Annotated in this window: 52 protein-coding genes, 6 tRNA genes and 1 riboswitch (1 of these 59 running past the window's edge); of the genes, 13 read left to right on the top strand and 45 right to left on the bottom strand. The window is 59.4% G+C overall.

Going from position 1 to position 56,675, the window contains the following annotated elements; all coding sequences use genetic code 11:
- Window positions 1-141 precede the first annotated feature (141 nt).
- Complete coding sequence (gene crcB / locus ACSBQV_RS09505) at window positions 142-525, bottom strand: fluoride efflux transporter CrcB (RefSeq protein WP_004940022.1); 384 nt, start codon at window positions 523-525, stop codon at window positions 142-144.
- A gap of 78 nt (window positions 526-603) precedes the next feature.
- Window positions 604-666, bottom strand: a riboswitch (Fluoride riboswitch).
- Between the two features lie 83 nt (window positions 667-749).
- Between crcB and ACSBQV_RS09500 the strand changes: the two genes are divergently transcribed.
- Window positions 750-1,178: a GNAT family N-acetyltransferase gene (locus ACSBQV_RS09500; RefSeq protein WP_033651145.1), complete on the top strand. Its 429-nt coding sequence runs from the start codon at window positions 750-752 to the stop codon at window positions 1,176-1,178.
- Window position 1,179: 1 nt separating this feature from the next.
- On the opposite strand, the gene ACSBQV_RS09495 is transcribed toward ACSBQV_RS09500, so the two are convergent.
- Window positions 1,180-2,247 (bottom strand): diguanylate cyclase, encoded by a 1,068-nt coding sequence (locus tag ACSBQV_RS09495; RefSeq protein WP_099783726.1) that lies wholly within the window; start codon window positions 2,245-2,247, stop codon window positions 1,180-1,182.
- A 218-nt stretch (window positions 2,248-2,465) separates the two neighbouring features.
- On the opposite strand from ACSBQV_RS09495, the gene tatA reads away from it, so the two are divergent.
- Entirely contained in the window at window positions 2,466-2,681 is a 216-nt protein-coding gene (tatA, locus tag ACSBQV_RS09490) for a Sec-independent protein translocase subunit TatA (RefSeq protein ID WP_004940019.1), read from the top strand.
- 93 nt (window positions 2,682-2,774) lie between these two features.
- Here the strand turns inward: tatA and lipA are convergent, their stop codons facing one another.
- The 13 genes from lipA to leuS all read right to left on the bottom strand — a co-directional run bounded on the left by lipA (window position 2,775) and on the right by leuS (window position 16,279).
- Window positions 2,775-3,740, bottom strand: coding sequence for a lipoyl synthase (gene lipA, locus ACSBQV_RS09485; protein ID WP_004940018.1), 966 nt, complete (start codon window positions 3,738-3,740; stop codon window positions 2,775-2,777).
- Window positions 3,733-4,401, bottom strand: coding sequence for a lipoyl(octanoyl) transferase LipB (gene lipB, locus ACSBQV_RS09480; RefSeq protein WP_033651147.1), 669 nt, complete (start codon window positions 4,399-4,401; stop codon window positions 3,733-3,735). Before lipB ends, lipA begins: the two co-directional genes overlap by 8 nt.
- Window positions 4,402-4,535: 134 nt before the next feature.
- Entirely contained in the window at window positions 4,536-4,802 is a 267-nt protein-coding gene (ybeD, locus tag ACSBQV_RS09475) for a DUF493 family protein YbeD (protein ID WP_004940012.1), read from the bottom strand.
- 104 nt (window positions 4,803-4,906) lie between these two features.
- Window positions 4,907-6,118: a D-alanyl-D-alanine carboxypeptidase DacA gene (gene dacA, locus ACSBQV_RS09470; RefSeq protein WP_004940010.1), complete on the bottom strand. Its 1,212-nt coding sequence runs from the start codon at window positions 6,116-6,118 to the stop codon at window positions 4,907-4,909.
- Between the two features lie 180 nt (window positions 6,119-6,298).
- Complete coding sequence (rlpA, locus tag ACSBQV_RS09465; RefSeq protein ID WP_099785403.1) at window positions 6,299-7,384, bottom strand: endolytic peptidoglycan transglycosylase RlpA; 1,086 nt, start codon at window positions 7,382-7,384, stop codon at window positions 6,299-6,301.
- 10 nt (window positions 7,385-7,394) lie between these two features.
- Complete coding sequence (gene mrdB / locus ACSBQV_RS09460) at window positions 7,395-8,507, bottom strand: peptidoglycan glycosyltransferase MrdB (protein ID WP_004940006.1); 1,113 nt, start codon at window positions 8,505-8,507, stop codon at window positions 7,395-7,397.
- A gap of 8 nt (window positions 8,508-8,515) precedes the next feature.
- A complete protein-coding gene (gene mrdA, locus ACSBQV_RS09455; RefSeq protein WP_099785401.1) occupies window positions 8,516-10,411 on the bottom strand; it encodes a peptidoglycan DD-transpeptidase MrdA in 1,896 nt (631 codons plus the stop codon).
- A gap of 38 nt (window positions 10,412-10,449) precedes the next feature.
- On the bottom strand, window positions 10,450-10,920 hold the full coding sequence (rlmH, locus tag ACSBQV_RS09450) for a 23S rRNA (pseudouridine(1915)-N(3))-methyltransferase RlmH (protein ID WP_004940002.1): 471 nt from the start codon (window positions 10,918-10,920) through the stop codon (window positions 10,450-10,452).
- 3 nt (window positions 10,921-10,923) lie between these two features.
- Window positions 10,924-11,241: a ribosome silencing factor gene (rsfS, locus tag ACSBQV_RS09445; protein ID WP_004940001.1), complete on the bottom strand. Its 318-nt coding sequence runs from the start codon at window positions 11,239-11,241 to the stop codon at window positions 10,924-10,926.
- A 194-nt stretch (window positions 11,242-11,435) separates the two neighbouring features.
- Complete coding sequence (nadD, locus tag ACSBQV_RS09440; RefSeq protein ID WP_015376938.1) at window positions 11,436-12,098, bottom strand: nicotinate-nucleotide adenylyltransferase; 663 nt, start codon at window positions 12,096-12,098, stop codon at window positions 11,436-11,438.
- A complete protein-coding gene (gene holA / locus ACSBQV_RS09435; protein ID WP_434991435.1) occupies window positions 12,088-13,125 on the bottom strand; it encodes a DNA polymerase III subunit delta in 1,038 nt (345 codons plus the stop codon). Before holA ends, nadD begins: the two co-directional genes overlap by 11 nt.
- Window positions 13,122-13,682 carry an LPS assembly lipoprotein LptE gene (lptE, locus tag ACSBQV_RS09430; protein ID WP_033633932.1) on the bottom strand — a complete coding sequence of 187 codons (561 nt, stop codon included), beginning with the start codon at window positions 13,680-13,682 and terminating at the stop codon, window positions 13,122-13,124. The genes holA and lptE overlap by 4 nt, the downstream gene beginning before the upstream one ends.
- A 14-nt stretch (window positions 13,683-13,696) precedes the next feature.
- On the bottom strand, window positions 13,697-16,279 hold the full coding sequence (leuS, locus tag ACSBQV_RS09425; RefSeq protein WP_046686566.1) for a leucine--tRNA ligase: 2,583 nt from the start codon (window positions 16,277-16,279) through the stop codon (window positions 13,697-13,699).
- A 285-nt stretch (window positions 16,280-16,564) separates the two neighbouring features.
- Between leuS and ACSBQV_RS09420 the strand changes: the two genes are divergently transcribed.
- Entirely contained in the window at window positions 16,565-17,047 is a 483-nt protein-coding gene (locus ACSBQV_RS09420) for a zinc ribbon-containing protein (RefSeq protein WP_025301844.1), read from the top strand.
- A 40-nt stretch (window positions 17,048-17,087) separates the two neighbouring features.
- On the opposite strand, the gene ACSBQV_RS09415 is transcribed toward ACSBQV_RS09420, so the two are convergent.
- From ACSBQV_RS09415 to miaB, 12 genes are all read right to left on the bottom strand, one after another.
- A complete protein-coding gene (locus ACSBQV_RS09415; protein ID WP_033642164.1) occupies window positions 17,088-17,792 on the bottom strand; it encodes an FMN-dependent NADH-azoreductase in 705 nt (234 codons plus the stop codon).
- Between the two features lie 150 nt (window positions 17,793-17,942).
- A complete protein-coding gene (gene rihA / locus ACSBQV_RS09410) occupies window positions 17,943-18,875 on the bottom strand; it encodes a pyrimidine-specific ribonucleoside hydrolase RihA (protein ID WP_033651153.1) in 933 nt (310 codons plus the stop codon).
- Window positions 18,876-18,988: 113 nt separating this feature from the next.
- A complete protein-coding gene (locus ACSBQV_RS09405) occupies window positions 18,989-19,714 on the bottom strand; it encodes an amino acid ABC transporter ATP-binding protein (protein WP_004939983.1) in 726 nt (241 codons plus the stop codon).
- A complete protein-coding gene (gene gltK, locus ACSBQV_RS09400; RefSeq protein WP_015376945.1) occupies window positions 19,714-20,388 on the bottom strand; it encodes a glutamate/aspartate ABC transporter permease GltK in 675 nt (224 codons plus the stop codon). Before gltK ends, ACSBQV_RS09405 begins: the two co-directional genes overlap by 1 nt.
- Window positions 20,388-21,128 (bottom strand): amino acid ABC transporter permease, encoded by a 741-nt coding sequence (locus ACSBQV_RS09395; RefSeq protein ID WP_004939979.1) that lies wholly within the window; start codon window positions 21,126-21,128, stop codon window positions 20,388-20,390. Before ACSBQV_RS09395 ends, gltK begins: the two co-directional genes overlap by 1 nt.
- 216 nt (window positions 21,129-21,344) lie before the next feature.
- Entirely contained in the window at window positions 21,345-22,241 is an 897-nt protein-coding gene (locus ACSBQV_RS09390; protein WP_099785394.1) for an amino acid ABC transporter substrate-binding protein, read from the bottom strand.
- 395 nt (window positions 22,242-22,636) lie between these two features.
- The gene (lnt, locus tag ACSBQV_RS09385) at window positions 22,637-24,166 is read right to left on the bottom strand and encodes an apolipoprotein N-acyltransferase (protein WP_099785392.1); all 1,530 of its coding nucleotides are present in this window, start codon (window positions 24,164-24,166) and stop codon (window positions 22,637-22,639) included.
- Window positions 24,167-24,173: 7 nt separating this feature from the next.
- The gene (gene corC, locus ACSBQV_RS09380) at window positions 24,174-25,052 is read right to left on the bottom strand and encodes a CNNM family magnesium/cobalt transport protein CorC (protein ID WP_004939973.1); all 879 of its coding nucleotides are present in this window, start codon (window positions 25,050-25,052) and stop codon (window positions 24,174-24,176) included.
- An 84-nt stretch (window positions 25,053-25,136) separates the two neighbouring features.
- The gene (gene ybeY / locus ACSBQV_RS09375; protein WP_004939970.1) at window positions 25,137-25,610 is read right to left on the bottom strand and encodes an rRNA maturation RNase YbeY; all 474 of its coding nucleotides are present in this window, start codon (window positions 25,608-25,610) and stop codon (window positions 25,137-25,139) included.
- Window positions 25,607-26,638 carry a PhoH family protein gene (locus ACSBQV_RS09370; RefSeq protein ID WP_170853105.1) on the bottom strand — a complete coding sequence of 344 codons (1,032 nt, stop codon included), beginning with the start codon at window positions 26,636-26,638 and terminating at the stop codon, window positions 25,607-25,609. The genes ybeY and ACSBQV_RS09370 overlap by 4 nt, the downstream gene beginning before the upstream one ends.
- Before the next feature lie 258 nt (window positions 26,639-26,896).
- The gene (locus tag ACSBQV_RS09365; protein WP_004939967.1) at window positions 26,897-27,232 is read right to left on the bottom strand and encodes a zinc ribbon domain-containing protein YjdM; all 336 of its coding nucleotides are present in this window, start codon (window positions 27,230-27,232) and stop codon (window positions 26,897-26,899) included.
- Window positions 27,233-27,352: 120 nt separating this feature from the next.
- Window positions 27,353-28,777 (bottom strand): tRNA (N6-isopentenyl adenosine(37)-C2)-methylthiotransferase MiaB, encoded by a 1,425-nt coding sequence (gene miaB, locus ACSBQV_RS09360; protein ID WP_099785390.1) that lies wholly within the window; start codon window positions 28,775-28,777, stop codon window positions 27,353-27,355.
- Window positions 28,778-28,974: 197 nt separating this feature from the next.
- Here miaB and ubiF point away from each other — a divergent pair, with 197 nt between their 5' ends.
- On the top strand, window positions 28,975-30,156 hold the full coding sequence (ubiF, locus tag ACSBQV_RS09355; protein WP_089191295.1) for a 3-demethoxyubiquinol 3-hydroxylase: 1,182 nt from the start codon (window positions 28,975-28,977) through the stop codon (window positions 30,154-30,156).
- Window positions 30,157-30,244: 88 nt separating this feature from the next.
- Here the strand turns inward: ubiF and ACSBQV_RS09350 are convergent.
- The 12 genes from ACSBQV_RS09350 to nagB all read right to left on the bottom strand — a co-directional run bounded on the left by ACSBQV_RS09350 (window position 30,245) and on the right by nagB (window position 38,669).
- Window positions 30,245-30,319 (bottom strand) — tRNA-Gln (locus ACSBQV_RS09350).
- A gap of 4 nt (window positions 30,320-30,323) precedes the next feature.
- Window positions 30,324-30,400, bottom strand: a tRNA-Met gene (locus ACSBQV_RS09345).
- A gap of 41 nt (window positions 30,401-30,441) precedes the next feature.
- Window positions 30,442-30,516 (bottom strand) — tRNA-Gln (locus ACSBQV_RS09340).
- 44 nt (window positions 30,517-30,560) lie between these two features.
- Window positions 30,561-30,635: transfer RNA gene (locus ACSBQV_RS09335), tRNA-Gln, on the bottom strand.
- 30 nt (window positions 30,636-30,665) lie between these two features.
- Window positions 30,666-30,750 (bottom strand) — tRNA-Leu (locus ACSBQV_RS09330).
- Between the two features lie 16 nt (window positions 30,751-30,766).
- A tRNA-Met gene (locus ACSBQV_RS09325) sits at window positions 30,767-30,843 on the bottom strand.
- A 218-nt stretch (window positions 30,844-31,061) separates the two neighbouring features.
- Window positions 31,062-32,726 (bottom strand): asparagine synthase B, encoded by a 1,665-nt coding sequence (asnB, locus tag ACSBQV_RS09320; RefSeq protein WP_033642171.1) that lies wholly within the window; start codon window positions 32,724-32,726, stop codon window positions 31,062-31,064.
- Window positions 32,727-33,009: 283 nt separating this feature from the next.
- Window positions 33,010-34,452 carry a carbohydrate-binding protein gene (locus ACSBQV_RS09315; protein WP_033642172.1) on the bottom strand — a complete coding sequence of 481 codons (1,443 nt, stop codon included), beginning with the start codon at window positions 34,450-34,452 and terminating at the stop codon, window positions 33,010-33,012.
- Window positions 34,453-34,642: 190 nt separating this feature from the next.
- On the bottom strand, window positions 34,643-35,395 hold the full coding sequence (locus tag ACSBQV_RS09310; protein ID WP_004939957.1) for an HAD-IIA family hydrolase: 753 nt from the start codon (window positions 35,393-35,395) through the stop codon (window positions 34,643-34,645).
- 67 nt (window positions 35,396-35,462) lie between these two features.
- Window positions 35,463-36,683 carry a DNA-binding transcriptional regulator NagC gene (nagC, locus tag ACSBQV_RS09305; RefSeq protein WP_019454064.1) on the bottom strand — a complete coding sequence of 407 codons (1,221 nt, stop codon included), beginning with the start codon at window positions 36,681-36,683 and terminating at the stop codon, window positions 35,463-35,465.
- Between the two features lie 27 nt (window positions 36,684-36,710).
- Window positions 36,711-37,850, bottom strand: coding sequence for an N-acetylglucosamine-6-phosphate deacetylase (gene nagA, locus ACSBQV_RS09300; RefSeq protein ID WP_033642173.1), 1,140 nt, complete (start codon window positions 37,848-37,850; stop codon window positions 36,711-36,713).
- A gap of 18 nt (window positions 37,851-37,868) precedes the next feature.
- Window positions 37,869-38,669 carry a glucosamine-6-phosphate deaminase gene (gene nagB / locus ACSBQV_RS09295; RefSeq protein WP_004939952.1) on the bottom strand — a complete coding sequence of 267 codons (801 nt, stop codon included), beginning with the start codon at window positions 38,667-38,669 and terminating at the stop codon, window positions 37,869-37,871.
- A 334-nt stretch (window positions 38,670-39,003) separates the two neighbouring features.
- On the opposite strand from nagB, the gene nagE reads away from it, so the two are divergent.
- The 5 genes from nagE to ACSBQV_RS09270 all read left to right on the top strand — a co-directional run bounded on the left by nagE (window position 39,004) and on the right by ACSBQV_RS09270 (window position 47,969).
- A complete protein-coding gene (gene nagE / locus ACSBQV_RS09290) occupies window positions 39,004-41,040 on the top strand; it encodes an N-acetylglucosamine-specific PTS transporter subunit IIBC (RefSeq protein WP_099785384.1) in 2,037 nt (678 codons plus the stop codon).
- Between the two features lie 240 nt (window positions 41,041-41,280).
- Window positions 41,281-42,945 carry a glutamine--tRNA ligase gene (gene glnS / locus ACSBQV_RS09285; protein WP_099785382.1) on the top strand — a complete coding sequence of 555 codons (1,665 nt, stop codon included), beginning with the start codon at window positions 41,281-41,283 and terminating at the stop codon, window positions 42,943-42,945.
- 577 nt (window positions 42,946-43,522) lie between these two features.
- Window positions 43,523-44,926 carry a chitoporin ChiP gene (chiP, locus tag ACSBQV_RS09280; protein ID WP_099785380.1) on the top strand — a complete coding sequence of 468 codons (1,404 nt, stop codon included), beginning with the start codon at window positions 43,523-43,525 and terminating at the stop codon, window positions 44,924-44,926.
- A 45-nt stretch (window positions 44,927-44,971) separates the two neighbouring features.
- A complete protein-coding gene (chiQ, locus tag ACSBQV_RS09275) occupies window positions 44,972-45,298 on the top strand; it encodes a ChiQ/YbfN family lipoprotein (RefSeq protein WP_004939944.1) in 327 nt (108 codons plus the stop codon).
- 13 nt (window positions 45,299-45,311) lie between these two features.
- Window positions 45,312-47,969, top strand: a complete 2,658-nt coding sequence (locus ACSBQV_RS09270; RefSeq protein ID WP_099785378.1) for a beta-N-acetylhexosaminidase — start codon at window positions 45,312-45,314, stop codon at window positions 47,967-47,969.
- Between the two features lie 249 nt (window positions 47,970-48,218).
- Here ACSBQV_RS09270 and fur read toward each other — a convergent pair whose 3' ends face one another.
- From fur to ybfF, 4 genes are all read right to left on the bottom strand, one after another.
- Window positions 48,219-48,665: a ferric iron uptake transcriptional regulator gene (fur, locus tag ACSBQV_RS09265; RefSeq protein ID WP_019454058.1), complete on the bottom strand. Its 447-nt coding sequence runs from the start codon at window positions 48,663-48,665 to the stop codon at window positions 48,219-48,221.
- Window positions 48,666-48,994: 329 nt separating this feature from the next.
- Window positions 48,995-49,534, bottom strand: a complete 540-nt coding sequence (gene fldA / locus ACSBQV_RS09260) for a flavodoxin FldA (protein WP_004939938.1) — start codon at window positions 49,532-49,534, stop codon at window positions 48,995-48,997.
- A gap of 264 nt (window positions 49,535-49,798) precedes the next feature.
- Window positions 49,799-50,086, bottom strand: a complete 288-nt coding sequence (gene ybfE / locus ACSBQV_RS09255; protein ID WP_004939936.1) for a LexA regulated protein — start codon at window positions 50,084-50,086, stop codon at window positions 49,799-49,801.
- Window positions 50,087-50,342: 256 nt separating this feature from the next.
- On the bottom strand, window positions 50,343-51,116 hold the full coding sequence (ybfF, locus tag ACSBQV_RS09250; protein ID WP_080273370.1) for an esterase: 774 nt from the start codon (window positions 51,114-51,116) through the stop codon (window positions 50,343-50,345).
- A 224-nt stretch (window positions 51,117-51,340) separates the two neighbouring features.
- Here ybfF and seqA point away from each other — a divergent pair, with 224 nt between their 5' ends.
- From seqA to ACSBQV_RS09230, 4 genes are all read left to right on the top strand, one after another.
- The gene (gene seqA / locus ACSBQV_RS09245) at window positions 51,341-51,883 is read left to right on the top strand and encodes a replication initiation negative regulator SeqA (protein ID WP_033651164.1); all 543 of its coding nucleotides are present in this window, start codon (window positions 51,341-51,343) and stop codon (window positions 51,881-51,883) included.
- 77 nt (window positions 51,884-51,960) lie between these two features.
- Window positions 51,961-53,604 (top strand): phosphoglucomutase (alpha-D-glucose-1,6-bisphosphate-dependent), encoded by a 1,644-nt coding sequence (pgm, locus tag ACSBQV_RS09240; protein WP_033638690.1) that lies wholly within the window; start codon window positions 51,961-51,963, stop codon window positions 53,602-53,604.
- A 191-nt stretch (window positions 53,605-53,795) separates the two neighbouring features.
- Window positions 53,796-54,434, top strand: a complete 639-nt coding sequence (locus ACSBQV_RS09235) for a PadR family transcriptional regulator (protein WP_033642180.1) — start codon at window positions 53,796-53,798, stop codon at window positions 54,432-54,434.
- Window positions 54,434-54,733 carry a DUF3861 domain-containing protein gene (locus tag ACSBQV_RS09230; protein WP_099785376.1) on the top strand — a complete coding sequence of 100 codons (300 nt, stop codon included), beginning with the start codon at window positions 54,434-54,436 and terminating at the stop codon, window positions 54,731-54,733. The genes ACSBQV_RS09235 and ACSBQV_RS09230 overlap by 1 nt, the downstream gene beginning before the upstream one ends.
- A 27-nt stretch (window positions 54,734-54,760) precedes the next feature.
- Here ACSBQV_RS09230 and kdpE read toward each other — a convergent pair whose 3' ends face one another.
- Together kdpE and kdpD are read right to left on the bottom strand one after the other, a co-directional pair.
- Entirely contained in the window at window positions 54,761-55,450 is a 690-nt protein-coding gene (kdpE, locus tag ACSBQV_RS09225) for a two-component system response regulator KdpE (protein WP_033637458.1), read from the bottom strand.
- 16 nt (window positions 55,451-55,466) lie between these two features.
- Window positions 55,467-56,675, bottom strand: the final stretch of a protein-coding gene (gene kdpD, locus ACSBQV_RS09220; protein WP_033633919.1) for a two-component system sensor histidine kinase KdpD. Its footprint extends 1,488 nt past the window's final position; 1,209 of the gene's 2,697 nt are visible here — the last part of the coding sequence; its start codon lies beyond the right edge, outside the window; its stop codon occupies window positions 55,467-55,469.

Genomic DNA, 56,675 nt, shown 5'->3' with positions numbered 1-56,675 from the left:
AGGCGGCGACGATCAGCACGCACAGCGCAACGGCGATCGCTTCGGCGGTGGTTTTCGGCAGGCTAAACATAGCGATTTCTCATCCAGTCAGGAGTTCTGGATGAGATTATGCGCATGCAAGATTAAGGAAACATTAAGGGCTTAGCGCCCGTTGACCCACATCACCAGCATGAAGGCCAGCAGCGTCATCGCCAGCGAGCCGGCCAGGTTAAGCAACATGTTGGCCAATGCCCAGCCGAAGCGGCCGTCCTGCATCAGATACACCACCTCCAGCGAAAAGGTGGAGAAGGTGGTCAGGCCGCCGCAGAAGCCGGTGGTGATCAGCAGTTTCCAGGTGGGATCCAGGTGTGTCATGCGGGTGAAAATCGCCATCGCCAGACCGATGATAAAACCGCCGATCAGATTGACCATCAGCGTCCCTAGCGGAATGTGGGCGTTCAGCGGATTCATTTTCATGCTTACCGCCCAGCGCAAAACGCTGCCGACGCCGCCGCCGATAAAGACGGCCAGTAAAGAACTCAACATGGGGCAACTCCCTTTCAAACAGAGAAATTCACGGGCTCGGAAAGGGACAGGCGTAACGCTACGCGCCTCTCTCCGAGAGGTTACGTAGACATCATCAGCCTGTGAAGGCGGTTAGGGAGGAATGTCATCTCCAGCGTGCCGCACGGCCTTTTTCACCGTACCCGATGGATGTTACACCTAACGCCGTCTATTTTGTAGTATCGACCCCCTGCGAGGTAAAACCGATGGAAATCAGAGCGGCGCGTCTGGGCGACCGGCACGCTATCGCCGAATTGATGACGGCGTTGGGCTATCCCGGCACCGAGGCGTTTCTGACGCAGCGCATGCAGCAACTGTTGGCGCACCCGGACGAGGCGCTGCTGGTGGCGGCGGACGGGGCGCAGGTGCTGGGCGTGTTGTCGCTGCATTTCCTGCCGCAGCTGGCGTTGGCCGGCGACATTGGCCGCATCAGCTATTTTTGCGTCGACGATCGGGCGCGCGGCGCGGGCGTGGGGCGGCGGTTGTTGGCGGAGGGAGAGGCGCTCGCGCACCGTCGCGGCTGCGATCGGTTGGAGGTTCATTGCCACAGTCGCCGCGAGCGGGCCCATGCGTTTTACCTGCGCGAAGGCTTTGTTGAAGCGCCGAAGTATTTTGCCAAGTTATTAAGTCAGTAAGTTACTCCCCTGGCGGCACTGCCGTTTCCAGCCGGTTGCGGCCGTTTTGCTTCGCCCGATAGAGCGCGCTGTCGGCCGCTTTCAGCCAGTCCAGATAGCCGCCCAACGCGGGGTGGTAGTTGGCGATGCCAGCGCTGATCTGCAGCCGCAGCTGCGGCGCCTCCTTGAAGCTGACCGCATCCAGCCGCTGCTGGATGCGTCGCAGGACGATTTCCGCCTGCTCGGCGTTGGTGTTCGGCAGCACCGCGCCAAACTCGTCGCCGCCGTAGCGCCCGACGATATCCACGTTACGCAAGCCGATCAGCAGCTCTTCCGCCAGCGCCGCCAGAGCCTCATCCCCCAAAGCATGGCCGAAGGTGTCGTTGATGGTTTTGAAGCGGTCGATATCCATCAGGATCAGCGTGGCCTTATCCTGGTAGCGACGGCAGCTGTCGAACTGGCGATGCAGCAGATGCTCCCAGTGGCGACGGTTGTATAAGCCGGTCAGTCCATCGCGGGTGCTGATGCGCTGCAGCTCCTGTTTCTTTTCCGCCAGCCGCTTGGCGGTGCGGTAAGTCACCAGCCCGAGCAGCGTCGGGTAAAGGTAGATCATCGGCAGGCACAGATAGACCTGCAACGGCGTGCTGTACGGGTGAAACGGGAAGCCGAGCAGCGCGGCGGTGAACGCCGCCGTGGCCAGTTGCATGGCCAATCCTTTTACAAACAGCGTTTTGCCGGCTGAAGCGATGTTATTCATGCTCATCATCGACAGGATGACGATGGCGGGCAGCGCGTTGAACGCCATCATCGCCGCCCAGAAGCCGCCGAAAGCGGAGTCGATCAACAGGTTGCGAATTTCGGCTTTGAACGGATCTTTGGCGCGGCAGGCCAGGCGGTAGGCGAGATGCGGCCAGAGAAATCCGTGAAAGGCCAGCAATAGCCAGACCGCCGCGGGCGGAGCCAGGGGGTAGAGCGCGGCGCAGACGCAGATAAAGCCGAGCCCCAGACCGACGACGCGGGGCAGGTAGGTGCGTTTGGCGAAGCTGAGGCCGGATTTTCGGGCATCGAAAATGGGTGGGGCAATATACATCCGGCATCTCCCTGATGAGTATCATGGCAGCGTATCATGCGGGTGATAAACTAAGAATAGTCTGGGATTCACGTCCAGAGGCCCTGTGGCATTCCTGCGACCGATCTCACTCTGTTACATGTTGCGGTTGTGCGAGCCAAAGGAAAGTCGCTAAATATTCGCAGGCAAGGTCAGTTTTTCTCGCTGTTCGCGCAGCGCTCTATGATAAGAAGGTGAGTATGGAAGGTATCAGCATTACCAAACTTCTGGTGATTGCAGTGTTGGTGATTTTACTGTTCGGCACCAGCAAACTGCGTACGCTCGGCGCCGATCTTGGCGCGGCGCTGAAAGGCTTTAAAAAAGCCGTGGGCGATGACAGCACGCCGCCGGCCGCCGGCAACAACGCCGCCGAAAGCCAGTCCGCTCAGCAGAGCGTCGAAAAGAAAGACGTTTAACCCCGTCTGACTGCGCGCAATAAAAAACGGATGCCTTGTGGACATCCGTTTTTTGGCGTTTCCGCCGTCTATAGCGTAACAAACTATTACGCGTTATTTCACTTCCATCCCTTTGGCCTGCAGATCGGCGTGGTAAGACGAACGCACGAACGGGCCGCAGGCGGCGTGGGTGAAGCCCATCGCCATCGCTTCTTCTTTCATCTCGTCAAACTCGGCAGGGCTGACGTAGCGCTGCACCGGCAGGTGGTGACGGCTCGGCTGCAGGTACTGACCCAGCGTCAGCATGGTCACGCCGTGGCGACGCAGATCGCGCATCACTTCAATGATTTCCGCGTTGGTTTCGCCCAGGCCGACCATCAGGCCGGATTTGGTCGGGATATCCGGGTGCGCTTCTTTAAAGCGCTCCAGCAGCTTCAGCGACCATTCGTAGTTGGCGCCCGGACGCACCTGGCGGTAGACGCGCGGCACGTTTTCCAGGTTGTGGTTGAATACGTCCGGCGGCGTGGCGGTGAGGATCTCCAGCGCGCGGTCCATACGGCCGCGGAAGTCCGGCACCAGCGTTTCAATTTTGATGTTCGGGCTTTTGGCGCGGATGGCGGAGATGCAGTCGGCAAAGTGCTGAGCGCCGCCGTCGCGCAGATCGTCGCGGTCAACCGAGGTGATCACCACGTAACGCAGCGCCATGTCGGCGATGGTTTGCGCCAGCTTTTCCGGCTCGTTGGCGTCCGGCGCGATCGGGCGGCCGTGGGCCACGTCGCAGAACGGGCAGCGGCGGGTGCAGATGGCGCCGAGGATCATAAAGGTGGCGGTACCGTGGTTGAAACACTCGGACAGGTTAGGGCACGAGGCTTCCTCACAGACGGAGTGCAGGCCGTTCTTGCGCATCGCGGCTTTGATGCCCTGAATGCGCGTTGAGTCGGCAGGCAGTTTGATCTTCATCCACTCGGGTTTACGCAACAGCTCCTGCCGTTCGGTGACCACCGTTTTGACCGGGATCAGCGCCATTTTGTCAGCATCGCGGTATTTGACGCCGCGTTCCATCTGAATTGGTTTACTCATAATCGTGCAGGTTCCAGTTACGAAGCTCGACCGTCTGGTAGCCGAGTAAATGAACAAATTCCTGTACCAGGATTGGGTGTATGTCTTCAATGCCAACGCCGGGCGCCAGCGCGCTGACCTGCGTCATCTGCATACCGGCGTAACCGCAAGGGTTGATGCGTTGGAAGGGGCTGAGATCCATCGCCACATTCAGGGCCAGGCCGTGGAATGAGCTGCCTTTGCGGATCCGCAAACCCAACGAACAGATTTTCTGCTCCCCCACGTACACGCCGGGCGCATCCGGACGGGCGCGCGATGTGAGGCGGAAGTGGGCGAGGGTGTTGATAACCGTATCTTCTATCGCCGTGACCAATTGACGTACGCCGACCTTGTTGCGTTTCAGATCGACCATCACGTACATCACCTGCTGACCCGGCCCGTGGTAGGTCACCTGGCCGCCGCGATCGCTCTGGACAACCGGGATGTCGCCGGGCATCAGCACGTGTTCGGCTTTGCCGGCCTGACCCTGGGTGAACACCGGGTGATGCTGCACCAGCCACAGCTCGTCCGGCGTGGTCTCGGTACGACTGTCGGTGAAGTTATGCATGGCTTGGGATACAGGCGCGTAGGGCTGCAACCCCAGCTGACGCAAAATGATCTTGTCTGGTTGCAAAAGAGTCATCGTCAGGTTACAGAAGTGGTAAAGCCATTATACCGGGCGCTCCGGCCTGCGACCAGCCTTTCGCTGACCAAAAATGCGCAACCCGGGAAGACGCTGCGCCATCCCGGGTTGATAAGCAGGGGTTTATGCTGGAATTACAGCACCATGCGAACAATTTCAATGTTGCCCAACTCTTCGTACAGGGTTTCGACCTGCTCGATGTGAGTGGCATTGATGGTGATGGAGACGGAGTGGTAGTTGCCTTTGCTGCTTGGCTTGACCTGCGGGTTGTAATCACCCGGCGCATGGCGCTGCACCACTTCAACCACCTGGTCAACCAGCTCAGGCTGCGCCAGGCCCATTACCTTGTAGGTAAACGAGCAAGGGAATTCGAGCAGTTCGTTCAGTTTAGTTTTTTGCATGTGCGTGCGCTCCAGAGTGCTAGCTAATCTATAAAGTATAACTCCCGCCGGGGCGGGAGTTAGTGTTATTCACTATATGGGGACGATTTCGCCCGTTTCAACCGTTAACCGAACCAGTGGTGGAACATCAGTTTGATGTAGTCCACGATGCGGCTGAAGAAGCCGCCTTCTTTCACTTCGTTCATGACCACCAGCGGACGCTGGTCGATGGTCTTGCCGTCCAGCTGGAAGTTGATGCTGCCCACCACCTGGTTTTTCGCCAGCGGCGCGTGAATTTCCGGCGTGTTCAGCACGTAGCTGGCCTTCAGGTCTTTCATGCGGCCGCGCGGAATGGTCAGGTAAACGTCTTTGTCCACGCCCAGCTCAACGCGGTCGGCATCGCCGAACCAGACCGGCTCGGAGGCGAACTCTTTACCGACTTTCAGCGGCGCCACGGTTTCGAAGAAGCGGAAGCCCCAGGTCAGCAGTTTCTTGCTTTCGGCTTCACGGCCTTTGTAGGTGCGGCCGCCCATCACGGCGGAGATCAGGCGCATTTGGCCTTCGGTCGCCGAAGCCACCAGGTTGTAACCCGCCGCGTCGGTATGGCCGGTTTTGATGCCGTCGACGTTCAGGCTGTTATCCCACAGCAGACCGTTGCGGTTCATCTGGCGGATATTGTTGAAGGTGAACTCTTTTTCTTTGTAGATCGCGTATTCTTCCGGCACGTCGCGGATCAGCGCCTGGCCGATCAGCGCCATGTCGCGCGCCGAGCTGTATTGGCCCTGCGCATCCAGGCCGTGCACCGTCTGGAAGTGGGTATTCTGCAGGCCCAGCTTGCTGACGTAGGTGTTCATCAGGTTGACGAACGCGTCCTGGCTGCCGGCGACGTAGTCGGCCATTGCCACGCAGGCGTCGTTACCGGACTGCAGGTTGATGCCGCGGGTCAGTTTGGAGACCGGCACGCGATCGCCCGGCTTCAGGAACATCAGCGAGGAGCCTTTGAACACCGGGTTGCCGGTCGCCCAAGCGTCCTGGCCGACGGTCACCAGATCGTCCTGGCCGATTTTGCCCGCTTTCAGCGCCTGGCCGATGACGTAGCTGGTCATCATTTTGGTCAGGCTGGCCGGATCGCGACGCGCATCGGCGTTCATCTCGGCCAGCACCTTGCCGGAGTTGTAATCAATCAGGATGTACGCTTCCGCATCGATCTGCGGGACACCTGGGATCATGGTTTTGATGTTAACGTCATCGGCGTGCGCAACGGAGGCTGCGCTCATTGCGATAACGGTGCCGAGGGCGATGCTTTTGATTAAGCGAAAAGAAGTTACTTGTTTCATGATCGGGACTACAACATCCGTGAAAGTAAAGTTAAAAAACGAGCCACACTATAGCAGATGCGATCCCGGCAGGCATTACCCATTCATCTGACTAATTGCGGTTAGTGCCCTTTTAGCTGCAAGAAAATGTTTCAGCTAAATAACCGCTTATCGGCCGTGAATGCCCGCCGGGCTTAACGCTCAGGGTGCAGCAGTAACGAAAGACTGTTGTTGCGCTTCGCTCGCCAGGCGTTGCTGCAGCTGGGCCGCCTGTTGACGGCTGCTGAACGGGCCAAGCTGGACTCGGTAAACGTTGCCGTTAGCCGCCACTTTGCCCGGGACGCCAAACTGTTGGCTCAGGCTCTGTTGCCAGCTCTGGGCGCGTTCGGCGCTGCTCAGCGCGCCGACCTGCACCACGTAGCCGCCGGAAGAGGCTGCGGCAGCCGTGCCGACAGCCGCAGCGCCGGCCGCGACCGGTGCGGCCACCGCGGCGACTTCAGGTTCGGAACCTTCCAGCACCCCGGCCGGCACCGCGCTCGGCGCGCCGAGGAAACCGCTGCGGCCGTTGGCGGCATTGCCGCCGGCTGCAGGGGCGCTGTTGTCGTCGGTGCGCAGAGTGCTGTTATCGATCGGGCGCACCGCCGCGCCGCTGGCGATCGGCGCCTCCTGTTGAATAGGGGTGCCCATGCCACTGGAGCCGAGATCTGGGCGCGCCGGCAGGGCGTAGCTCTGTTTCGCCACGATGGTGCCGATGGTGCCGGGCCCGCTCAGCGTGCCGTCCGGCGCCACGTTGATGAAATCTACCTTGACCTTGGTGTTGTTGGACAGGTTGAGGCGGTCGGCGGCGGCTTTCGACAGATCGATGATGCGGCCCTTGGTGTATGGCCCGCGATCGTTGACGCGCACCACCAGCTGACGGCCGTTGGCCAGGTTAGTGACGCGCACATAGCTTGGGATTGGCAGGGTCGGATGCGCCGCCGTCAGGCCGTTGGGGTCAAACTGCTCGCCCAGCGCCGTGGTGTTGCCGTTGGCCTCTTCGCCATACCAAGCCGCCAGGCCGGTCTGCGAGAAGTTCTGCGGATCTTTTACGATGCGGTAAGTATCGCCATTAACCTTATAATCCTGCATGTTATTAAGGTTATAGGGTTCATATTGAGGCTCGACGCCGCCGATTTCCACCACCGGGCCGTTGTACGGCTGCGGAGGGGCTTGCTGTTCCGTGGTCGGGGCGGTACAGGCGGAGAGCAACACCGCCGCGACGCCGATCCAAAGCCATTCCTTACGCATTACTCACCTCTTATAAACTTTTAGACAGCATTTTCCGATGCGTGTGGATCGACATGATGATGCCGAAACCGGCCATCAACACTATCAGCGCCGAACCCCCGTAACTGACCAGAGGCAAAGGTACGCCAACTACCGGCAAAATGCCACTGACCATACCGATGTTAACAAAGACATAAACGAACAAAATCAGCATCAAGCCGCCGACCATGACGCGGCCAAAGGTGGTTTGCGCCTTGGCGGCGATCATCAGCCCGCGGATGATCACCAGCAGGTAAAGCGCCAGCAGCACCAGCACCCCGATCAGCCCCAGCTCTTCGGCCAGGACGGCGAAGATAAAGTCGGTATGGCGCTCCGGCAGAAACTCCAGCTGTGACTGGGTGCCGTGCAGCCAGCCCTTGCCGGACAGGCCGCCGGAGCCGATGGCGATCTTGGATTGAATGATGTGATAACCGGCGCCGAGCGGGTCGCTCTCCGGATCGAGCAGCATCATGACGCGGTCGCGCTGATAGCCGTGCATCAGGAAGAACCACAGCACCGGGATGAAGGCCGCCAGCGCGACGGCGGCGACGGCGATCAGCTTCCAGCTCATGCCGGACAGGAACAGTACGAACAGGCCGGAAGCGGCGATCAGGATAGAGGTGCCCAGATCCGGCTGCGCGGCCACCAGCAGCGTCGGCAGGAAGATCAGCACCAGCGCGATGGCGGTGTTTTTCAGCGAAGGCGGGCAGACGTCGCGGTTCATAAAGCGCGCCACCATCAGCGGCACGGCGATCTTGGCGATTTCCGACGGCTGGAAGCGCACTACGCCGAGATCCAACCAGCGCTGCGCGCCTTTACTGATCTGCCCGAAGGCGTCCACCAGGATCAGCAAAATCACGCAGAAGATATACAGATAGGGCGCCCAGCTTTCGTACACGCGCGGCGGGATCTGCGCCATGACGGCCATCACGATCAGCCCCATGACGATCTGCCCGATCTTGCGCTCCATCATGCCGATGTCCTGGCCGCTGGCGCTCCACATCACGAAGGCGCTGTAGACCAACAGGGCCAGGATCAGCAGCAGGAACGTCGGGTCGATGTGGATTTTGGTCCAGATCGAGCCTTTTTGTTGGCTTTCAGTCATGTTCTACCTTAGTCACCTTCTACGCCAGGCGGCAGCGGGGCCTCGCTTGGCAATTGCGTATTGTTGTCGCCCAGCAGAATGTGGTCGAGGATCTGGCGGGTGATGGTCCCCACCGCCGGACCGGAGCCGCCGTTTTCCAGAATGATGGCGACTGACACCGTCGGGTTGTTGAACGGTGCGAAGGCGGTCATCAGTTTGTGATCGCGCAGGTGCTCCGCCAGTTTGTGGGCGTTGTAGGTTTCATAGCCGAATACCTGTGCGGTACCCGATTTCGCCGCGGCTTTATAAGGTGCGTCCGCAAAGTATTTGCGCGCCGTCCCGTTCGGACGGTTGGCCACACCGTACATGCCGTCTTTGGCAATTTCCCAGAAGCCGGAGTGAATATCGCCGATCTGCGTGTTTTCTTCCTGTTTGAACGGCACCAGCGCGCCGTTGATGCGGGTGCTCTGCAGCAGGTGCGGCGTTTTGACGGTGCCGTCGTTGATCAGGGTGTTCAGCGCCTTGGCCATCTGGATCGGCGTCGCGGTCCAGTAACCCTGGCCGATGCCTACCGGAATGGTGTCGCCCTGATACCACGGTTTTTTATAGCGTTTCTGCTTCCATTCGCGCGTCGGCATCAGGCCGGAGCGCTCTTCGGACAGATCGATGCCGGTGTACTGGCCGTAACCGAATTTGGTCAGCCAGGTCGACAGCCGATCGATCCCCATGTCATAAGCGACCTGGTAGAAATAGGTATCTGCGGACTCTTCCAGCGCCTTGGTGACGTTCAGGCGGCCGTGGCCCCATTTCTTCCAGTCGCGAAAGCGTTTTTCCGAGCCGGGCAATTGCCACCAGCCGGGATCGAACACCACGGTGTTTTTGGTGATCACCCCGGCGCTCAGCGCCGACACCGCGATATAAGGCTTCACCGTCGAGGCGGGCGGGTAGACCCCTTGGGTGGCGCGGTTGATCAGCGGGCGATTCGGATCGTTCAGCAACCCCTGATAGTCCTTGCTGGAAATGCCATCGACGAACAGGTTCGGATCGTAGCTCGGGTTGGAGACCATCGCCAGGATGGCGCCGGTGCGCGGATCGCTCACCACCACCGCGGCGCGGCTGCCGACCAGCAGCTGCTCGATATAGCGCTGCAGATCAAGATCGAGCGTCAGGTAAACGTCCTGACCGGCGGAGGGCGGTTGCTCGTGCAATTGGCGGATCACCCGGCCGCGGTTGTTGACCTCGACCTCTTCATAGCCGGTTTTGCCGTGCAGCGTGTCTTCGTAATAGCGTTCGATACCCAGCTTGCCGATATCGTGGGTGGCGGCGTAGTTGGCCAGTTTGCCGTCTTTATCCAGGCGTTCGACGTCGCGGTCGTTGATCTTCGACACATAGCCGGTGACGTGGGTGAGGGCGGATCCGTAGGGGTAGTAGCGGCGTTGATAGCCCTTCACTTCCACACCCGGGAAGCGGAACTGATTGACCGCAAAGCGGGCGACCTGCACCTCGTTTAGGGCGGTTTTCACCGGAATGGAGACGAAACGGCGCGAGCGCTTGCGCTCTTTTTCGAAATTGGTGATGTCGTCATCGGTCAAGTCGACCACCGGGCGCAGCGCCTGCAGCGTGGCTTTGAGATCGTCGACCTTTTCCGGCATCAGTTCCAGCTGATAAATGGTGCGGTTGAGCGCCAGCGGAGTGCCGTTGCGATCGTAGATAATGCCGCGGCTGGGCGCGATGGGCACCAGCTTGATGCGGTTTTCGTTGGAGCGGGTGCGGTAATCCTCGACGCGGACCACTTGCAGATTATACAGGTTGGCGATCAGGATGCCGGACAGCACCAGGATGACCAAGAACGCCACCAGGGCGCGGCGTACAAACAGGGCGGATTCAGCCGTATAGTCGCGAAAAGGGTTACGTTCTATTTTCATCCCGCTGCTTTATTTCACTCTGTCACGGTCACCACCGGCTATTCCCGGTGGTAAGGATGATTTGTAGTAATACTCCAGGCGCGGTAGAGGCTTTCGGCCACCAGGACGCGCACCAAAGGATGCGGCAGTGTCAACGGAGAAAGCGACCAACTCTGCTCGGCAGCGGCTTTGCAGGCGGGCGCCAGCCCTTCCGGGCCGCCGATCAGCAAGCTGACGTTGCGGCCATCCTGCTTCCAGCGCTCAAGCTGCTGCGCCAGCTGCGGCGTTTCCCACGGCGTGCCTGGGATATCCAGCGTAACGATGCGGTTGCCTTTGCCCACGGCCGCCAGCATTTGTTCGCCTTCCTTGTCCAGAATGCGTTTGATGTCGGCGTTTTTGCCGCGTTTGCCGGCCGGGATCTCGGTCAGCTCAAACGGCATATCTTTGGGAAAGCGGTGCAGGTAATCCATAAAGCCGGTTTGCACCCAGTCTGGCATTTTGGTGCCGACCGCCACCAATTGCAGTTTCACCGCTTAGCTCCAGAGTTTTTCCAGCTCGTACAGGCGACGGCTTTCTTCCTGCATCACGTGCACGATCACTTCGCCCAGATCGACCACGATCCAGTCGGAGGCTTCCTGGCCTTTCATGCCAAACAGCTCCATGCCCGCGGCGCGGGATTCCTGCACCACGTGGCTGGCGATCGACATCACGTGGCGAGTCGACGTGCCGGTGCAGATGATCATGCAATCGGTGATGCTGGATTTGCCCTGTACGTCCAGAGCGACAATGTCTTGGCCTTTGAGGTCATCGATTTTATCGATGACGAAATCTTGGAGCGCTTTACCTTGCAAAGGTTCCCCCTCGGGTGTGTTCTGTTCAGTCGGCTGCGGCGAGCAACATACGCGCGCCGCGGCGTAACCGGATAAAGGTTTCGGCAGGCTGCCGCTGAAAGCCAGCTAACTGGTGACTGCCCGGCCAGCTAAGGTTTCCGGGGTTTTCAGCGGATACCTGAAAAATAGCGGCGCAGTATATCACGCACCTTTCGCTAGCGATATAAACCCTGCAACTCGATATAGCGCTGCACCGGGCGCGGCAGCAGATCGTCGCAGTTGAGGCCCTGATGGCGGCGCTGGCGGATCTCGGTGGCGGAAATTTCCAGCTCCGGCGTATCGGCCAGATAGATATGGCCGTGCGGGCGGCGGCTGAGCAGCGCCGGGTCGGCGGTGCGATGACGTTCCAGCCACTGCTGCAGTTCCGGCGTGTCCATGCGATCGTTATAGCCCGGGCGCGCCAACACCAGCAGATGGCAGACGTCCAACAGCGCCTGCCAGCGATGCCATTTATGCAGCGTCAGCAGCGAGTCCTGGCCAATAATAAACGCCAGCGGCTGGGCGGCGCCACGCTCTTTACGAATCGTTTCCAACGTCTCGATGGTGTAGGAGGGGGTGGTGCGATGCAGTTCGCGATCGTCGACCGCGAACAGCGGATTGCCGGCGATCGCCAGCTCGACCATCTTCAAGCGCTGCTGTGCGTTGGCCTCGGGCTGCGGGCGGTGCGGCGGCACGTGGTTAGGCAGCAGCGTAACGCGATTCAGGCCCACTTCGGCGGCCAGCGCCTCCACCGGCCGCAGATGGCCGTAGTGGATCGGATCAAAGGTGCCGCCAAACAGCGCGTGCAATACGGTGGGGTGTTCCGGATTAGTGGGCATCGGTAAAACTCGTGGCCAGGGGTTTGCCGCACAGCAGCATCGACAGGGTTTCCAGTTCCGGCCAGACCGACTGGCCATAGTCCTGCTTGAGGGTCAGCTCGATTTGCGTCAGCAGCTGTACCGCTTGCTGCAGCTGGGCGCCGGACAGGCGTTGCAGCGCCTGGGTCACTAGCGGGCGGCGGTTCTGCCAGACCTTGTGCTGATCGAACAGCGTGCGCAGCGGCGCGGACGCCATGCGGCGCTGCGCACGCGTCAGCAACAGCAGCAGTTCGCGCTGCAGGGTGCGCAACAGGATCACCGGCTCGACATCCTCTTGCTGCAGCTGCTGCAAAATATGCCAGGCGCGCTTGCTCTTGCCGGCCAGCAAGGCGTCCAGCCAGTGGAACGGCGTGAAGTGGGCGGCGTCGTTCACCGCCTGCTCGACGCGCGGCAGGGTGAGCTTGCCGTCCGGGTGCAGCAGCGACAGCCGCTCCAGCGCCTGCGACAGCGCCAGCAGGTTGCCTTCGTAGCAGTAGCACAACAGCTGATTGGCCGCGTCGTCCAACTCCAGCTTCATCGCCTTGGCGCGCGTGGCGACCCAGCGCGGCAGCTGTGCCTGCTCCGGCGTCTGGCAACTGACGAGGGCGCCGTGCGGGCTGAGCGCCTTGAACCAGGCGCTGTTTTCCTGCGCTTTGGTGAGGCGCGGGCCGCGCAGGATCAGCAGAATATCCTCGTGCAGCAGGGTGGCGAGCTTGGTCAGCTGTTCGCCGATCGGCGCCGTTGGGCCGTTTTCCGGGAAAATCAGCAGCAGCGTCTGGCGGCTGGCGAACAGGCTCATCGCCTGGCAGATGCCGAAGATGGCGTCCCAGTCGGTATGGGCGTCGAGGGAAATGCTGTAGTGCTCGCTGAACTGCTGCTGTTGCGCGGCCTGCCGGAGCAGATCCTGGCTTTCCTGCAGAAGCAGCGGTTCATTGCCGCTCAATAAATAACAAGCGCGCAGCCCCTCTCGGAGCTGCGCGGCAAGTTGTTCCGGATAAATGCGGATCATTGTGCGGTTTGGCTTGCCGCTCGTTCGCCGACGGCAGCGGCTTTTTGCCGGTTTTCTTCTTCCGCCGCGTGCACGGTCAGCAGTTTGCGCACCAGCTGTTGCGCCGCCTGCTCACGCATTTCCTGGCGAATGATCTCCTGCTCGGAGTCTTTGGCCAGCGCGGTCAGCGGGTTGTCGAAGAACGAACGGAACACTTTCACCGACAGCGGATACAGGTCGTGCCCCGGGATCAGCACCTGGGCCTGCACGGTCAGCACCAGCTGATACTCGGCGGTTTTACCGTCCTGGAAGATCGAGGCGGTATCCTGGCTTTCCGTCGCGCCGACGATGCGCAGAGAAGGCACGTCTTTACGCTTCGGATCGCTGACGATGGTCACGGCGTTCAAACGCAGTTGCTCACGCACCGCGCGCGTCAATGGCCCATAAGGATCCGAACTGTCCAGGATCAGCGTTTTCATTTCATTAGGCACCTGCGTGGTGCCACGCAGGTGAAAACCGCAGCCGGCGGTGACCAGCACCGCCAACCCCAGCAACAGCGTCAGAATACGTTGTCGCACAACTCCTCCTTGTGTTAACCCACAACCAGGTTAAGCAGTTTGCCCGGAACGTAGATCACTTTGCGAATCGTGACGCCGTCCAGATATTTAGCCACCAGATGCTCTTCGGCAGCGCGCGCGCGCACTTGCTCTTCGGTCGCATCGGCAGATACGGTGATTTTAGCGCGAACCTTGCCGTTCACCTGCACCACCACCAGCTTGGAGTCCTCGACCATCGCCTGCTCGTCGGCAACCGGCCATGGCGCGGTGTCCACGTCGCCTTCGCCGCCCAGCGCCTGCCACAGGGCGAAGCACACGTGTGGGGTGAACGGATACAGCATGCGAACGACGGCCAGCAGCGCTTCCTGCAGCAGCGCGCGATCCTGCTCGCTCTCCTGCGGCGCGCGGGCCAGTTTGTTCATCAGCTCCATCACGGCGGCGATCGCGGTGTTGAAGGTCTGGCGGCGGCCGATATCGTCGGTCACTTTGGCGATGGTTTTGTGCAGATCGCGGCGCAGCGCTTTCTGCTCTTCGTTCAGCGACGCCACGTCCAGCGGCTGCACCGCGCCTTTTTCCACGTGATCGTAGGCCAGTTTCCATACGCGCTTCAGGAAGCGGTTAGCCCCTTCCACGCCGGATTCCTGCCACTCCAGCGTCATTTCTGCCGGTGAAGCGAACATCATGAACAGACGCACGGTGTCCGCGCCGTATTTTTCCACCATCTCCTGCGGGTCGATGCCGTTGTTCTTCGACTTCGACATTTTGCTCATGCCAGCATAGACCAGTTCACGGCCTTGCGGATCGGTGGCCTTGATGATGCGGCCTTTGTCGTCGCGCTCGACGGTGGCGTCAACCGGGGATACCCAGACGCGCTCGCCGCTGTTGCCGGTGTAGTAGAAGGCGTCGGCCAGCACCATGCCCTGACACAGCAGGCGCTTGGCCGGCTCATCGGAATCCACCAGGCCCGCATCGCGCATCAGCTTGTGGAAGAAGCGGAAGTACATCAGGTGCATGATGGCGTGCTCGATGCCGCCGATATATTGATCGACCGGCAGCCAGTAGTTGGCGGCGGCCGGATCCAGCATGCCCTGGTCATACTGCGGGCAGGTGTAGCGCGCGTAGTACCAGGAAGACTCCATAAAGGTGTCGAAGGTGTCGGTTTCACGCAGCGCCGGCTGGCCGTTGACGGTGGTCTTCGCCCACTCAGGGTCGGCCTTGATCGGGCTGGTGATGCCGTCCATGACCACGTCTTCCGGCAGGATCACCGGCAGCTGATCTTCCGGCGTCGGCATCACGGTGCCGTCTTCCAGCGTCACCATCGGGATTGGCGCGCCCCAGTAACGCTGACGGGAAACGCCCCAGTCGCGCAGACGGTAATTGACCTTGCGCTGGCCGACGCCTTTGGCGACCAGTTTGTCGGCGATGGCGTTAAAGCCCGCTTCGTTGTCCAGACCGTCAAACTCGCCGGAGTTGAACAGCACGCCTTTGTCGGTCATCGCTTCGGCGCTCACGTCAGGCTGGCTGCCGTCGAGGTTCAGGATCACCGGTTTGATCGGCAAATCATATTTGGTGGCGAATTCCCAGTCGCGCTGGTCGTGCGCCGGCACCGCCATCACGGCGCCGGTGCCGTATTCCATCAGCACGAAGTTGGCGACCCACACCGGCAGCTTCTCGCCGCTCAGCGGATGGACAACGAACAGGCCAGTCGGCATGCCTTTCTTCTCCATCGTCGCCATTTCGGCTTCGGCCACTTTGGTGTTGCGGCATTCGTCGATGAAGTCGGTCAGCGCCGGGTTGTTGTGTGCGCCCTGTTGCGCCAGCGGGTGGCCCGCGGCGACCGCCACGTAGGTGGCGCCCATGAAGGTGTCGGGACGGGTGGTGTAAACCGTCAGCTTCTCTTCGCTGCCAGCCACGTCGAAGGTGATTTCCACGCCTTCGGAGCGGCCAATCCAGTTGCGCTGCATGGTTTTCACCTGCTCCGGCCAGCTTTCCAGCGTGTCCAGATCGTTCAGCAGCTGATCGGCGTAGGCGGTGATTTTGATGAACCACTGCGGGATCTCTTTACGCTCGACCTTGGTGTCGCAGCGCCAGCAGCAGCCGTCGATAACCTGTTCGTTGGCCAGCACGGTCAGATCGTGCGGACACCAGTTCACCGCCGAGGTCTTCTTGTAGACCAGGCCTTTTTCATACAGCTTGGTGAAGAACCACTGTTCCCAGCGATAGTATTCCGGCTGGCAGGTGGCGATTTCGCGATCCCAGTCGTAGCCGAAGCCCAGCAGTTTCAGCTGGTTCTTCATGTATTCGATGTTGTCGTAGGTCCACGGGGCCGGCGCGGTGTTGTTTTTCACCGCCGCGCCTTCCGCCGGCAGGCCGAACGCATCCCAGCCGATCGGCTGCAGTACGTTTTTGCCCAGCATGCGCTGATAGCGCGAGATCACGTCGCCGATAGTGTAGTTACGAACGTGGCCCATGTGCAGTCGGCCGGACGGGTAAGGCAGCATGGATAGGCAGTAGTACTTTTCCTTGCTGTCGTCTTCGGTAACTTTGAAAGTCTGCTTCTCTTGCCAGTGAAGCTGTACGTTCGATTCTATGTCTTCTGGACGGTATTGCTCTTGCATGGCGGCCGGTGGTCCTGTAGGTGTAAACCGTTGCCCCGGTCAGAGGCAACGCAATGAACATTTAGTATTCGTAGATCCGCATAGCATAGCTGATAAGACCTCCCGGCAACAACTCCAAGCGCCTGACTCGGCGCATTTAAAAAAAACGCCGCCATGACGCGGCTCACAACCTGCGGATCCCGCGTCTTGCCAAGTGACATCAGTCATTTACGGCTAAAATAAGAACAAGTAGCTTAAGGGTATCCCCATGGCCAAGTCCGGCGCAGCGTTTATCGAGGAGAGTCTATGAACAAGGTTGCTCAGTATTACCGCGAATTGGTGGCATCGCTGACCGAACGTCTGAAAAACGGCGAACGCGATATCGACGAACTGGTGGCCAGCGCGGAGCGGCGGTTGAACGAGGCCGAAGATCTGACGCGCGACGAGGTGCGGCAGGTGACGCAGGCGGTGCGGCGCGATCTGGAAGAGTTCGCCCGCAGCTATCAGGAAAGCCGGGACGAGTTTACCGACAGCGTGTTTATGCGGGTGATTAAGGAGAGCCTGTGGCAGGAACTGGCGGATATCACCGATAAAACCCAGCTGGAGTGGCGCGAGGTGTTCAAGGATGTCAGCCACCACGGCGTGTATCACAGCGGTGAAGTGGTGGGGCTGGGCAATCTGGTCTGCGAGCAGTGTCACTACCACCTGGCGTTTTACACGCCGGAAGTGCTGCCGCTCTGCCCGAAATGCGGTCACGACCAGTTCCAGCGTCGGCCATTTGAACCCTGATGATGTCCCCCGCCGCGGCGGGGAACGCTGACGTTTACCGTTAACGGAACAGTTTCTTCAGCAGGTTGCTCAGGAAGCCGCCGCTGACGGCTTCTTGGGCGACGTTTGCCGGCGCCGGTGCGCTGGCCGGGACGGCGACGCCGGCCGGGATTTTCTGCGCGACCGCGATGCGGCTGTCCTGGGCGGCTTTCTCCGCCGCTTCCGGGCCGTAGGCGAAGCCTTCCGCCAGCACGAATTCAACGTCGGTGATGCCGATAAAGCCCAGGAACAGTTTCACGTACGGGGTGATCAGATCCGTCGGCGTGTCGGCGTGGATGCCGCCGCGGCTGGAGATGACGATCGCTTTTTTGCCCGTCACCAGCCCTTCGGCGCCGGCGGAGGTGTAGCGGAACGTCTGACCGGCGCGGGCGATCAGATCGAAGTAGATCTTCAGCTGCGTCGGGATGTTGAAGTTGTACATCGGGGCGCTGATGATCAGCGTGTCGTGCGACTTCAGCTCGGCAATCAGCTCATCGGACAGCGCCAGGGTGCTTTGCTGATGCGGCGTCAACGGTTTGTCGCCGGCGGTAAAGCCGGCCATCACTTCGCCATCCAGCTCCGGCAGCGTTGGGTTGGCCAAGTCGCGCACGGTGAAAGTGTCTTCCGGATGAGCTTCACGCCATTGTTCAACAAAAAAATCGACTAATTTTCCAGACTGGGAATATTCACCCAGAATACTTGATTTCAGGACCAGTACGCGGCTCATTGGCTTATCTCCAGGCGAAGTGTAATTGGTAACGATGTCAATCGGTGTAAACGCATGGTAGAGGCAAGCCATCAACAGTGATAGCGCAAAAATTCGCTGAGTTAAATCAAAAAAGTTGAATGATGGCGCGAGCGCGCCCCGAGAGGTTCTTCAATAACGCGCGACGCGCTCGGCCAGCAGATCGATAAAGCCTGCGCGATCGATGCCGGTCAGCACTTCCACGTTGGCCGCGTTGCCGGTTTGCTGGAAATAGTCCACCACCGTCATGCCGACGGTGTACTCCCCTTTGGTTTCCACACCGACCCAGCGTTCAATGCCGGTAAACAGCTGCGGCGCCAGCAGCCAGGCGATGGTGCAGGGATCGTGCATCGCCGCGCCAGGCAGGCCGCGCGGGTGGCTGAGATAAAGCGGCAGGTAAAAATCGAGCATCTCCGCCACCGCCTGCGCGACCGGATTGGCTATCTGACGAATGCGCTCGATATCCTGCGGCAGCACCAGCGCCTGATGGGTGACGTTCAGCCCGGCCATGGTCAGCGGCACGCCAGATTTCAACACCATCTCGGCGGCTTCGGGATCGACGAAGATATTGAATTCCGCCACCGGCGTGGTATTGCCGGCATTCATGCCGCCGCCCATAAATACGATGCGCTCGATACGGCTTTTCAGCTCGGCGTGCTGGGCCAACAGCAGGGCGATGTTGGTCATCGGGCCGGTCACCACCAGGGTGATTGGCTGCGGGCTGGCGCGCAGCAGGTCGGCGATCAGCTCGACGGCGCCGCGGGGATCGGGTTTGAGGGTCGGCGTCGGCAGGTGGGTGTTGCCCATGCCGGTTTTGCCGTGGACATAGTCGGCGATCACCAGCTCGCGCATCAGCGGGCGAGCGGCGCCGGCGGCGACAGGGATGTCCTCGCGCTGCATCAGGGTCAGCAGACCCAGCGCGTTATGCAGGGTTTTCTCCGGCGTCTGGTTGCCGGCGGAGGTGGTGATGGCTTTGACGTCCAGCTCCGGCGAGCGCAGCGCCATAGCCAGCGCGATGGCGTCGTCGAGGCCGGGATCGCAATCGATGATAATAGGGCGGGGCATGTTCTTTCTCCTCTGTTTGTTATCCGGCGAGCATCGGATCAAAAACGAGGAGATACAAGCGCTTTTCGTGCCGGGAGAAAAGATGCGCCCCTGGCGGGGCGCATAGCGAGAACTTAGTGCAGGATCTTGGCGAGGAAGTCCTTGGCGCGATCGGACTCGGGGTTGTTGAAGAAATCGTCTTTGTTGCGGTCTTCGACGATTTTGCCTTCGTCCATAAAGATCACGCGGTTCGCCACCTTGCGGGCGAAGCCCATTTCGTGGGTCACCACCATCATGGTCATGCCTTCGTTCGCCAGCTCGACCATCACGTCCAGCACTTCGTTGATCATTTCCGGATCGAGCGCCGAGGTCGGTTCGTCGAACAGCATGGCGATCGGATCCATGCACAGCGCGCGGGCGATGGCGACGCGCTGTTGCTGGCCGCCGGAGAGCTGACCGGGGAACTTGTTGGCATGGGCGGACAGGCCGACGCGTTCCAGCAGCTTCAGGCCCTTCTCGCGTGAGGCGGTCTTGTCGCGCTTGAGCACTTTTACCTGCGCCAGCGTCAGGTTGTCGATAATGGACAGGTGCGGGAACAGTTCAAAGTGTTGGAACACCATGCCGACCTTGGCGCGCAGCTGCGCCAGGTTGGTTTTCTTGTCGTTGACGGGCGTGCCGTTCACCAGGATGCTTCCCTGCTGGATCGGCTCCAGGCCGTTGACGGTTTTGATCAGGGTGGACTTGCCGGAACCTGAAGGACCGCAGACGACGACCACTTCGCCTTTTTTCACTTCGGTGGTGCAATCGGTCAACACTTGAAAGTGACCGTACCACTTGGAAACATTTTTCAGGGATATCATCAAACAGTCCTTTTCTTCAAATAGCTTACCAGCGCCGAGGCGGCGAGGCTGATAACAAAATAGACAAAGCCGGCGAACAGGATCATTTCAACCTGGGTGCCGTCGCGTTCGCCGATGGTCGATGCGGTGCGGAAGAAGTCGGCCAGGCTCAGTACGTAAACCAGCGAGGTATCCTGGAACAGGACGATGCCCTGGGTCAGCAGCAGTGGCACCATGGCGCGGAACGCCTGCGGCAGGATCACCAGCCGCATGGATTGCCAATGCGTCATGCCCAGCGCCAACGCGGCGGAGGATTGGCCGCGCGAGATGCTGATGATACCGGCGCGGATGATTTCCGAGTAATAGGCCGCTTCAAACAGGGAAAAGGCTACCATAGCCGAGATCAGGCGAATATCGGTTTTCGGCGACAGGCCTAGAACCTGTTGTAATAAGCTTGGAACCACCAGATAGAACCACAGCAGCACCATCACCAGCGGCACCGAGCGGAACAGGTTGACATACAGGGTGGCGAACCAGCTGATGGGCTTGAACGGCGACAGACGCATCACCGCCAGCACGGTGCCCCACAGAATGCCGACCACGATGGCGGTCACGGTGATCTTCAGCGTGATCGCCATGCCCTGCAGCAGATAAGGGAAGCTTGGGACGATCGACGCCCAGTCAAATTCGTACATTATTTACTCCCCAGGTTGCCAGGCAACTGCACTTTCTTTTCGACCAGACGCATAAACAGCATGATCACGGCGTTGATGCCGATATAAGCCAACGTAATGGCGGTAAAGGATTCATAGGCGTGTGCGGAGTAATCCAACAGCTTGCCGGCCTGTGCGGCCATGTCCACCAGGCCGATGGTGGAGGCGATGGCGGAGTTTTTGACCAGGTTGAGCATCTCCGAGGTCATCGGCGGCACGATAACCCGGTAGGCGTTTGGCAACAGCACGTAGCGGTAGGTTTGCGGCAGCGTCAGGCCCATCGCCAACCCGGCGGCTTTCTGGCCGCGCGGCAGGGATTGAATGGCGGCGCGCACTTGCTCGCAAACGCGGGCGGCGGTAAACAGCCCCAGACAGAGCATGGAAGAGACGAAGAACTGCACGTTGGGATCCAACTCGGTCTTGAACCAGGTGCCGATATTGGCCGGCAGCAGCTCGGGGATCACCAGATACCAGGTAAAGAATTGCACGATCAGCGGCACGTTGCGGAACAGTTCGACGTAACAGGTGCCGAGAGTGGAAAGAAAGCGGTTGGGCACGGTACGCAAGATACCGAACAGCGAACCGACGAAGAAAGCGATAATCCATGCACAGACGGAGAGGGCCACCGTGACCTGAAAGCCGGACCAGATCCAGCCGAGGTAAGTGGTGTTCCCAAACGGGGCCTGCTGCAGGAAGATACCCCAGTTCCAATCTATTGACATAACAAACTCCGATAAACGGGCGCAGGGCGCCGAAAAGTGATGACTTGATAGGCGCCGATCGCCGCGCGGCCAGTCGGGCTGGCTTGTTGTGTGCGGAGATCGGTGACGCGCCTTGGGGAAAATGAGGGAGGGGAACGGCCTCCCTCATTCCTGTCTGTCCCAGTCATCAACTGGGCCGGTTTGGCTTGGCGGCCGCCCCGGCTTTATTCTATTGAGTTAGTTCAACGCTTTGTCGTTAGGCGCTTTGAACAGTTGCTTCATGTCGTCCGACAGCTCGAAGTTCATGTTGAGGTTTTTCGGTGGAATAGGCTGCTTGAACCATTTATCAAACCACTTGGCCGCTTCACCGGAGGTTTGCGCCTGGGCGATAGTGTCATCGACCAGTTTCTTGAACTCAGGATCGTCTTTACGCAGCATGCAACCGTAGGCTTCTTTCGACTGCGGCGTGCCGATGATTTCCCATTGATCCGGCTTCTTGGCTTTGGCGCGCTCGCCCGCCAGCAGGGCGTCATCCATCATGAAGGCCACCGCGCGGCCGCTTTCCAGGGTGCGGAAGGAGTCGCCGTGGTCTTTGGCGCTGATGATGCGCATGTTCATTTTGCCGCTGTCGTTCAGTTTGTTCAGCAACACTTCGGACGTGGTGCCGGAGGTGACCACCACCGGTTTGCCGGCCAGGTCTTTAAAGTCTTTGATGTCGGAGCCTTTCTTCACCAGCAGGCGGGTGCCGACCACAAAGATGGTGTCGGAGAAGGCGGCCTGTTTCTGGCGCTCTACGTTATTGGTGGTAGAACCGCATTCGAAGTCATAGGTGCCGTTTTGCAGCAGCGGGATGCGGTTCTGCGAGGTAATCGGCAGCATTTTCACCTGCAGATTCGGTGCATTCAGCTTTTTCTTAACGGCTTCAACGATTTGGTTGGAGTAGTCCTGAGAGTAGCCCACAACTTTTTGCTGGTTGTCGTAGTAGGAAAAGGGCACAGACGATTCGCGGTGGCCGACAACGATAACGCCGTTGTCTTTGATTTTCTTCAGCGTACCGGTCAGGTCTTCCGCGTGCGCCACGCTACCTGCCATACCGAGCAGCAGTAACGATAACGCCAATTTACGCATTTGCATGGTCCAACTCCTTTGCTGTTGTGGTGGCTCTGACTAAAGAGCGTCAGGTTTAAATCGACTATTTATTGCTCAGGTTATAAAGATAGTCTTAGAACGGATAGCCGTTAAAAAATAACCGATTGTGAATATCTTGAAACTAAAATGTTTCATTTTTTGAGACGCCGCGCGCACCAAATCAATGCAACCAAACCCCGACGCACCTGCATGGTGCGTTCGGCGCCTCCAAAATGTGCACGGGTGCGACAAAACGTCAGCAAAAGTTAACCGACGTGCGATGTCACCTTAGATAAAGCAAGGAGTGTGCCAGCCGCGTTGATTTAACGACGTTTTCTGACCGAGGTGGGGGAACGTTTACGGAAACGCGGGGCGCGGCGGGCGCGCCCCGGCGAAGAGGACTATTTGCGGCGCAGGCCCAACATCAGCGCCCAACCGCCCAGCAACAGGGTGATCACCCACAGCGGCGCGGCGCCGAAACGCGCGTAAGGCGTGACGCCGGTGGTCGGTGTGACCTTCACTTCAAGCACTTGACGAGTGAACTGCGGGATCTCGGCGATCACGTCGCCGTTCGCGTCCACTGCGGCGGTGACGCCGTTGTTGGTGCTGCGCAGCAGCGGCCGGCCCAGTTCCAGCGCCCGCATGCGCGCCATCTGGAAGTGCTGCCATGGGCCGATGGAGTGGCCGAACCAGGCGTCGTTGGAGATGGTCAGCAGGAAGTTGGTGTCCGGGCGGAAGTTATCGCGCACCTGCTGGCCCAACACGATTTCGTAGCAAATGGCCGCCGTCAGGTTGTAGCCGCGTACGCTGAGCTGCGGTTGTACGTAGTCGCCGCGGCTGAAGGAGGACATCGGCAGGTCGAAGAACGGCGCCAGCGGCCGCAGCAGCGTCTCCAGCGGCACGAACTCGCCGAACGGCACCAGGTGGTGCTTGTTGTAGCGATCGTTGGCCGGGTACCTGTACGGCGTCGGTTCACCGAGCACGATGGCGCTGTTGTAGATTTGCTGGCCCTGCGGCGTGGCGCGCACGTCGACGATGCCGGTGATGAGGCTGCTGTTCTTCGCCCGCATCAGGTCGTCCATCATCGTCAGGAAGCCGTTCTGATTGGCTTCATAATCCGGGATGGCGGATTCCGGCCAGATGACGATTGGCGCCTTGCCCATGTAGGGACGGGTTTCGTCCAGATAGGTTTGCAGCGTGCTGACCAGCGCTTTCGGATCCCATTTCATCGATTGAGCGATGTTGCCTTGCACCATGGCGACATTCACCGCTTTATCCGTCTGCGGAGTAAACCACTGCAGCTGGCGCAGCGGCCATGGCAACAGCAGCAGCGCGGCGGCGAGCACCGCCGCCGAGAGGCGGCGCTGATTGACGGCGTACACCAGCAGGCCGGCGATGGCCATCAGCACAAAGGTGATGGCGTCGACGCCCAGCAGCGGCGCGATGCCTTTCAGCGGGCCGTTGATCTGGCTATAGCCGAACTGCAGCCACGGGAAGCCGGTCAGCACCCAGCCGCGCAGGAATTCCGTGACCTGCCACAGCGCCGGCGCGGCGATGGCCAGCCGCCACCAGCGGGTCGCCGGCCACAGGCGGGTCAGCAGCCCGGCGAACAGCCCGGTATACAGCGACAGGTAAGCGGCGAGCAGCGCCACCAGGAAGACGTTGACGGCGAAGGGCATGCCGCCGAAATCGGCGATGCTGACATACACCCAGTTGATCCCGCTGCCGAACAACCCGAAGCCCCAGACAAAGCCGAGCAGGGCGGACTGTTTGGTGGTGCGATTGAGGGTAACGGCCAGCAGGCCGAACAGGGAGACGATGGCCGCGGGCCAGAAATCGTAGGGCGAGAACGCCAGCGTCCCGCCGGCACCTGACAACAGCGCCAGCAGGGCGCGAACCCACTGGCGTTCAAGTAATGAGGCTTTAGCCATGTTGGATTTAATCTTCCAGTTTCGGTGGTGGAGAGTCGTCCGGAATTTTTACATGAACCTGGATGATACGTCGACTGTCTGCCATGGCAACTTTAAATAGGTAACCTTCGATTTCAATGGTTTCCCCGCGCGCAGGCAGATGGCCGAAGGCCTGCATCACCAAACCGCCGATGGTATCAACCTCGTCGTCGCTGAAATGGGTGCCGAAGGCTTCGTTGAAGTCTTCGATCGGTGCCAGCGCGCGTACGGTGTACATGTGGCGGCTGAGCTGGCGGATATCCAGATCGTCTTCGTCGTCGTATTCGTCTTCGATCTCGCCGACGATCAGTTCCAGAATGTCTTCGATGGTGACCAGGCCGGACACGCCGCCGAATTCGTCAATGACAATCGCCATGTGGTAGCGCTGGGAGCGGAACTCTTTCAACATCCGGTCGACGCGCTTGCTTTCCGGCACCACCACCGCGGTGCGCAGCACTTTGTCGATGCTGAACGGCTCGGAGTCTGCGCGCATGAACGGCAGCAGATCCTTGGCCATCAGGATGCCTTCGATGTGATCTTTGTCTTCGCTGATCACCGGGAAGCGCGAGTGGGCGGAGTCGATAATCACGTCCAGGCACTCTTCCAGCGTCTGGTTGCGCTTGAGCGTCACCATCTGGGAGCGGGGGATCATGATGTCGCGCACGCGCTGTTCGGCGATATCCATCACGCCTTCCAGCATGTCGCGGGTATCGGGATCGATCAGGTCGTTTTGTTCGGAATCACGGATCAGCTCGACCAGATCGCCACGGTTTTTGGGCTCGCCGTGGAACAGCTGGTTAAGGATAAGAGTAAAGAACCCCTTCTTGGGACTGGGGCTGTCATTGCTTTGTGAATGGTCGTCGCTCATGGCGTTTTCGTTACTGTCACTCATGTCAGAGTTAAGGGGCGTCAGCGACAGCCCCGTTAGGGGCTGTAAGGTAAACGGCTGACGTCAGACGGGGTCTTTTTCCGCCAGGTACGGATCAGGATAGCCCAGTCCGTGCATGATTTCGGTTTCCAAAGACTCCATTTCTTCGGCTTCATCGTCTTCGATGTGGTCATACCCTAGCAGATGAAGGCTGCCGTGGACAACCATATGCGCCCAGTGGGCCTCCAACGCCTTGCCTTGCTCAATCGCTTCCTGTTCAACCACCTGGCGGCAGATGATCAGATCGCCGAGCAGCGGCAGTTCGATGCCCGGCGGGGCCTCGAACGGGAAAGAGAGCACGTTGGTCGGCTTGTCTTTGCCGCGATAGGTCAGGTTCAGCTCGTGGCTTTCCGCTTCGTCCACCAGACGCACGGTGACCTCGGCCTCTTCCTGAAATTGCGGCAGCACGCCTTCCAGCCAGCGCTGGAACGTGGCTTCATCCGGCAGGCCGTCGCTGCTTTCACAGGCAATCTGCAGATCCAAAATCACCTGACTCATGGTGTCTCCTGCTCGGAGGCGGCGAGCGCCTCGCGCTTACGTTGTTCGGCAATCGCGTCTTTGCGTTTCTGTTCGGCCGCTTCCCAGGCCTCATAAGCGATGACCACGCGGGCCACCACCGGGTGGCGCACCACGTCTTCGCTGTGGAAGAAGTTGAAGCTCAGTTCTTCCACGTCCGACAGCACTTCCACCGCGTGGCGCAGGCCGGATTTCTGGTTGCGCGGCAGGTCGATCTGGGTGACGTCGCCGGTGATGACCGCCTTCGAGTTGAAACCGATGCGCGTCAGGAACATCTTCATCTGCTCGATGGTGGTGTTCTGGCTCTCATCCAGAATGATAAAGGCGTCGTTCAGCGTACGGCCGCGCATATAGGCCAGCGGCGCGACTTCGATCACGTTGCGCTCAATGAGCTTCTCCACGCGCTCGAAGCCCAGCATTTCGAACAGGGCGTCGTACAGCGGGCGCAAATAAGGATCGACCTTCTGGCTCAGATCGCCCGGCAGGAAGCCCAGCTTTTCGCCGGCTTCGACCGCGGGACGGGTCAGAAGAATGCGGCGAATTTCCTGGCGTTCCAGCGCATCCACCGCGGCGGCGACCGCCAGGTAGGTTTTGCCGGTACCGGCCGGGCCGATGCCGAAGGTGATGTCGTGATCGAGAATGTTGGCGATGTACTGCGCCTGGTTAGGCGTGCGCGGTTTCACCATGCCGCGCTTGGTTTTGATGGTGACCGCCTTGCCGTAATCCGGCACGCTGTCCGCCACCTGTTCCAGCACCCGGCTCTCTTTGATAGCCAGATGGATTTGCTCCGGATCGATATCCGGGATCACGCCGCGAATCGGCGCGGTATCCACGTACAGATGGCGCAGGATATCGGCGGCGGCGACCACGCACAGGTTTTTGCCGACCAGCTTGAAGCGGTTGTCGCGACGATTGATTTCGATGCCCAATCGGCGCTCGAGTTGCTTGATGTTGTCATCAAACGGGCCGCACAGGCTGAGCAAACGCTTGTTGTCTGCGGGCTCCAACATAATTTCTTGTGTTGCGACGTTCAAACTATTCCTCTAGGTCACATCGGGCCTGGTTGATGTCACATAGCGCGTCCGGGACGCGCGCGTTCAGGGCGAGCCTGAATACTCTCTTTCTTGAATTATTCATGGTGCGCCGCAACGGCGCAAGTTTACCGCTGATCTATCTGTGCGCCGTCGGCGGAATTCAAGGGAAGATAAGGAAAAAACGCGGCGGGGCGCAAAGCCCGCCGCGTCATCACAGGACAAGGCCGCCGAGGATCAGTTCTTTTTCACGAACTCGGATTTCAGTTTCATCGGGCCGAAACCGTCGATTTTGCAGTCGATGTTGTGATCGCCTTCCACCAGACGAATGTTTTTCACCTTGGTGCCGATCTTCAGCATCGAGGAGCTGCCTTTAACCTTCAGGTCCTTGATCACGGTGACCGCGTCGCCGTCCGCCAGCAGGTTGCCGTTGGCGTCTTTGACGATCAGCGCGTCCTGATCTTCCGCCGGGGCGCTGTCGCTCCACTCGTGGGCGCACTCAGGGCAGATGAACAGGGCATTGTCCTGGTAGGTGTATTCGGAGTTGCACTTCGGGCAGTGTGGGAGTTGCATGTTATGTCGCCTCTTCAACAATAAAAAATAAAAAAAAGAACATCACCGGGCGCGGACGCCCGGCGGAGAAACGGTAAGGGGTAGCGCGAACGGGCGGCGATAAGGCGGGCCGCCGCGGCGTCAGGGCTGGTAAATGCCGACGCCCAGCGCGTTTTCTTTGCGGGTACGGGCGATCACCGTCTGCGGGGATTCATGTACGCGCAGATCCATCTGCTGTTCGGTGCGCACCACTGCGCCACGCAGGGTGTTGGTCAGCACCTCGGTAATTTCCACGTCGACAAACTGGCCGATCATGTCGGGCGTGCCTTCGAAGTTTACCACACGGTTGCACTCCGTGCGCCCGGCCAGCTCCATCACGCTTCTGCGCGAGGTGCCTTCCACCAGAATGCGCTGGACGGTGCCGAGCATGCGGCGGCTGAACTGCAGCGCCTGCTGGTTGATGCGATCCTGCAGAATATACAGCCGCTGTTTTTTCTCTTCTTCGCTGACGTCGTCAACCATGTCCGCCGCCGGCGTACCGGGGCGCGACGAATAGATGAAGCTGAAGCTGACGTCGAAGTTGACGTCGGCGATCAGGTTCATGGTCTGTTCGAAGTCGGCCTGGCTCTCGCCCGGGAAACCGACGATGAAGTCGGAGCTGAGCTGGATGTTCGGGCGCGCCTTGCGCAGCTTGCGGATAATCGCCTTATACTCCAGCGCGGTATGGGCGCGTTTCATCATGGTCAGGATGCGATCCGAACCGCTCTGCACCGGCAGGTGCAGGAAGCTGACCAGCTCCGGCGTGTCTTCATACACCGCGATGATGTCGTCGGTGAACTCGATAGGGTGGCTGGTGGTGAAGCGAATGCGATCGATGCCGTCGATGGCGGCCACCAGGCGCAGCAGTTCGGCGAACGAGCAGATATCGCCGTCATGCGTGGCGCCGCGGTACGCGTTGACGTTTTGGCCGAGCAGGTTGACTTCGCGCACGCCCTGCGCCGCCAGTTGGGCGATTTCGAACAGCACGTCGTCGCTCGGGCGGCTCACTTCCTCGCCGCGGGTGTATGGCACCACGCAGAAAGTGCAGTATTTGTTGCAGCCTTCCATGATCGACACGAACGCGGTCGGGCCTTCGGCGCGCGGCTCCGGCAGGCGGTCGAACTTTTCGATCTCCGGGAAACTGATATCGACCACCGGGCTGCGGGTGCCCTGAACGTGGTTGATCATTTCCGGCAGGCGGTGCAGGGTCTGCGGGCCGAATACCACGTCGACGCAAGGCGCGCGGCTGCGGATCAGTTCGCCTTCTTGCGAGGCCACGCAACCGCCGACGCCGATGATGACAGACGGGTTCTTCTCTTTCAGCAAGCGCCAGCGCCCCAGCATGGCGAAAACTTTTTCCTGCGCTTTTTCACGGATCGAGCAGGTGTTCAGCAACAGCACGTCCGCTTCCTCGGCGTTGTCGGTCCACTCGAAGCCGTGCGTGCTGTTCAACAGGTCGGCCATTTTCGATGAATCGTACTCATTCATCTGGCAGCCCCAGGTTTTGATATGTAGTTTTTTCGTCATTGACTTGCCATTACTCAGTGCGGAGCGAAAGTTGCGTTACGCGACATGCAGGGCGCGTATTGTAATCATTTGCCGCCGTTGTGACCAGCGCGGGGGAAAATGGCACGCAACCTGAAGCCGAAGCGAAAATCCGGTACACTGCGCAAAACGCCATGTCGGGTGGGATGGCGAGCATTCACATAGAAAACATAGCCAATATGAAGACATCTCAAAATCGGTACGACGCGGTGGTGGTGGGCGGCGGCATGGTCGGCGCGGCGGCGGCTCTGGGCCTGGCGCAGGCGGGCTGGTCGGTGGCGTTGCTGGAACATCAGGCGCCGCAGGCGTTCGAGGCGCAAAGCCCGCCGGACCTGCGCATTTCCGCTATCGGCTGCACCTCGGTGGGGCTGCTGAAACAGCTCGGCGCCTGGCCCGCCGTGACGGCGATGCGCACGGCGCCATATCGCCGGCTGGAGACCTGGGAATGGGCGTCGTCGCGCGTGGCGTTCGATGCGCTATCTCTGGGGCTGCCGGAGTTGGGCTTTATGGTGGAAAACCGCATTTTGCAGCTGGCGCTGTGGCAGCAGTTCGCACAGTGCGCCAATTTGACGCTGCTGTGCCCCGCCAGGCTGCAATCGCTGCAGCGGGCGGACAAGGCCTGGCAACTGACGCTGGACAGCGGTGAAACGCTGCAGGCGCGGCTGGTTGTCGGCGCCGACGGCGCCAACTCGCAGGTGCGCAAGCTGGCGGCGATCGGCACCAACGGCTGGCAGTATCGTCAGGCGTGCATGTTGATCACCGTCGATACCGGCGCGCCGCAGCAGGATGTGACCTGGCAGCGCTTCTTCCCGTCAGGGCCGCGCGCTTTCCTGCCGCTGTACGACAGCTGGGCGTCGCTGGTGTGGTATGACAGCCCGCAGCGCATTCGCCAACTGCAGGCGATGCCGCCGGCGCAGCTGGAGCGCGAGATCGCCGCCGCTTTTCCGGCGCGACTGGGCCCGGTCAAGGTGCACGCCGCCGGATCGTTCCCGTTGACGCGCCGTCATGCGCAGCGCTACGTGCTGCCGGGCCTGGCGCTGCTGGGCGATGCGGCGCATACCATCAACCCGCTGGCCGGGCAGGGCGTCAATCTGGGGTATCGCGATGTGGATGCCTTGCTGAACGTGCTGAGCGAGGCGCGGGAGCAGGGAGAAGACTGGAGCGGCGAGGCGGTGCTGCTGCGCTATCAACGTCGCCGCCGTACCGACAATCTGTTGATGCAGAGCGGCATGGATCTGTTCTATACCGCCTTCAGCAATAACCTGGCGCCGCTGACCGTGGCGCGCAATCTGGCGCTGATGGCCGCGCAGCGGGCGGGCAAGCTGAAAGAGCATGCGTTGAAGTACGCCTTGGGATTGTAACCGACAGGGCTCAGCGGTGGCTGGGCCTATTTAAGGTTGGCTGAACGGCAGACAGCAAAAAGCCCGCCGAAGCGGGCTTTTCTAAATATGGCTGGGGTGCCAGGATTCGAACCTGGGTATGCTGGTATCAGAAACCAGAGCCTTACCGCTTGGCGACACCCCAATTATGGTGGCTACGACGGGATTTGAACCTGTGACCCCATCATTATGAGTGATGTGCTCTAACCAGCTGAGCTACGTAGCCGATGTTACTTTTTACTTCTTTGATTTGCAAGCAGTTTGTTATGGCTGGGGTACCTGGATTCGAACCAGGGAATGCCGGTATCAAAAACCGGTGCCTTACCGCTTGGCGATACCCCACCTGCAAACAAATCTTATGTTGAAACCCCATTCCCGAAAGAATATGGCTGGGGTACCTGGATTCGAACCAGGGAATGCCGGTATCAAAAACCGGTGCCTTACCGCTTGGCGATACCCCATCAACATACTGCGCCGACGATGAAGAGAAATGGTGCGGGAGGCGAGACTTGAACTCGCACACCTTGCGGCGCCAGAACCTAAATCTGGTGCGTCTACCAATTTCGCCACTCCCGCAAATACAAAAAAGAGATGGTGGCTACGACGGGATTCGAACCTGTGACCCCATCATTATGAGTGATGTGCTCTAACCAGCTGAGCTACGTAGCCCTCTTTTTTTGCTTTGCCTTCATCGGCGTTGCGGGGCGCATTATGCGTATATGACCGATTTGCGTCAACAAGTTTTTTCCCGAAAAAGCGCCCGGAAGCGCCGTTTGTCTGGGTTGTGAACATTATGGCGATAAAATCGGCAATTCAGGCAGTTGGCGGGCGGAAAAGGCAACAAAAAGGCGGGCCAAAAGGCCCGCCCCGGGGAAAATGCCGCGCGATTATTTATAGGCGGCCTGGTGCACGCCGACGGCGCGGCCGGAAGGATCGTCCATCTTCTTGAACGATTCATCCCACTCGATGGCCTTGGCGGACGAGCAGGCGACGGATGGGCCGCCCGGCACGCATTCGGCGGCGCTCGGCAGCGGGAACAGCTCCTCGAAGATTTCGCGGTACAGGTAGCCTTCTTTCGACGTCGGCGTGTTGTACGGGAAGCGGAAACGCGCGGTTTCGAGCTGTTGATCGCTAATTTGCTGCGCAGCCACCTCTTTTAGCGTGTCGATCCAGCTGTAGCCGACGCCGTCGGAGAACTGCTCTTTCTGGCGCCAGGCCACGCTGGCGGGCAAATAGGACTCGAAACATTCGCGAACGATGTGTTTTTCCATTTTGCCGTTGCCGCACATTTTATCTTTCGGGTTGATGCGCATTGCCACGTCGAGGAATTTTTTGTCCAGGAACGGCACGCGGGCTTCGACGCCCCAGGCGGACATCGCCTTGTTGGCGCGCGCGCAGTCGAACATGTGCAGCGCCAGCAGTTTGCGTACGGTCTCTTCGTGGAATTCGCGGGCGTCCGGCGCCTTATGGAAGTACAGGTAGCCGCCGAACACTTCGTCCGCGCCTTCGCCGGACAGCACCATCTTGATGCCCATCGCCTTGATTTTGCGCGACATCAGGTACATCGGCGTCGACGCGCGGATGGTGGTGACGTCATAGGTTTCGATGTGGTAAATCACGTCGCGGATGGCGTCCAGCCCTTCCTGCACGGTGAAGTGGATCTCATGGTGCACGGTGCCCAGATGGTTGGCCACCTCCTGCGCGGCGCGCAGATCCGGCGAGCCTTCCAGCCCGACGGCGAAGGAGTGCAGCTGCGGCCACCAGGCTTCGCTGCGTTCCTGATCTTCCACGCGGCGCGCGGCGTACTTCTTGGTGATCGCCGAAATGACCGAGGAATCCAGCCCGCCCGAGAGCAGCACGCCGTAAGGCACGTCGGACATCAGGTGGCTTTTCACCGACTCTTCCAGCGCGGTGCGCAGGGCGGCGGCGTCGGTCACGTTGTCCTTGACGCTGTCGTAATCGAACCAGTCGCGGCGATAGTATTCGCGGATCTGGCCGTCCTGGCTCCACAGGTAGCTGCCGGCCGGGAATTCCTTGATGGTGCGGCACACCGGCACCAGCGCTTTCATTTCCGAGGCAACGTACAGGTTGCCGTGTTCGTCATGGCCCATATACAGCGGGATGATGCCCAGGTGATCGCGGCCGATCAGGTAGGCGTCTTTTTCGGTGTCATACAGGGCAAAGGCGAACATGCCTTGCAGATCGTCGAGGAACTCCGGTCCTTTCTCCTGATACAGCGCCAGGATCACTTCACAGTCGGAGCCGGTCTGGAAGGCATAGCGGTCGCTCAGCTGTTGGCGCAGCGCCTGATGGTTGTAAATTTCGCCGTTGACCGCCAGAACGTGGGTGTGCGCAGCATTGTACAGCGGTTGAGCGCCGTTGTTGACGTCGACGATCGACAGGCGTTCGTGAGCCAGAATGGCTTTGTCGCTGGCGTAAACGCCGGACCAATCCGGGCCGCGGTGGCGCATCAGACGTGACAGCTCCAGCGCTTTCTTACGCAGTTCAACGGGATCGGACTTCAGATCGAGCACACCGAAAATAGAACACATACAACTCTCCTAACGGGCTTTTATGACTGTGATGTTGTTTTTACTGTTATGGGCAGCATTGCCGATTTATCAGCGATAACGCGATTTTGCTGCGCTGTGGTTATGAAAATGCGCCAAAAGCTGCAGAGGATGCAAGCGTTTTAGCCATGCGCTGAGAAATAGTTGTTTGCGTAGCTGAGGTTTTTAACGGATTTTCAGTTATCGGCGTGAAAAATTATCGATTATGCAATTTTTAGCGTGATGGCGGGATTGCCGGCCAGTTTGACCGGCAATCGATTAGCGATTAGGCGATGAGCTGCCAGAGGGTGAACGCGGCATCCGGCGTCCAGCCGGCATTGGAGGTGTGCGCCTGAATACAGGTGTATTTCTTGCCTTTATAACTCACGACGTCGCCGGCTTTGTAGCTGTGGTTGTTCTGCCACTCGGGCGCGCCCGGATCGGGCGGCGTACCGTCATTGGCGGTTTTGACCGCCAGCGCGCTGCTCGGCAGGGAGGTATTGCCCAGGGTGTCGGTCGCGGTAACGAAGTAGCTGTACTGGGTTGCCGGCGTCAGACCGCTGTCGGCCAGCGACAGACCGGCGGTTTGGCCGATCGGGTTGCCGTTGCGGTAGACGGTGTAGCTGGCGATCGGTGAGGCGCCGGTGGCGGCGGCCCAGCTCAGTTTCAGCGAGGTGGCGCCCAGCTCGGCGACCGTCAGCGCCGTCGGCGCATTAGGCTTTCCCGGCGGCGGGGTGACGCCGCCCTGAATCAGCGGCGCATAGCGGGTTTTGAACTCCCAATTGTAGGCGACGCCGGCTTTGCTCTTGCCGTTGTCCCAGTTGATTGACCAGGTCATCAGGCCCTTGATCGACAGGTTTTTGGCGTCGAGACGCGAGAAAGCGTTATACACCGCCTGTTTATCGATCACGTAGCCGGTGGCGGCGGCGTCGTTGTTGCTCGGCAGGCCGATGACGAATTTCGCCGCCGGGATCTTCGCATAGCCGCGGGTGCCGGTAACCAGGCTTTCCGTCAGGTAGTAGAGGAAGTCTTCCTTCTTGGTATCGTCGTTTTGGGTCAGCCAGGTTTTAATTTCTTCAACCCAAAGGCCATCGCCACCCTGGTTATAATATTGCGGCGCGATAAAGTCGTAATAGCCTTCGAGGGCGCTGATATAATCCAGGTAGGTGCCATTTTCACGTAAGTATGGGAATTCCGGCGCCATGCTGATAATAAAGTTTTTCCCCTGGGCGGCGTAATGGTCTTTTACTTTTTTCAGCGCCGCAGGCAAGACGGTTTTATTATTGGCGGCGCCGATCGCCGCCTGTTCCAGATCGATATCCAGTCCGTCGAAGCCATAGACTTCCACCAGGCGAATAATCTCGTCTTTCAGCTTGTCTTCGTCGCCGGTTTTCAGCTCGATATGCGCGTCTGCGCCGCCGAGGGAGATCAGCACCGCGCGGCCCTGGCTGTTCAGCACGCCCACCTGGCGGCGGAACTCGGCGTCGGACAGGTTGTAAGGCTTGAAGGTTGGGATGCCCTGGCCTTTCATAAAGGCGACGGCCACCACGTTGTACTCGGCGGGAATGTCGGTCAGGTTCATATTGGTGAACTGGCCTTGCTGATAGCCGTCACTGGCGCCGGCGGCCCAGTTGTGCCAGAAACCCATCAGGATCTTTTTATTGGCGATAGACGGCATAATGGCCGCGTCATCGGCGGCGACGGCATTAATAGTGTTATTTGTGCTCATGGTAGCCTCATTAATTAGGGGTAAGGGTTTTTCGCTCGCCGGCAATATCAGCTATTGGCGGGGCGTAACGTTATAATGAGGATTTTTAACGCAGGCAGGCTGAAACCTTTTACGGCCATGAACGAATTAAATTCAAACCGACGCTGAGGGAGAAGGAAATAATGGCGGCCGGGCGGCCGCCATGGCCGCATCAGAAGATGGTGATATCGGCGACGGAAGGGTAGACGTAGCTCGGGCGGAACGGCATGGTTTCGATGTCGCTCAGCGTGGAGACGCCGGACAGCACCAGCACGGTTTCCAGGCCGGCCTGGAAGCCCGCCAGAATGTCGGTGCGCAGGTTATCGCCGACGATCACCGTCTCTTCCGAGTGCGCCTGCATTTTGTTCAGTGCGGCGCGAATGATCCACGGGCTGGGCTTGCCGACGTAAAACGGCTTGCGGCCGGTGATCTTCTCGATGGGGGCGCACAGCGCGCCGCAGGCCGGCGAGAAGCCGTGGCCGTGACTATCCGGGTTGGTGGCGATAAAGCGCGCGCCGTTACTGACGAAGTAGGCGGCTTTATGCATCATGTCCCAGTTGTAAGAGCGGGTTTCACCGACGATAACGAAGTCCGGGTTGATGTCGGTGATGGTGAAACCGGCTTTGTACAGCTCATGGATCAGGGCGCCTTCGCCGACCACATAGGCTTTTTTGCCTTCCTGACGGCGCAGGAAATCGGCGGTGGCCATCGCCGAGGTGTAGAACGCGCTCTCCGGCACTTCCAGCCCGGCGGCGGCGAAGCGGTTCGCCAGATCCTGCGCGGTCTGTGACGGGTAGTTAGTCAGCACCACCAGCGGCATGCCCTGTTCCTGGATGCGCGCCAGGAACAGATCGGCGCCGGGCACCGGCGTATTGTCATGCAGCAGCACGCCGTCGATATCGCATATAACGTTTTTGATTTTCATTTGTCGCTGTTTCTCATGATTACGGCAGGCGAAGGGTGACGATAACACGCCTGCCAGAAGCGGCGGATCAGCTTTCCAGCAATCGCTGCAAGAGCACGCCGTTGAGCATCGCGCGTTTGGCCAGGGCGAAAGCGCCGATCGCCGAGCGATGATTGAGTTCGGAGGTCACCACCGGCAGATTTTTGCGGAAGTCCTTCAGCACCTGGGTATTGATGCAGCTCTGGATCGCCGGCAGCAGCACCTTGTCCGCTTCGGTGATCTCACCGGCGATCACCACCTTCTGCGGATTGAACAGGTTGATGGCGATGGCCACCGCTTTGCCCAGATAGCGGCCTACGTGTTCGATCACTTCGCTGGCCAGCAGATCGCCGCGGTTGGCGGCCTTGCAGATGGCGTTGATGCCGCAGTCTTCCAGCGTCAGTTTGCTCGGGTAGCCCTGGCTCAGCAGCTGGCGCACGCGCTGTTCGATCGCGGCGTTGGCGGCCACGGTTTCCAGGCAGCCGAAGTTGCCGCAGTGGCAGCGTTCCCCCAACGGATCGATCTGGATATGGCCGATCTCGCCGACGTTGCCGTTGTTGCCGAGAAAAATCTGCCCGTTGACGATGATGCCGGCGCCGGTGCCACGGTGCAGGCGCACCAGAATCGAGTCTTCGCAGTCGCGGGTGGCGCCGAAGTAGTGCTCCGCCAGCGCCAGGCTGCGGATGTCGTGGCCGACGAAGCTGGTGACGTTAAAGCGCTGCTGCAGGTTGTCCACCAGCGCCCAATTGCTGACGCTGATGTGCGGCATGTAGCGCACCACGCCCAGCGCCGGATCCACCAGGCCGGGCAGGATCACCGCGATGGCGATCAACTCGCGCAGGCGGCGCTGGTTAGCGTCGATGAATTGGGCGATGGCGGCGAACAGCGCATTCTCCAGCGTTTCTTGAGTGCGTTCCGGCAGCGGATAGTGTTCTTCGCTGAGCGACTTGCCGCTCATGTCATACAGGGTGATGGTGGCGTCGTGGCGGCCGAGACGCACCGCGACGGTATGGAAATGACGGGTTTCCGACACGATGGAGATCGCGCGGCGGCCGCCGGTGGAGGCTTGCTGATCGACTTCTTTGATCAGCCCGCGCTCCAGCAGCTGGCGAGTAATTTTGGTGACGCTGGCGGGGGCGAGCTGGCTGAGTTCGGCAATCTGAATGCGCGAGATCGGGCCCTGCTGGTCGATCAGGCGGTAAACTGCCGCGCCGTTAAGTTGTTTGACTAAGTCAACGTTCCCTATTTGTGCTTGTCCGCCAGTGCTCATCAATAATTTTACTCGCTGTTCATTGAATTAAACCTCGTTACCGTTAACGAGCGTTTTGGTGATCTTGAAATCACGGGTGAAGGCGGTCAGGTTAGCCACCTTGCCGGCTTCGAGGGTGCCCAGACGGTGATCGACGCCGATGGCGCGCGCCGGATACAGCGTCGCCATGCGCAGCGCTTCGTCCAGCGCGATGCCGATATGCTCGACGCTGTTTCGCACCGCTTCGATCATGGTCAGCGCGGAACCGCTCAGGGTGCCGTTCTCATCCACGCACAGCCCATCCCGATAGTATATTGTTTTACCGGCGAAAATAAATTGGTCAATATCTGCACCCGCCGGCGCGGTGGCATCGGTGACCAAGACCAATTTATCACCTTTCAGGCGTTTGGCGTTACGGATACTCGCCCAGGCCACGTGATGGCCGTCGGCGATGATGCCGGTATAGACCTCCGGCGTATCGAAGATTGCCCCCATCAGCCCCGGTTCGCGGCCGGTGATATAAGGCATGGCGTTGTACAGGTGGGTGGCGAAGCTGATGCCGGCGGCGAAACCGGTGCGAGCCTGATCGTAGGTGGCGTTCGAGTGGCCGGCGGAGACCACGATGCCGGCCTCGGTCAGCTGCTTGATAAAGTGCGGTTCAACCATTTCCGGCGCCAGTGTCACCTTGGTGATCACGTCGGCGTTGGCGCACAGGTAATCGATCATTTCCTGGGTCGGCTTGCGAATGAACGCCGGATTGTGGGTGCCTTTTTTCACCGGGCTGAGGTATGGCCCTTCCAGGTGCAGGCCCAACGCCTGGTTTTGGTGCTTTTTCAGATAAGCGCGCATCACGTCGACGCTGTGCTTCATGAATTCGTCGCTGCTGGTGATCAGCGTCGGCAGATAGCTGGTGCAGCCGGATTTCTCGTTGGCGCGCTGCATGATCTCCAGCGTTTCTTCCGAGATCGCTTCCAGCGAATCGTTGAACTGTACGCCGCCGCAGCCGTTCAGCTGCACGTCGATAAGCCCGGGGGCCAGGATGGCGCCACCCAGGTCGCGCGTTTCGATGCCGGCGGGCAATTCAGCCGCCGGGCAGACTTTCTCGATCAGCCCATCAGCGATAATGACTGCATGGTCATCAAGTACGTCGTGGCCGGTATAGATTCGGCCGTGGGTTAAAGCGAACATCGTAGCCCCCTGCAAAGATTAAAGACTTTTAACGCTTTCCGCTTCTAACTCGCGGAAATATTTGACAGTTTTGACTTTCAGCTCCATGGTGGCCGGTTCGTCGCACACCACCACCGCTTTGGCGTGCAGCTGCAGACAGCTGATGGTCCACATGTGGTTGATATTGCCTTCCACTGCGGCTTCCAGCGCCTGCGCCTTGGCGTGGCCGGTGACCAGGATCATTACTTCTTCCGCGTCCAGCAGCGTGCCCACGCCGACGGTCAGCGCATATTTCGGCACCAGGCTGACGTCGCCGCCGAAGAAGCGCGAGTTGGCGATGCGGGTGTCTTCGGTCAGCGTTTTGATGCGGGTGCGCGACGCCAGGGACGAAGCCGGCTCGTTGAACGCGATATGGCCGTCGATGCCCACGCCGCCCATGAACAGGTTAATTTTGCCGTAAGACTTGATCTTCTCTTCGTACTGGCGGCACTCGGCGTCGACATCCGCGGCGTTGCCGTTCAGCAGGTTGATATTTTCGCGAGGGATATCAACGTGATCAAAGAAGTTGCGGTACATGAAGGTGTGATAGCTTTCCGGGTGTTCCTGCGGCAGGCCAACGTACTCGTCCATGTTGAAAGTCACAACATGCTTAAAGCTTACTTCACCTGCTTTGTGCATCGCAATCAGATGTTTGTAGGCTTCCAGCGGCGTGCCGCCGGTGGGCAGGCCGAGAACAAACGGGCGCTCTGCGGTTGGCTTGAATGCGTTGATGCGTTGAACGATATGACGCGCGGCCCATTTGCCGACTTGTGCGGTATCTTTCAGTGGGATAAGTCTCATCTAACACCTCTTGGGATAAGTAAACTAAAGCTATACTGTACGGGCCTGCGGGAGTCGTAAGCGTAACCCAGCTTTATGATTCTCGCGTGAATCGTCCGTCCGGTTGATTTTTTGAATGATAAAATAAGTTTTGTGTGATGGCCAGCAATCTGGGAGGTAAAGACTACTTTTTGGTGATATTTATCACAAAAAGGGAGGTTTTAATTTGCGATACAAAATAAATTTTTTACACTCGGCATGAGTGATACGTGCCAAGCGCTGTTTCTAAAAAGGTAGTGAGAGCTTCAAATAAACTACTAATAGGGTCCGTCCGCGGACAACATAGGGGGAAAAGGTGAACATTCTTAGTTATTTGCAAAAGGTGGGACGGGCGCTGATGGTGCCGGTCGCCACGCTGCCCGCCGCCGCCATCTTGATGGGCGTCGGGTACTGGATTGACCCTGTTGGTTGGGGCGGCGACAACGCGCTCGCCGCTTTCTTCATTAAATCCGGCTCCGCTATCATCGACAACATGTCGGTGCTGTTCGCTATCGGCGTGGCCTACGGCATGTCCAAAGACAAGGACGGCGCCGCCGCGTTGACCGGCTTCGTCGGCTTCCTGGTGCTGACCACCCTCTGTTCCCCGGCCGCCGTGTCGATGATTCAGAAGATCCCGCTCGATCAGGTGCCCGCCGCGTTCGGCAAGATCCAGAACCAGTTCGTCGGTATTCTGGTGGGCATCATCTCCGCCGAAGTGTACAACCGCTTCAGCGGCGTCGAGCTGCCCAAGGCGCTGTCGTTCTTCAGCGGCCGCCGTTTGGTGCCGATCCTCATTTCCTTCCTGATGATCCTGGTGGCTTTCATCCTGATGTACATTTGGCCGGTGATCTTCAACGGTCTGGTGAACTTCGGTGAACACATTCAGAAAATGGGCTCGGTCGGCGCGGGCATCTACGCCTTCTTCAACCGCCTGCTGATCCCGGTCGGCCTGCACCACGCGCTGAACTCGGTGTTCTGGTTCGACGTGGCCGGCATCAACGATATTCCTAACTTCCTTGGCGGCCAGCAGTCGATCGAAGCCGGTAAAGCGGTTGTCGGCATCACCGGCCGTTATCAGGCGGGCTTCTTCCCGATCATGATGTTCGGTCTGCCGGGGGCGGCGCTGGCCATTTACCACTGCGCGCGTCCTGAGAACAAAGCCAAAGTGGCGGGCATCATGCTGGCGGCCGCTTTCGCCGCCTTCTTTACCGGTATTACCGAACCGCTGGAATTCTCCTTCATGTTCGTGGCGCCGGTGCTGTACGTGATCCACGCCGTGCTGACCGGTATCTCGGTGTTCATCGCCGCCAGCATGCATTGGATCGCCGGTTTCGGCTTCAGCGCCGGCCTGGTGGATATGGTGCTGTCGTCTCGCAACCCGCTGGCGACCCACTGGTACATGCTGATCCCGCAAGGCCTGGTGTTCTTCGTCATCTACTACGTGGTGTTCCGCTTCACCATCAAAAAATTCAACCTGATGACCCCGGGCCGCGAGCTGGCGGTTGCCGGTGACGAAACCGACGGCTACGACGTCAACGTCGACAGCAACGCCGGTAAAGACGAGAACGAAACCACCACCCTGGCTCGTCGTTACGTCGGCGCGATCGGCGGTTCCGACAACCTGACCGGCATCGACGCCTGCATCACCCGCCTGCGTTTGAATGTGAAAGACTCCGCGCTGGTGAACGACGCATTGGCGAAACGCCTCGGCGCGTCGGGCGTTATCCGCCTGAACAAGCAGAGCGTGCAAGTGATCGTCGGCACCCGTGCCGAACTTATCGCCAGCGCAATGCGCAACGTGATTGCGGCCGGCCCGGTAGCGGCAGCGGCGACCCCGGCGGCGGCGCCTGCCGCGGAAGCCAAACCGCAGGCGGTGCCGAACGCGCCGAAAGCCGCGTTTGAAACGCTGCTGGCGCCGGTGACCGGCGAAGTGGTGGCGCTCGAACAGGTGCCGGACGAAGCTTTCGCCAGTAAGGCGGTAGGCGACGGCCTGGCGATTCGCCCGACCGACAAGATCGTGGTGGCGCCGGCTGACGGCACCGTGGTGAAAATCTTCAATACCAACCACGCATTCTGCCTGGAAACCGACAAGGGCGCCGAGATCGTGGTGCACATGGGGATCGACACCGTCGCGCTGGAAGGCCAGGGCTTCAAACGCCTGGTGGAAGAGGGCGCGGAAGTGAAAGCCGGTCAACCGATTCTGGAACTGGATCTGGATTACCTGAATGCCAATGCGCGTTCGATGATAAGCCCGGTGGTAGTCAGCAACTCTGACGAGTACGCCGGCCTGGCGGCGCTGGCCAGCGGCTCTGTGGTCGCCGGTCAGACCAAGCTGTATGAGATCCAGAAATAAGGCTGTTTTTACCTGAGTAGTGCCTGGGGCCGAGCACGCATCATGGCGGAGTTTGCCCCGACTTGGCGGGAAGAGAGCGATCTCTTCCCGCTTTTTTTATCCCGTTTCGCCCCACGGCGGTGCGCTGCGCGCCGATGGTGCAACGCGCCGCATTTTTCATGAAACAAACGGTTGTTTCCAGACGTGGCTTGTTGGATCATAGGCGGTTATGTGTAGCGCTTTGCATTGAGGAACAGTGAAATGAGTGAGGCTGAAGCCCGCCCAACCAATTTTATCCGTCAGATCGTCGATGAAGATCTGGCGTCGGGGAAACACACGTCGGTACATACCCGTTTCCCGCCGGAGCCTAACGGCTATCTGCATATCGGCCACGCCAAGTCCATCTGCCTGAACTTCGGCATCGCCAAGGACTATCAGGGCCAGTGCAACCTGCGTTTCGACGACACCAACCCGGTGAAAGAAGACATCGAGTTCGTCGAGTCTATCAAGCACGACGTGGAGTGGCTGGGCTTTGAGTGGAGCGGCAACGTTCGTTACTCCTCAGACTATTTCGATCAGCTGCACCAGTATGCGGTGGAGCTTATCAGCAAAGGGCTGGCCTACGTCGACGAACTGTCGCCGGAGCAGATCCGTGAATACCGCGGCACCCTGACTGCGCCGGGCAAAGACAGCCCGTACCGCGGTCGCAGCGTGGAAGAGAACCTGGCGCTGTTCGAGAAGATGCGCAACGGCGAATTCGCCGAAGGCGCCGCCTGCCTGCGCGCCAAGATCGATATGGCTTCGCCGTTTATCGTGATGCGCGATCCGGTGCTGTACCGCATCAAGTTCGCCGAACACCACCAGACCGGCAATAAATGGTGCATCTACCCGATGTACGATTTCACCCACTGCATTTCCGATGCGCTGGAAGGGATCACCCATTCGCTGTGCACCCTGGAATTCCAGGATAACCGCCGTCTGTATGATTGGGTGCTGGATAACATCACCATTCCTTGCCACCCGCGCCAGTACGAGTTTTCGCGTCTCAACCTCGAATACGCCATCATGTCGAAGCGCAAGCTGCATCAGCTGGTGGCCGAGAAGATCGTCGAAGGTTGGGATGATCCGCGCATGCCGACCGTCTCCGGTCTGCGCCGCCGCGGTTATACTGCCGCCTCGATCCGCGAGTTCTGCCTGCGCATCGGCGTGACCAAGCAAGACAACAACGTCGAAATGGTGGCGCTGGAATCCTGCATCCGCGACGATCTGAACGAGAACGCGCCGCGCGCCATGGCGGTGCTGGATCCGGTGAAAATCGTCATCGAGAACATGGGCGATGCGGTGGAAATGGTCAGCATGCCTAACCACCCGAACAAGCCGGAAATGGGACACCGCGATGTGCCGTTCAGCCGTGAGATCTATATCGATCGCGCCGACTTCCGCGAAGAAGCCAACAAGCAGTACAAGCGTCTGGTGTTGGGTAAGGAAGTGCGTCTGCGCAACGCGTACGTGATCAAGGCCGAGCGCGTCGAGAAAGATGAAGCCGGCGAGATCACCACCATCTTCTGCAGCTACGATGCGGAAACGCTGAGCAAAGATCCTGCCGACGGCCGCAAGGTGAAGGGCGTGATCCACTGGGTGTCTGCGGCGCACGCGCTGCCGGCGGAAATTCGCCTGTACGATCGTCTGTTCAGCGTGCCTAACCCGGGCGCGGCGGAGGACTTCCTCTCCACCATTAACCCGGAATCGCTGGTGATCAAGCACGGTTTCGTTGAGCCGAGTCTGGCGGTCGCGCAGCCGGAGAAAGCCTATCAGTTCGAGCGTGAAGGCTACTTCTGCGCCGACAGCCATTACTCTTCGGCTGAGCACCTGGTGTTTAACCGCACCGTCGGTCTGCGTGACACCTGGGCAAAAATCGAAGGCTAATCTTAATCGCCTCGAAAATTAATGTATCAGCGCGGCTCAGGCCGCGCTTTTTTATGCCTGCTATTGAGTAAATCATCTATTCCCGCCACGTTTTTCCGGGCTGCGTTTAATTAACTGCGGTGCGTTAATCAATAAGTTTTCTTATATTGGGCTTAGTAGTCTTAATCTTTACTTATATATTCGTGATGCGAATTAATTTCATTTAGAGAGCGCTCTCAACTTTTATCACCTGACTGACGGATTTAGTCAGGCTGAAACCATTAATCGTCTCTGGTTGACCTGGTATCCGTATTTATTCTGATTTAATTGAATTTTTTATTCGGCACCTTCCATGAATGCCAGCGTAACAAATTATCACCGATATGTGCTCCTTGTCATACTTTGACAAATCTTCCGCATTTTTCATTTGATAATTCGCGTCGCGAAAAATAGTCTGTCTGTAGCAATTAGTGCTGTGGGAATAACATCTCGTCGGCAATATTTTTTACCCGTTCGGGTTTTTTATTGGCAGTCGTGCAGGGCAGTGGTGAACACAGGCGGCTGCAACTTTTAAGTTAAGTCAAAGAGGAATTTCAATATGGGTACGCACGGTGCTCAGCGTAAAACGCTGGCGCTCGCAGTCGCGGGCGCGCTGTTGGGAACAGGGTTTGCCATGGCGCCTGAGGTGAAAGCCGCAGGGTTTATCGAGGATTCCACGCTGACCGGCGGCATTTATTACTGGCAACGTGAGCGTGACCGTAAAGATCTCAATCCGGACAGCAAGGATTACAATCAATACACCACCAACCTGTCCCACTCTACCGCCAACCTGAGCCTGGATTTCGCGTCGGGCTACGCCTGGGACATGTTCGGTCTGGATGTCGGCACTTTTACTGCCATCGAACTGGCTGAATCCAGCGCCAGCGGTCACCCGAACGAAATCGCGTTCTCTTCGAAGAACCGTACCTACGACGAAGACTACTCCGGTGATAAAGGCGGTATCAGCCTGTACAAAGCCGCCGCCAAATTCAAATACGGCCCGGTCTGGGCGCGCGCCGGCTATATTCAGCCGAGCGGCCAAACCCTGCTGGCGCCGCACTGGAGCTTTATGCCGGGCACTTATCAGGGAGCTGAAGCCGGCGCCAAGTTCGACTACGGCGATGCCGGCGCGTTGAGCTTCTCCTACATGTGGGCCGACAAATACAAAGCGCCGTGGCATATCGAGATGGACGACTTCCGCCAGAACGATAAGAAAACCCGTGTCTCCTACCTGCACTCGCTGGGCGCCAAGTACGATTTCAAAAACGATCTGGTGCTGGAAGCCGCTTACGGCCAGGCCCAGGGGTACGTGAATCAGTACTTCACCAAGGCGTCTTACAAATTCGATCTGCTGGGCAACCCGCTGACCACCAGTTACCAGTTCTATGGCGCGGAAGACCGCATCAGCAACAAGAACGATCCGAACAGCATCTATGACGGCCTGGCCTGGCTGCAGGCGTTGACCTTCGGTTACACCACCGGCCAGTTCAACTGGCGTCTGGAAGGCACCATGGTCAAGGCGGAAGGCAATCAGGGCTTCTTCCTGCAACGCATGACCCCGACCTACGCCTCGTCAAACGGTCGCCTGGACGTGTGGTGGGATAACCGCTCCGACTTTAACGCCAACGGCGAAAAAGCGGTGTATGCCGGCGTGATGTATGACCTCAGCAACTGGAACCTGCCGGGCATGGCGGTCGGCGGCTCTTACGTTTACGCGTGGGACGCCAAGCCGAGCACCAACCCGATCTACGATCAGAGCCAGCGCCTGAAAGAGAGCGCCTGGAGTCTGGACGCGATGTACACCATCCAGGAAGGGCGAGCCAAGGGCACGCTGCTCAAGCTGCATTACACCCAGTATGACAACCACACCAACATTCCGAGCTGGGGCGGCGGTTACGGCAACATCTTCCAGGACGAGAAAGACGTCAAGTTCATGGTCATCGCGCCATTCACCATCTTCTGATGCGTTCCCCGGCCTCGCCGCCGGGGCAGTTAAGGGAATTCAACGATGAAAAAAATCATGCTGATGTTAGCGGCCGCTGCGGCGCTGAGCGCCTGTGCGCAACCCGCCGCGCCGCCGGAAGACGCCAAGTTGAAACAGGCTTACAGCGCCTGCATCAATACCGCGGAAGGCTCGCCGGAGCGTCTGCAGCCGTGCAAGGCGGTACTGAACGTGCTGAAACAAGAGAAACAGCACCAGCAGTTCGCTGCGCAGGAAACGGTACGGGTGATGGATTATCAGAACTGCATTATGGCGGTTCACAGCGGTAACGGTCAGGCTTACGACGCCAAGTGCGGCAAGCTGTGGCAAGAAATTCGCGATAACAATAATTAAGAAGGACGAGAAGATGAACGCATTCAAACTGAGCGCACTGGCCGCCTTGACGGCAACGATGGGATTCCTGGGCGGCATGGGGAGCGCCATGGCCGATCAACAGCTGGTGGATCAGCTGAGCCAACTGAAGCTGAACGTGAAAATGCTGGATAACCGCGCCGGGGAAAACGGCGTGGATTGCGCGGCGCTGGGCGCAGACTGGGCCTCATGCAACCGGGTGTTGTTCACCCTGAGCAACGACGGGCAGGCGATCGACGGCAAAGACTGGATCATTTATTTCCACAGCCCGCGCCAGACTCTGCGGGTAGACAACGATCAGTTCAAGATCGCTCACCTCACTGGCGATCTGTACAAGCTGGAGCCGACCGCCAAATTCAGCGGTTTCCCGGCCGGTAAGGCGGTGGAAATCCCGGTGGTCGCCGAATACTGGCAGCTGTTCAGAAACGACTTCCTGCCCCGCTGGTATGCCACTTCCGGCGACGCCAAGCCGAAAATGCTGGCGAATACCGACACCGAAAATCTGGATCAGTTTGTGGCGCCGTTTACCGGCGATCAGTGGAAGCGCACCAAGGACGACAAAAATATTCTGATGACGCCGGCTTCGCGTTTTGTCAGCAACGCCGATCTGCAGACGCTGCCCGTCGGCGCGCTGCGCGGCCAGATCGTGCCGACGCCGATGCAGGTGAAAGTGCACGCGCAGGACGCCGATCTGCGCAAAGGGGTATCGCCGGATCTGAGTGCGTTGGTCAAGCCGGCGGTGGATGTCGTCAACCAGCGCTTCGCGCTGCTGGGCGTGCCGGTTCAGGCCAACGGTTACCCGATCAAGACCGACATCCAGCCGGGCAAGTTTAAAGGCGCGATGGCGGTGCCGGGCGCTTATGAGCTGAAGATCGGCAAGAAAGAGGCGCGGGTGATTGGCTTCGATCAGGCCGGGGTGTTCTACGGGTTGCAGTCTATCCTGTCGTTAGTGCCGACCGACGGCAGCGGCAAGATCGCCACGCTCGACGCCAGCGATGCGCCGCGCTTCCAGTATCGCGGCATTTTCCTCGACGTGGCGCGTAACTTCCATAAGAAGGATGCGGTGCTGCGCCTGCTGGATCAGATGGCGGCTTACAAGCTCAACAAATTCCACTTCCACCTGAGCGATGACGAAGGTTGGCGTATCGAAATTCCCGGCTTGCCTGAGTTGACGGAAGTCGGCGGCCAGCGCTGCCACGATCTGAGCGAAACCACCTGCCTGCTGCCGCAGTACGGCCAGGGGCCGGATGTCTACGGCGGTTTCTTCACTCGTCAGGACTACATCGACATCATCAAATACGCCGAGGCGCGCCAGATTGAGGTGATCCCGGAGATCGACATGCCGGCGCACGCCCGCGCGGCGGTGGTCTCGATGGAAGCGCGCTACAAGAAACTGCATGCCGCCGGCAAAGAGCAGGAGGCCAACGAATTCCGTCTGGTGGATCCGACCGATACCTCCAATACCACCTCCGTGCAGTTCTTTAACCGTCAGAGTTACCTGAACCCGTGCCTGGATTCCTCCCAGCGCTTTGTCGACAAGGTGATTGGCGAGATTGCCCAGATGCATAAAGAAGCCGGCCAGCCGATTAAGACCTGGCACTTTGGCGGCGACGAAGCGAAAAACATCCGCCTGGGCGCCGGCTACACCGACAAGGCGAAACCGGAACCGGGTAAAGGCATCATTGACCAGAGCAATGAAGACAAGCCGTGGGCCAAGTCTCAGGTGTGCCAGGTGATGATCAAAGAGGGCAAAGTGGCCGACATGGAGCACCTGCCGAGCTACTTCGGCCAAGAGGTCAGCAAGCTGGTGAAGGCGCACGGCATCGACAGAATGCAGGCCTGGCAAGACGGCCTGAAAGACGCCGAGAGTTCGAAGGCGTTCGCCACCTCGCGCGTGGGGGTCAACTTCTGGGACACCCTGTACTGGGGCGGTTTCGACAGCGTCAACGACTGGGCCAACAAAGGGTATGAAGTGGTGGTCTCCAACCCGGACTACGTCTATATGGACTTCCCTTACGAGGTGAACCCGGACGAGCGCGGTTACTACTGGGGCACCCGCTTCAGCGACGAGCGCAAGGTGTTCAGCTTCGCGCCGGACAACATGCCGCAGAACGCGGAAACCTCGGTTGACCGAGACGGCAACCACTTCAACGCCAAGAGCGACAAGCCGTGGCCGGGGGCATATGGACTTTCCGCTCAGCTGTGGAGCGAAACCCAGCGCACCGACCCGCAGATGGAATACATGATCTTCCCACGCGCGCTGTCGGTGGCGGAGCGCGCCTGGCATCGCGCCGGTTGGGAGCAGGACTATCGCGCCGGCCGCGAATACAAAGGCGGGGAAACCCACTTTGTCGATACCAAGACGCTGGAGAAAGATTGGCTGCGCTTCGCCAATATTCTGGGCCAGCGTGAACTGGCCAAGCTGGACAAAGGCGGCGTGGCTTATCGTCTGCCGGTGCCGGGCGCTCGCGTGGCGGGCGGCAAGCTGGAGGCGAATATCGCGCTGCCGGGGTTGGGCATCGAGTACTCCACCGACGGCGGTAAGCAGTGGCAGCGCTATGATGCCAAGGCTAAACCTGCGGTCTCCGGCGAAGTACAGGTGCGCTCGGTCAGCCCGGACGGCAAACGCTACAGCCGCGCCGAGAAGGTCTAAGAAGGGCGGTGCGGCCCGCAGTTTTGGCGGCGGGCCGCATCATAACGAAGGGGGAATGCGTTCGCCCGCGCGTGTCGGCGCAGGGCGGACGTTGTAGTGAGAGTAGTTCGTGGAGTCGCTGTGCCGCTGCAATTGTGGTATTTCATGACATGATTTTCCCCGGCTGGTCCGGGGATTTTTTTGTCTGCTGCATGGCGGGCATAAAAAAACCGCCTCAAGATGAGGCGGTTTTTCATAGCCGGTCAGGGCTTATTTCTTGTCGTGCAGCGTTTCGTCTTCGCGACAGTCACCGGTTTCACAGTGGCCGTACAGGTACAGACTGTGGTTGGTGAGCTTGATGCCGTGCTGCTTGGCGATGTCACGCTGGCGCACTTCGATGGATTCGTCGCTGAATTCGATCACTTTGCCGCAATCCAGGCAAATCAGGTGATCGTGGTGATGCTGTTGGGTCAGCTCGAACACGGACTTGCCGCCTTCGAAATTGTGACGTGTCACAATGCCCGCATCGTCAAACTGGTTCAGTACGCGATAAACCGTTGCCAGCCCGATCTCTTCGCCCATATCAATCAGTTTTTTGTACAAATCTTCCGCACTGACGTGATGGCATTCCGGATTTTGCAGTACTTCCAGGATTTTGAGTCGCGGAAGCGTGACTTTTAAGCCGGCCTTCTTCAATGCGATGTTGTTGTCGGTCATGCGAATTCAGTCCTGTTACTATGCTAATCAAGTTGAGGCGTACTCGCCTGTGGCATCGGTCGGCACAAAGAGTTAATGCGTCTCATTATAGAACCGGTTGTACTAAATGGAAACCGCCGGTTGTTAACAAAGATATAATTGCACTATTGCATGTTTTGCATGCAACGCCTTGATGGATGGGATAAACCGATATCTCAGTCTACCGTGACGGGGTGGGAAGTTACAAATCTGTAGCTTCTATCGCAGCAATCCCTGTTGCCGATGACGGCCCTGTCGGCACACTATGCACTTTACAGGGCCTTTGTTCAACCTTTCGCCAGTCCCGGCGTTTAGCCGACGATATCGGCCAGGCTCAGCTCTTCGACGATCTGTTTGACCCAGGCGTCGACACGCTCGTTGGTCAGCTCCGGCTGACGGTCTTCGTCGATCGCCAGACCGATGAAGTGGTTGTCGTCCGCCAGGCCTTTGGAGGCTTCGAAGTGGTAGCCTTTGGTCGGCCAGTGGCCCACGATGGCCGCGCCGCGCGGTTCGATGATGTCGCGGATGGTGCCCATCGCGTCACAGAAATATTCCGCGTAGTCTTCCTGGTCGCCGCAGCCGAACAGCGCCACCAGTTTGCCGTTGAAATCGACTTCTTCCAGCGTCGGGAAGAAATCGTCCCAGTCACACTGCGCTTCACCGTAGTACCAGGTCGGGATGCCCAGCAGCAGGATATCGAACCCTTCCAGGTCTTCTTTGCTGCTTTTAGCGATGTCATGCACTTCAGAGACGTCGTCGCCAAACTGTTTCTGGAGAATTTTCTGGATCATTTTGGCAATGTTTTCGGTATTGCCAGTGTCGCTGCCAAAGAAAATGCCTACAGTAGCCATATCGCGTATAACCTTTAAATTCAAGTAATTGCATTACTCGATGCCAGCACTGCCGCCGCTGACGCCGATTAAAATGATGCCATGGCAAGAGCCGTTCGCCGCGGGGGACGGGGCGCCGACAGGCGCAGTCTCTTACCGGTAAATGCGTATCATGCCAGAAAGTGGCGCCGGGGTTTTATCGCATTTATGCGATGCCGGAGATGAAGAAAAGCGTGCCGATCCGGCGTTGTCCTTAACGCCGCGCCGCGCGTGCGGCCGAAGAGATCAATGTTCCGGCTGTTCTTCCGCCAGTTGCGCCAACAGCATCTGCTCGATGAGTTCGCTGCGGCTGATGTTGCGCTGTTCCGCCAGTTTGTTCAGGGCGTCCACCGCATCCGCGTTGATTTTCAGCTCTACGCGCCGCAATCCACGCACTTTATCGCGCCGTAACTGATTGCGCTTATTGATTCTAAGCTGTTCATCGCGGGAAAGCGGGTTGGTTTTCGGGCGCCCCGGACGGCGTTCATCTGCGAACAGATCCAGCGTCGTGCGATCCGTTTGTTCTTTTGCCATAGGTAGCGGTACTGCAAGGGAGTTTGCATCAAAAAGCGCTCGCACGCTTCCGGAGGCATCGGTTAACACACTTCGGGCCAATAAACCCTAACCCAAATTCACCCCCGACCCGGCGTTCGCGAACGCGCTGGCGCGGCGGCAAAATTATAGCGCGCCATATTACCCCAGCAGATGGAGCGGCGACAATGCCTAACTGCGGGCTAAACGCGCTAAGCCGTTATCTTTAGCGCGTTTTTTCGCCAGGTGAGCGTATTTTTCAGGCTTCGTCGAGGAAACGGTGGATGGCACGCAGCACCGCCTCCGGTTTTTCGGCGTGCACCCAATGGCCGGTGCCGGCAACAACGTGCGCGCGGGCCTGCGGGAACTGGCGGGCGATGTCCGCACGGTAGCTGTCCTGCACGTACGGCGACAGGCCGCCGCGAATGAACAGGGTCGGGTGCGGCCAGGCCGGCACGTCCTGCCAGCCGGTGATGTCATCATAGCGCTCAATCAGCACCGGCAGGTTGAAGCGCCATTCGCCGTTATGGAAGGACTTCAGCAGGAACTGGATCACGCCTTCTTCCTGCAGGTAATCGCGCATCAGCTGGGCGGCGGCCTGGCGCTGGGTGATGCCGGCGGCGCTGACGGCCTTCAGGGCGGCGAAAATCTCGTCGTGACGTCGGGTCTGGTAATTCACCGGCGCGACGTCGATGACGATCAGCTTGGCGACGCGCTCGGGCGCGATGGCGGTCAGCGCCATCGCCGCTTTGCCGCCCATCGAATGGCCGATGACGATCGCTTTCTCAAGCCGCAGTTCGTCGAGCAGCTCCAGCAGATCCTGCGCCATCGCGGGGTAGTTCATCTCGTCGGCGCGCGGGGAGAGGCCGTGGTTGCGCAGATCGACCTTAATTACGCTGTGACGCTGATGCAGATCGCGCGCCAGCACGCCCAGGTTGTCCAGATTGCCGAACAGCCCGTGGATCAGCAGCACCGGCAGCGCGTCTGACTCGGCGGCCAGCAGTTGATAATGTAATTTCATGGCGAAGTTCATACTGAGAGAGATTCAGATTAGGGTATCATGATTGAATCGCACGATGAATCATGCGGAATTTTCGCGGCGCGGGCTTGGCAGTGCCGGCTATAGGTATTAGTCTGCATTTGCCGTCCGGAGGCACATTATTGTGTTCGCCCCAGCGCTTTTAACCTTATAATCCCATGGCTTGAATGCAGGATCTGGCTTCAGGTTCTAAGTAGAAAAAACAGTATTGGATAAAGATGAAAACTATTGAAGTCGACGAAGAGCTTTACCGTTATATTGCCAGCCACACGCAACACATCGGTGAAAGCGCGTCCGATATTTTACGCCGCATGTTGAAATTCACCGCCGGTCAGCCGGTGCGCGCGTTGCCTGCCGCCAGTGCGTCGCCGTCCGTCGAAGCGGAAAAAGCGGCACCGGTTCAGCGCCCGCGCGATCGCGTACGCGCCGTGCGTGAACTGCTGCTGTCGGATGAATACGCCGAGCAGAACAAAGCGGTCAACCGTTTCATGCTGGTGCTGTCCACGCTGTACACCCTCGATGCCGCCGGTTTTGCCGCCGCCACCGAGGCGTTGACCGGCCGTACCCGCACCTATTTCGCCGGCGATCAGCAGACCCTGCTGGCCAACGGCACGCATACCAAGCCGAAGCATGTGCCGGGCACCCCTTACTGGGTGATCACCAATACCAATACCGGCCGCAAACGCAGCATGATCGAACACATCATGCAGGCGATGCAGTTCCCGGCGGAACTGATCGAGAAAGTTTGCGGTACCGTTTAATTTAGCGAACAGCCCGTCATGATGGCCGTGCGCGACGTATTTGCCCGGTCACCGACAGGGATGAGGGAGATATGTCGATGGCGAATAATCCACGTGCCGGGCAGCCCGCCCGCCAAAGCGATCTGATCAACGTAGCCCAGCTGACGTCGCAGTACTATGTGCTGCAACCGGAAGCCGGCAATGCCGCACATGCGGTGAAGTTTGGCACCTCCGGCCACCGCGGCAGCGCGCAGCGCCACAGCTTCAACGAAGCGCACATTCTCGCCATCGCTCAGGCGATCGCCGAAGTTCGTCATCAGCAAGGCACTACCGGCCCGTGCTACGTGGGCAAAGACACCCATGCACTGTCCGAGCCGGCCTTTATTTCCGTGCTGGAAGTGCTGACCGCCAACGGCGTCGATGTGATCGTGCAGGAAAACAACGGCTTCACGCCAACGCCGGCGGTATCGCACGCCATTTTGTGCCACAACCGCCGCGGCGGCGCGCAGGCCGACGGCATCGTCATTACGCCGTCCCACAATCCGCCGGAAGACGGCGGCATCAAATACAATCCGCCGAACGGCGGCCCGGCTGACACCAACCTGACGTCGGTGATCGAAAAGCGCGCCAACGAACTGCTGGCGCAGCAGCTGAAAGGCGTGCAGCGTCAGTCGCTGGACAAGGCCTGGAACAGCGGCCACCTGCACGCCAAAGATCTGGTGCAGCCTTACGTCGAAGGGCTGGTGGAGGTGGTCGACATGCCGGCCATCCAACGCGCCGGCCTGAAGCTGGGCGTGGATCCGCTCGGCGGTTCCGGCATCGCCTATTGGCAGCGGGTGGCGGAACACTACAAGCTGGATCTGACGCTGGTGAACGATTCCATCGATCAGACGTTCCGCTTTATGCACCTGGATCACGACGGCATCATCCGCATGGACTGCTCGTCGGAGTCGGCGATGGCCGGCCTGCTGGCGCTGCGCGACAAATTCGATTTGGCGTTCGCCAACGATCCGGATTACGACCGCCACGGCATCGTCACGCCGAAGGGTCTGATGAACCCGAACCACTATCTGGCGGTAGCCATCAACTACCTGTTCCAGCATCGCCCGCAGTGGGGCGCCGATGTTGCGGTAGGTAAAACGCTGGTGTCCAGCGCGATGATCGATCGCGTGGTGGCCGATCTGGGCCGCAAGCTGGTGGAAGTGCCGGTCGGCTTCAAGTGGTTCGTGGACGGTCTGTTCGACGGCAGCCTGGGCTTTGGCGGCGAAGAGAGCGCCGGGGCCTCGTTCCTGCGCTTCAACGGCCAGCCGTGGTCGACCGACAAAGACGGCATCATCATGTGCCTGCTGGCGGCTGAAATCACCGCGGTAACCGGTGAGAACCCGCAGCATCATTATGACGATCTGGCCAAGCGTTTCGGTGCGCCAAGCTACAACCGCATCCAAGCGCCGGCAACCCATGCGCAGAAAGCGGCGCTGTCCAAGCTGTCGCCGGAGATGGTCAAGGCCAGTACGCTGGGCGGGGACCCGATCACCGCACGTCTGACCGCAGCGCCGGGCAACGGCGCGTCGATCGGCGGCCTGAAAGTGATGACCGACAACGGTTGGTTCGCGGCTCGTCCTTCCGGCACCGAAGAGGCTTACAAGATCTACTGCGAGAGCTTCCTCGGGGCGGAGCACCGCGAGAAGATTGAGCACGAAGCGGTCGAGATCGTCAGCGAAGTGCTGGCTTCCGCCAAGTAATCACTTTTCTTGATTGATAAAAAGCGCTGTTTTTACAGCGCTTTTTTTATGGGCGCTATTTAGATATATCTTTTTCACGGCACGCGCTTGCGCATTTAGATATATCGATCTAGATTAGCGCTATCGATGCTGTTTAGATATATCTAAACAACCTCGTATTGATGTTCCCTACTAAAGCGAGGTCTCACCTTATGTTTCATCGATTAGGCTTACACCGGCATCATCATCACCATGAATGCGAAGAGGGTCGTCGTCATCGCGGCGGGCGCCATCACTTCGGCGGCGAAGGCGAAGAGCACGGCCGGGGTGGGCGCGGCGGCCGGGGCGGGCGTCATCGTCTGTTCGAACACGGCGATCTGCGCCTGGTGCTGCTGGCGCTGGTGGCGCGCAAGCCCAGCCACGGGTACGAATTGATCAAGGCGATCGAGGAAGCGTCATCCGGCCTGTACGTGCCGAGCCCGGGGGTGATTTACCCCACGCTGACGCTGCTGGAAGAGCAGGATTTCCTCGAACCGCTCACCACCGGCAACGGCCGCAAAAGCTACCGCATCACCGCGGCGGGCGAGGGCGAGCTGCAAAAGCATCAACAGGTGGTTGAGGTCATTCTGGCGCGTCTGGCGGGCGCCGGCCGCGAGCGTCATCGGCACGGCAACCTGGCGGAAGGCATCTACGACGCCATGAACCGTCTGCGCAGCCTGCTGCGCGGCAACGTGATGCGCGCCGATCTTACGCCGCAGCAGGTGGAGCGCATCAACGCCGCGTTGCTGACCGCCGTGGCGGCGATCGAAAGCGAAATGCAGATTCAACCTTCGCAACAGGAGAAGAACTGATGCACGGCCACCGTTTTAACATTACCGTTGAAGCCCTGAGCGATCGCCAGGGCAATCCCGTCGAGAAAGCGCCGCTGAGTTTTGAAGTGAGCAACCACGACGATATTCTCGAGATCGTCGAGCGCATTCGGGCGCGTGACGATCTGAACTTCGGCCCCGAGCAGAGCGCGGCCTTCGCCGTGGGGTTGAAGCTGTTCTCCGAAGTGATGATCGAAAACCGCAAACACCCGGTGTTCGCTCCGCTGCGCGAGGCGTTTAAGGAATTTATGGTCGGATTGAAGAAGGGCCCGGCGGCGTAAAGGCGCGGCAAACCGCGCCCTCCGGGGTTAAGGCATGAAGCGATAGCCGACGCCGGTTTCGGTCAGCAGGTGTTTGGGCCGGGCCGGATCGGCTTCGAGCTTCTGCCGCAAATGGCCCATGTAGATGCGCAGATAGTGGCTGTGCTCCACGTAGTTCGGCCCCCAGACGTGGCTCAACAGCTGGCGTTGGGTGATCACCTTGCCGGCGTTGGCCAGCAGCTCCGCCAACAGACGAAACTCGATCGGCGTCAGATGCAGGTCTTCGTCGTTGCGCAGCACCCGGCGATTCACCAGATCGACGGTAATCGCCGAAAAGCTCACCAGCGGACTTTCCTGTTGGCTAGCTGAGTGGCGACGCAGCGCGACCCGCACCCGCGCCAGCAACTCACCGATGCCGAACGGCTTGCTGAGGTAGTCGTCGGCGCCGGCGTCCAGCGCGGCGATCTTGTCCTCTTCGGCGTTGCGCGCCGACAACACGATCACCGGAATGGCGCTCCACTGCCGCAGATCGCGGATGTAGCTCAGCCCGTCGCCATCCGGCAACCCCAAATCCAGGATGATCAGATCCGGTTTGCGCGTGCCGGCCTCAATCAGCCCCCGCTGCAGCGTTTCACTTTCAAACACCCGCAGGCCTTCGCTCTCCAGCGCGGTGCGCACGAAGCGGCGGATCTCTTTTTCATCTTCAACAATCAGAATGTTGGTTGGCGTTATGCTCACGTTTCCCCTGCGTTGATTACAGATCGAAGGCGTCGCCGTCGATCTCGGGCGGTTTTTCCAGCGGCAGCACGAAGCGGAAGCTGGCGCCGCCGTTGGCGCCGTTTTCCGCCCAGATGCGGCCGTCATGCACTTCAATAATGGCACGACAAATCGCTAACCCCAAGCCGACGCCGGGGATCGCCGACTCTTTATTGCCGCGTGAAAACTTGTCGAAAATCAGCTGCAGCTGATCGGCGGGGATGCCGGGGCCGTTATCCCAGACCTCGACTTCCAGCCACTCGGGCAGCGTGCGGGCGCGAATGCCGATGGTGGCCTCGGCGCCGGCGTATTTATTGGCGTTTTCCAACAGGTTGGTGAACACCCGTTCCAGCAGGCTGCCGTCGCAGTTGACCAGGATCTGTTCCGGCGGCAGCTCGACCTCGATTGGATGCTGGCTGAGCAGCGGCTCCAGCATGTGCAGCGAAGCGCCGACGATCTCTTCCAGCGACTGCCACTCTTTACGCAGGCTGAAACCGCCGGACTGGATGCGCGCCATATCCAGCAGGTTGTTCACCAGCCGGGTGGTACTCAGCACCTGCTGGCGGATCTGGCTGGCCTGGGTGGCGTGATTGGAGCCTTCGGCCGCCAGGTCCAGCGTGAGAATTTCCGCCTGGCCGAACAACACGGTCAGCGGGGTGCGCAGATCGTGCGACAGTGCCGCCAGCAGCGAGTTGCGCAGCTGTTCGCGTTCGGCGTCCAGCTTGGCTTCTTCGGCGCTGCGCGCCAGGTGCAGCCGTTCCAGCGCGCTGGCGATCAGCACTGCGAAGGTTTGCAGCAACCGCTGTTGTTCCGGCACCATCAGCTGGCGCAGGTTGTTGGGTTCGATCGCCAACAGGCCGAAGGTCTGTTTGGGGGTATTGAGCGGCAGCAGTTGGTAAGGCACCCCGGGCAGGGTGTCGGTGCCGGCGCCGGCCGGCAAGCCTTTATCGAAACTCCAGCGCGCGATGGCTTCGTCTACCGACAGCAGCCCGCCTTCCTCGCCGATCATTTGCTGCAGCCGGCCGTCTTCCTGCGGCAGCAGCAGCACGGTTTTCGCCTGGAAGCTGCTGGAGAGGAAATGACGGCTGGTGTTGGCGATGTCGGCCACGGTCAGCGCGCGGCTCAGCCCGCGTGACATTTCGTACAGATGGCGCGCCCGCTGCTCGCGATAGCGCGCCACCCGGGCCTGATAACGCACCCCGGCGGT

It is taken from the genome of Serratia sp. B501 (assembly GCF_051172315.1).
Taxonomy (GTDB): Bacteria; Pseudomonadota; Gammaproteobacteria; order Enterobacterales; family Enterobacteriaceae; genus Serratia; species Serratia ureilytica.
The sequence above is the reverse complement of the archived record's forward strand: the minus strand, read 5'-3'. Positions and strand labels throughout refer to the sequence as shown.

Bases quoted from the DNA above. Each gene is read 5' to 3' on its own strand.
- crcB (WP_004940022.1), bottom strand. From the start codon at position 525: ATGTTGAGTTCTTTACTGGCCGTCTTTATCGGCGGCGGCGTCGGCAGC.
- ACSBQV_RS09500 (WP_033651145.1), top strand. From the start codon at position 750: ATGGAAATCAGAGCGGCGCGTCTGGGCGACCGGCACGCTATCGCCGAA.
- ACSBQV_RS09495 (WP_099783726.1), bottom strand. From the start codon at position 2,247: ATGTATATTGCCCCACCCATTTTCGATGCCCGAAAATCCGGCCTCAGC.
- tatA (WP_004940019.1), top strand. From the start codon at position 2,466: ATGGAAGGTATCAGCATTACCAAACTTCTGGTGATTGCAGTGTTGGTG.
- lipA (WP_004940018.1), bottom strand. From the start codon at position 3,740: ATGAGTAAACCAATTCAGATGGAACGCGGCGTCAAATACCGCGATGCT.
- lipB (WP_033651147.1), bottom strand. From the start codon at position 4,401: ATGACTCTTTTGCAACCAGACAAGATCATTTTGCGTCAGCTGGGGTTG.
- ybeD (WP_004940012.1), bottom strand. From the start codon at position 4,802: ATGCAAAAAACTAAACTGAACGAACTGCTCGAATTCCCTTGCTCGTTT.
- dacA (WP_004940010.1), bottom strand. From the start codon at position 6,118: ATGAAACAAGTAACTTCTTTTCGCTTAATCAAAAGCATCGCCCTCGGC.
- rlpA (WP_099785403.1), bottom strand. From the start codon at position 7,384: ATGCGTAAGGAATGGCTTTGGATCGGCGTCGCGGCGGTGTTGCTCTCC.
- mrdB (WP_004940006.1), bottom strand. From the start codon at position 8,507: ATGACTGAAAGCCAACAAAAAGGCTCGATCTGGACCAAAATCCACATC.
- mrdA (WP_099785401.1), bottom strand. From the start codon at position 10,411: ATGAAAATAGAACGTAACCCTTTTCGCGACTATACGGCTGAATCCGCC.
- nadD (WP_015376938.1), bottom strand. From the start codon at position 12,098: ATGCCCACTAATCCGGAACACCCCACCGTATTGCACGCGCTGTTTGGC.
- holA (WP_434991435.1), bottom strand. From the start codon at position 13,125: ATGATCCGCATTTATCCGGAACAACTTGCCGCGCAGCTCCGAGAGGGG.
- leuS (WP_046686566.1), bottom strand. From the start codon at position 16,279: ATGCAAGAGCAATACCGTCCAGAAGACATAGAATCGAACGTACAGCTT.
- ACSBQV_RS09420 (WP_025301844.1), top strand. From the start codon at position 16,565: ATGAACAAGGTTGCTCAGTATTACCGCGAATTGGTGGCATCGCTGACC.
- ACSBQV_RS09415 (WP_033642164.1), bottom strand. From the start codon at position 17,792: ATGAGCCGCGTACTGGTCCTGAAATCAAGTATTCTGGGTGAATATTCC.
- rihA (WP_033651153.1), bottom strand. From the start codon at position 18,875: ATGCCCCGCCCTATTATCATCGATTGCGATCCCGGCCTCGACGACGCC.
- ACSBQV_RS09405 (WP_004939983.1), bottom strand. From the start codon at position 19,714: ATGATATCCCTGAAAAATGTTTCCAAGTGGTACGGTCACTTTCAAGTG.
- gltK (WP_015376945.1), bottom strand. From the start codon at position 20,388: ATGTACGAATTTGACTGGGCGTCGATCGTCCCAAGCTTCCCTTATCTG.
- ACSBQV_RS09395 (WP_004939979.1), bottom strand. From the start codon at position 21,128: ATGTCAATAGATTGGAACTGGGGTATCTTCCTGCAGCAGGCCCCGTTT.
- ACSBQV_RS09390 (WP_099785394.1), bottom strand. From the start codon at position 22,241: ATGCAAATGCGTAAATTGGCGTTATCGTTACTGCTGCTCGGTATGGCA.
- lnt (WP_099785392.1), bottom strand. From the start codon at position 24,166: ATGGCTAAAGCCTCATTACTTGAACGCCAGTGGGTTCGCGCCCTGCTG.
- corC (WP_004939973.1), bottom strand. From the start codon at position 25,052: ATGAGCGACGACCATTCACAAAGCAATGACAGCCCCAGTCCCAAGAAG.
- ybeY (WP_004939970.1), bottom strand. From the start codon at position 25,610: ATGAGTCAGGTGATTTTGGATCTGCAGATTGCCTGTGAAAGCAGCGAC.
- ACSBQV_RS09370 (WP_170853105.1), bottom strand. From the start codon at position 26,638: ATGTTGGAGCCCGCAGACAACAAGCGTTTGCTCAGCCTGTGCGGCCCG.
- ACSBQV_RS09365 (WP_004939967.1), bottom strand. From the start codon at position 27,232: ATGCAACTCCCACACTGCCCGAAGTGCAACTCCGAATACACCTACCAG.
- miaB (WP_099785390.1), bottom strand. From the start codon at position 28,777: ATGACGAAAAAACTACATATCAAAACCTGGGGCTGCCAGATGAATGAG.
- ubiF (WP_089191295.1), top strand. From the start codon at position 28,975: ATGAAGACATCTCAAAATCGGTACGACGCGGTGGTGGTGGGCGGCGGC.
- asnB (WP_033642171.1), bottom strand. From the start codon at position 32,726: ATGTGTTCTATTTTCGGTGTGCTCGATCTGAAGTCCGATCCCGTTGAA.
- ACSBQV_RS09315 (WP_033642172.1), bottom strand. From the start codon at position 34,452: ATGAGCACAAATAACACTATTAATGCCGTCGCCGCCGATGACGCGGCC.
- ACSBQV_RS09310 (WP_004939957.1), bottom strand. From the start codon at position 35,395: ATGAAAATCAAAAACGTTATATGCGATATCGACGGCGTGCTGCTGCAT.
- nagC (WP_019454064.1), bottom strand. From the start codon at position 36,683: ATGAGCACTGGCGGACAAGCACAAATAGGGAACGTTGACTTAGTCAAA.
- nagA (WP_033642173.1), bottom strand. From the start codon at position 37,850: ATGTTCGCTTTAACCCACGGCCGAATCTATACCGGCCACGACGTACTT.
- nagB (WP_004939952.1), bottom strand. From the start codon at position 38,669: ATGAGACTTATCCCACTGAAAGATACCGCACAAGTCGGCAAATGGGCC.
- glnS (WP_099785382.1), top strand. From the start codon at position 41,281: ATGAGTGAGGCTGAAGCCCGCCCAACCAATTTTATCCGTCAGATCGTC.
- chiP (WP_099785380.1), top strand. From the start codon at position 43,523: ATGGGTACGCACGGTGCTCAGCGTAAAACGCTGGCGCTCGCAGTCGCG.
- chiQ (WP_004939944.1), top strand. From the start codon at position 44,972: ATGAAAAAAATCATGCTGATGTTAGCGGCCGCTGCGGCGCTGAGCGCC.
- ACSBQV_RS09270 (WP_099785378.1), top strand. From the start codon at position 45,312: ATGAACGCATTCAAACTGAGCGCACTGGCCGCCTTGACGGCAACGATG.
- fur (WP_019454058.1), bottom strand. From the start codon at position 48,665: ATGACCGACAACAACATCGCATTGAAGAAGGCCGGCTTAAAAGTCACG.
- fldA (WP_004939938.1), bottom strand. From the start codon at position 49,534: ATGGCTACTGTAGGCATTTTCTTTGGCAGCGACACTGGCAATACCGAA.
- ybfE (WP_004939936.1), bottom strand. From the start codon at position 50,086: ATGGCAAAAGAACAAACGGATCGCACGACGCTGGATCTGTTCGCAGAT.
- ybfF (WP_080273370.1), bottom strand. From the start codon at position 51,116: ATGAACTTCGCCATGAAATTACATTATCAACTGCTGGCCGCCGAGTCA.
- seqA (WP_033651164.1), top strand. From the start codon at position 51,341: ATGAAAACTATTGAAGTCGACGAAGAGCTTTACCGTTATATTGCCAGC.
- pgm (WP_033638690.1), top strand. From the start codon at position 51,961: ATGGCGAATAATCCACGTGCCGGGCAGCCCGCCCGCCAAAGCGATCTG.
- ACSBQV_RS09235 (WP_033642180.1), top strand. From the start codon at position 53,796: ATGTTTCATCGATTAGGCTTACACCGGCATCATCATCACCATGAATGC.
- ACSBQV_RS09230 (WP_099785376.1), top strand. From the start codon at position 54,434: ATGCACGGCCACCGTTTTAACATTACCGTTGAAGCCCTGAGCGATCGC.